The organism is Streptomyces sp. HPF1205 (assembly GCF_020400825.1).
Taxonomy (GTDB): Bacteria; Actinomycetota; Actinomycetes; order Streptomycetales; family Streptomycetaceae; genus Actinacidiphila.
Window position 1 is genome coordinate 230,687 of record NZ_JAINVH010000007.1, and the last position, 53,791, is coordinate 284,477.

41 protein-coding genes and 2 pseudogenes (1 of these 43 only partly in view) are annotated in these 53,791 nt (G+C 73.5%); 31 read left to right on the plus strand and 12 right to left on the minus strand.

Annotated elements, in window-relative coordinates:
• The 4 genes in view from K7G61_RS10985 to K7G61_RS11000 are tightly spaced (at most 25 nt apart) and all read left to right on the plus strand, a layout consistent with a single transcriptional unit that may run on beyond the window.
• Positions 1-1,343, plus strand: partial view of a proline--tRNA ligase gene (locus tag K7G61_RS10985; protein ID WP_225846529.1) — the 3' portion only. Its footprint begins 370 nt before the window's first position; 1,343 of the gene's 1,713 nt are visible here — the last part of the coding sequence; its start codon lies off the left edge, out of view; the stop codon is at positions 1,341-1,343.
• Positions 1,340-2,227, plus strand: coding sequence for an AraC family transcriptional regulator (locus K7G61_RS10990; RefSeq protein WP_225846530.1), 888 nt, complete (start codon positions 1,340-1,342; stop codon positions 2,225-2,227). Before K7G61_RS10985 ends, K7G61_RS10990 begins: the two co-directional genes overlap by 4 nt.
• Before the next feature lie 25 nt (positions 2,228-2,252).
• Positions 2,253-3,017: an AzlC family ABC transporter permease gene (locus tag K7G61_RS10995; protein ID WP_225846584.1), complete on the plus strand. Its 765-nt coding sequence runs from the start codon at positions 2,253-2,255 to the stop codon at positions 3,015-3,017.
• Positions 3,014-3,331, plus strand: a complete 318-nt coding sequence (locus tag K7G61_RS11000; RefSeq protein ID WP_225846531.1) for an AzlD domain-containing protein — start codon at positions 3,014-3,016, stop codon at positions 3,329-3,331. The genes K7G61_RS10995 and K7G61_RS11000 overlap by 4 nt, the downstream gene beginning before the upstream one ends.
• A 9-nt stretch (positions 3,332-3,340) precedes the next feature.
• Here K7G61_RS11000 and K7G61_RS11005 read toward each other — a convergent pair whose 3' ends face one another.
• From K7G61_RS11005 to K7G61_RS11015, 3 genes are all read right to left on the minus strand, one after another.
• Positions 3,341-4,285 (minus strand): aminoglycoside phosphotransferase family protein, encoded by a 945-nt coding sequence (locus K7G61_RS11005; RefSeq protein ID WP_225846532.1) that lies wholly within the window; start codon positions 4,283-4,285, stop codon positions 3,341-3,343.
• Between the two features lie 65 nt (positions 4,286-4,350).
• Positions 4,351-4,770 carry a ferritin-like domain-containing protein gene (locus K7G61_RS11010; protein ID WP_225846533.1) on the minus strand — a complete coding sequence of 140 codons (420 nt, stop codon included), beginning with the start codon at positions 4,768-4,770 and terminating at the stop codon, positions 4,351-4,353.
• A 58-nt stretch (positions 4,771-4,828) separates the two neighbouring features.
• On the minus strand, positions 4,829-5,386 hold the full coding sequence (locus K7G61_RS11015) for a hypothetical protein (RefSeq protein ID WP_225846534.1): 558 nt from the start codon (positions 5,384-5,386) through the stop codon (positions 4,829-4,831).
• Positions 5,387-5,540: 154 nt separating this feature from the next.
• Between K7G61_RS11015 and rimP the strand changes: the two genes are divergently transcribed.
• The 9 genes from rimP to K7G61_RS11060 all read left to right on the plus strand — a co-directional run bounded on the left by rimP (position 5,541) and on the right by K7G61_RS11060 (position 17,978).
• Positions 5,541-6,071 carry a ribosome maturation factor RimP gene (gene rimP / locus K7G61_RS11020; protein ID WP_225846535.1) on the plus strand — a complete coding sequence of 177 codons (531 nt, stop codon included), beginning with the start codon at positions 5,541-5,543 and terminating at the stop codon, positions 6,069-6,071.
• A gap of 2 nt (positions 6,072-6,073) precedes the next feature.
• The gene (gene nusA / locus K7G61_RS11025; protein WP_225846536.1) at positions 6,074-7,069 is read left to right on the plus strand and encodes a transcription termination factor NusA; all 996 of its coding nucleotides are present in this window, start codon (positions 6,074-6,076) and stop codon (positions 7,067-7,069) included.
• 113 nt (positions 7,070-7,182) lie between these two features.
• Positions 7,183-7,461 carry a YlxR family protein gene (locus K7G61_RS11030; RefSeq protein WP_225846585.1) on the plus strand — a complete coding sequence of 93 codons (279 nt, stop codon included), beginning with the start codon at positions 7,183-7,185 and terminating at the stop codon, positions 7,459-7,461.
• Positions 7,462-7,623: 162 nt separating this feature from the next.
• Positions 7,624-10,692 carry a translation initiation factor IF-2 gene (gene infB / locus K7G61_RS11035; protein WP_225846537.1) on the plus strand — a complete coding sequence of 1,023 codons (3,069 nt, stop codon included), beginning with the start codon at positions 7,624-7,626 and terminating at the stop codon, positions 10,690-10,692.
• Between the two features lie 83 nt (positions 10,693-10,775).
• Positions 10,776-11,069 carry a DUF503 domain-containing protein gene (locus K7G61_RS11040; protein ID WP_225846538.1) on the plus strand — a complete coding sequence of 98 codons (294 nt, stop codon included), beginning with the start codon at positions 10,776-10,778 and terminating at the stop codon, positions 11,067-11,069.
• Positions 11,070-11,135: 66 nt separating this feature from the next.
• Complete coding sequence (gene rbfA / locus K7G61_RS11045) at positions 11,136-11,672, plus strand: 30S ribosome-binding factor RbfA (RefSeq protein WP_225846539.1); 537 nt, start codon at positions 11,136-11,138, stop codon at positions 11,670-11,672.
• On the plus strand, positions 11,669-12,565 hold the full coding sequence (gene truB, locus K7G61_RS11050; protein ID WP_225846540.1) for a tRNA pseudouridine(55) synthase TruB: 897 nt from the start codon (positions 11,669-11,671) through the stop codon (positions 12,563-12,565). The genes rbfA and truB overlap by 4 nt, the downstream gene beginning before the upstream one ends.
• 378 nt (positions 12,566-12,943) lie before the next feature.
• The gene (locus K7G61_RS11055; protein WP_225846541.1) at positions 12,944-16,741 is read left to right on the plus strand and encodes a serine protease; all 3,798 of its coding nucleotides are present in this window, start codon (positions 12,944-12,946) and stop codon (positions 16,739-16,741) included.
• A 277-nt stretch (positions 16,742-17,018) separates the two neighbouring features.
• The gene (locus K7G61_RS11060) at positions 17,019-17,978 is read left to right on the plus strand and encodes a bifunctional riboflavin kinase/FAD synthetase (RefSeq protein WP_225846542.1); all 960 of its coding nucleotides are present in this window, start codon (positions 17,019-17,021) and stop codon (positions 17,976-17,978) included.
• 636 nt (positions 17,979-18,614) lie between these two features.
• Here the strand turns inward: K7G61_RS11060 and K7G61_RS11065 are convergent.
• The 7 genes from K7G61_RS11065 to eccE all read right to left on the minus strand — a co-directional run bounded on the left by K7G61_RS11065 (position 18,615) and on the right by eccE (position 28,044).
• Complete coding sequence (locus tag K7G61_RS11065; protein WP_308190625.1) at positions 18,615-19,283, minus strand: response regulator transcription factor; 669 nt, start codon at positions 19,281-19,283, stop codon at positions 18,615-18,617.
• Between the two features lie 68 nt (positions 19,284-19,351).
• Positions 19,352-20,596, minus strand: coding sequence for a sensor histidine kinase (locus K7G61_RS11070; protein WP_225846544.1), 1,245 nt, complete (start codon positions 20,594-20,596; stop codon positions 19,352-19,354).
• A 2-nt stretch (positions 20,597-20,598) separates the two neighbouring features.
• A complete protein-coding gene (locus K7G61_RS11075; RefSeq protein WP_225846545.1) occupies positions 20,599-21,438 on the minus strand; it encodes an ABC transporter permease in 840 nt (279 codons plus the stop codon).
• Positions 21,435-22,412, minus strand: coding sequence for an ABC transporter ATP-binding protein (locus K7G61_RS11080; protein ID WP_225846546.1), 978 nt, complete (start codon positions 22,410-22,412; stop codon positions 21,435-21,437). The genes K7G61_RS11075 and K7G61_RS11080 overlap by 4 nt, the downstream gene beginning before the upstream one ends.
• Positions 22,413-22,674: 262 nt before the next feature.
• Positions 22,675-25,572: an SCO5717 family growth-regulating ATPase gene (locus tag K7G61_RS11085; protein ID WP_374204107.1), complete on the minus strand. Its 2,898-nt coding sequence runs from the start codon at positions 25,570-25,572 to the stop codon at positions 22,675-22,677.
• Between the two features lie 415 nt (positions 25,573-25,987).
• Positions 25,988-26,782: a hypothetical protein gene (locus K7G61_RS11090; protein WP_374204108.1), complete on the minus strand. Its 795-nt coding sequence runs from the start codon at positions 26,780-26,782 to the stop codon at positions 25,988-25,990.
• Positions 26,783-26,853: 71 nt separating this feature from the next.
• Positions 26,854-28,044: a type VII secretion protein EccE gene (gene eccE, locus K7G61_RS11095; protein ID WP_374204114.1), complete on the minus strand. Its 1,191-nt coding sequence runs from the start codon at positions 28,042-28,044 to the stop codon at positions 26,854-26,856.
• Positions 28,045-28,316: 272 nt separating this feature from the next.
• On the opposite strand from eccE, the gene eccB reads away from it, so the two are divergent.
• From eccB to K7G61_RS11135, 8 genes are all read left to right on the plus strand, one after another.
• Positions 28,317-29,840: a type VII secretion protein EccB gene (eccB, locus tag K7G61_RS11100; RefSeq protein ID WP_225846548.1), complete on the plus strand. Its 1,524-nt coding sequence runs from the start codon at positions 28,317-28,319 to the stop codon at positions 29,838-29,840.
• Positions 29,841-29,842: 2 nt separating this feature from the next.
• On the plus strand, positions 29,843-31,135 hold the full coding sequence (gene mycP, locus K7G61_RS11105; protein ID WP_225846549.1) for a type VII secretion-associated serine protease mycosin: 1,293 nt from the start codon (positions 29,843-29,845) through the stop codon (positions 31,133-31,135).
• A gap of 203 nt (positions 31,136-31,338) precedes the next feature.
• Positions 31,339-31,677, plus strand: a complete 339-nt coding sequence (locus tag K7G61_RS11110) for a WXG100 family type VII secretion target (protein ID WP_225846550.1) — start codon at positions 31,339-31,341, stop codon at positions 31,675-31,677.
• A gap of 52 nt (positions 31,678-31,729) precedes the next feature.
• On the plus strand, positions 31,730-32,023 hold the full coding sequence (locus K7G61_RS11115) for a WXG100 family type VII secretion target (RefSeq protein WP_225846551.1): 294 nt from the start codon (positions 31,730-31,732) through the stop codon (positions 32,021-32,023).
• Positions 32,024-32,160: 137 nt separating this feature from the next.
• Complete coding sequence (locus tag K7G61_RS11120) at positions 32,161-32,631, plus strand: hypothetical protein (RefSeq protein WP_225846552.1); 471 nt, start codon at positions 32,161-32,163, stop codon at positions 32,629-32,631.
• Positions 32,632-32,669: 38 nt separating this feature from the next.
• The gene (locus K7G61_RS11125) at positions 32,670-34,313 is read left to right on the plus strand and encodes a WXG100 family type VII secretion target (RefSeq protein WP_225846553.1); all 1,644 of its coding nucleotides are present in this window, start codon (positions 32,670-32,672) and stop codon (positions 34,311-34,313) included.
• 44 nt (positions 34,314-34,357) lie between these two features.
• Positions 34,358-35,614, plus strand: a complete 1,257-nt coding sequence (gene mycP, locus K7G61_RS11130) for a type VII secretion-associated serine protease mycosin (protein WP_225846554.1) — start codon at positions 34,358-34,360, stop codon at positions 35,612-35,614.
• Positions 35,615-35,852: 238 nt separating this feature from the next.
• A complete protein-coding gene (locus K7G61_RS11135) occupies positions 35,853-36,923 on the plus strand; it encodes a hypothetical protein (protein WP_225846590.1) in 1,071 nt (356 codons plus the stop codon).
• Between the two features lie 69 nt (positions 36,924-36,992).
• Here the strand turns inward: K7G61_RS11135 and eccCa are convergent, their stop codons facing one another.
• Positions 36,993-40,955 carry a type VII secretion protein EccCa gene (gene eccCa / locus K7G61_RS11140; RefSeq protein ID WP_225846555.1) on the minus strand — a complete coding sequence of 1,321 codons (3,963 nt, stop codon included), beginning with the start codon at positions 40,953-40,955 and terminating at the stop codon, positions 36,993-36,995.
• A 346-nt stretch (positions 40,956-41,301) separates the two neighbouring features.
• Here eccCa and eccD point away from each other — a divergent pair, with 346 nt between their 5' ends.
• The 6 genes from eccD (at position 41,302) to K7G61_RS11170 (ending at position 48,606) form a co-directional block, all read left to right on the plus strand.
• Entirely contained in the window at positions 41,302-42,744 is a 1,443-nt protein-coding gene (gene eccD / locus K7G61_RS11145; protein ID WP_374204109.1) for a type VII secretion integral membrane protein EccD, read from the plus strand.
• A gap of 204 nt (positions 42,745-42,948) precedes the next feature.
• Positions 42,949-43,236, plus strand: coding sequence for a 30S ribosomal protein S15 (gene rpsO, locus K7G61_RS11150; protein WP_031521677.1), 288 nt, complete (start codon positions 42,949-42,951; stop codon positions 43,234-43,236).
• 326 nt (positions 43,237-43,562) lie between these two features.
• Positions 43,563-45,797 carry a polyribonucleotide nucleotidyltransferase gene (locus K7G61_RS11155; protein WP_225846556.1) on the plus strand — a complete coding sequence of 745 codons (2,235 nt, stop codon included), beginning with the start codon at positions 43,563-43,565 and terminating at the stop codon, positions 45,795-45,797.
• Complete coding sequence (locus tag K7G61_RS11160) at positions 45,794-47,203, plus strand: pitrilysin family protein (RefSeq protein WP_225846557.1); 1,410 nt, start codon at positions 45,794-45,796, stop codon at positions 47,201-47,203. Before K7G61_RS11155 ends, K7G61_RS11160 begins: the two co-directional genes overlap by 4 nt.
• 113 nt (positions 47,204-47,316) lie before the next feature.
• Complete coding sequence (dapB, locus tag K7G61_RS11165; protein ID WP_225846558.1) at positions 47,317-48,129, plus strand: 4-hydroxy-tetrahydrodipicolinate reductase; 813 nt, start codon at positions 47,317-47,319, stop codon at positions 48,127-48,129.
• 9 nt (positions 48,130-48,138) lie between these two features.
• On the plus strand, positions 48,139-48,606 hold the full coding sequence (locus K7G61_RS11170; RefSeq protein ID WP_225846559.1) for a hypothetical protein: 468 nt from the start codon (positions 48,139-48,141) through the stop codon (positions 48,604-48,606).
• A gap of 88 nt (positions 48,607-48,694) precedes the next feature.
• Here K7G61_RS11170 and K7G61_RS11175 read toward each other — a convergent pair whose 3' ends face one another.
• Entirely contained in the window at positions 48,695-49,240 is a 546-nt protein-coding gene (locus K7G61_RS11175) for a hypothetical protein (RefSeq protein WP_225846560.1), read from the minus strand.
• Between the two features lie 218 nt (positions 49,241-49,458).
• Here K7G61_RS11175 and K7G61_RS37275 point away from each other — a divergent pair.
• From K7G61_RS37275 to K7G61_RS11195, 4 genes and pseudogenes are all read left to right on the plus strand, one after another.
• Positions 49,459-50,190, plus strand: a pseudogene (locus K7G61_RS37275) (FAD-dependent thymidylate synthase); the annotation flags it as partial.
• Positions 50,191-50,193: 3 nt separating this feature from the next.
• A pseudogene (gene thyX / locus K7G61_RS37280) lies at positions 50,194-50,643 on the plus strand (FAD-dependent thymidylate synthase); the annotation flags it as partial.
• Between the two features lie 180 nt (positions 50,644-50,823).
• On the plus strand, positions 50,824-51,723 hold the full coding sequence (gene dapA, locus K7G61_RS11190; protein ID WP_225846561.1) for a 4-hydroxy-tetrahydrodipicolinate synthase: 900 nt from the start codon (positions 50,824-50,826) through the stop codon (positions 51,721-51,723).
• A 223-nt stretch (positions 51,724-51,946) separates the two neighbouring features.
• Complete coding sequence (locus K7G61_RS11195; RefSeq protein ID WP_225846562.1) at positions 51,947-53,632, plus strand: ribonuclease J; 1,686 nt, start codon at positions 51,947-51,949, stop codon at positions 53,630-53,632.
• The last annotated feature ends 159 nt before the right edge of the window (positions 53,633-53,791 follow it).

Below are 53,791 nucleotides of genomic sequence, written 5' to 3' on the forward strand. Positions count from 1 at the left end.
TCGCCTCGTACAAGGACCTGCCGGTGATCCTCTACCAGATCCAGACCAAGTACCGCGACGAGGCCAGGCCCCGCTCGGGGGTGCTGCGCGGGCGCGAGTTCCAGATGAAGGACGCCTACTCCTTCGACACCGGCGAGGCGGGACTCGCGCAGGCCTACCGGCTGCACCGGGAGGCGTACGCGCGGATCTTCCGGCGGCTCGGCCTGGACTTCCGGATCGTGTCGGCGGTGTCCGGGGCGATGGGCGGCTCGGCGTCCGAGGAGTTCCTGGCGCCCGCCGCGGCCGGCGAGGACACCTTCGCGCACTGCCCGGCCTGCGACTACGCGGCCAACACGGAGGCGGTCGCCTTCACCGCGCCGCCCGCGGACGCGGCGGACCACCCGCCGCTGGAGGAGCTGGACACCCCGGACACGCCCACCATCGGCGCACTCGCCGCCTTCCTGGGCGTGCCCGCCTCGGCCACGCTGAAGAACCTGCTGGTCAAGGTCGACGGCGAGATCACCGCGGTCGGCGTGCCCGGCGACCGCGAGGTCGACCTCGGCAAGCTCGCCGAGCACCTCGCGCCCGCCGCCGTGGAACTGGTCACCGCCGAGGACTTCACCGGCCGCCCCGACCTCGTCCGGGGGTACGTCGGCCCGCAGGGCCTGGCCGTGCGCTACCTCGCCGACCCCCGCGTCGCGCCCGGGACGGCGTGGATCACCGGCGCCAACAAGCCCGGCCGGCACGCCGCCCACGTCGTCTGCGGCCGCGACTTCACCGTCGACCGCTACCTCGACGTGGCGGCCGTGCGGGACGGCGACCCCTGCCCCCGCTGCGGCGCCGGGCTCACCCTCGGCCGGGCCATCGAGATCGGCCACATCTTCCAGCTCGGCCGCAAGTACACCGACGCCTTCCAGGTCGACGTCCTCGGTCCCGACGGCAAACCGGTCCGCGTCACCATGGGCTCCTACGGGATCGGCGTCTCCCGCGCGGTCGCCGCCATCGCCGAGCAGACCGCCGACGAGCACGGGCTGTGCTGGCCGCCCGAGGTCGCGCCCGCCGACGTCCACGTGGTCGCCGCGGGCAAGGGGACCCGGACGGAGCTTGCCGCCGCGCTCGCCGGCCGCCTGGACGCCGCCGGGCTGCGGGTCCTGCTCGACGACCGGGACGGGGTCTCGCCGGGCGTGAAGTTCACCGACGCCGAGCTCATCGGCGTGCCCGTGATCGCCGTCGCGGGCCGGCGTGCGGACGAAGGCGTCGTCGAGGTACGCGACCGCCGGACGGGCCGGCGCGAGGAGCTGCCGGCGGACGAGGCGGCGGACCGCCTCGCCGCCATGGTCGCTGTACGGGCGGCGACGGCGTGACGCGGCGCCCCGGCACGCTCGGGGAGGCCGGGGCGGCCGGGAAGGAGGAGGCCAGGTACTGGGAGCACCCCGGACTGCCCGGGGTGGACCTGCTGCGGGCCCGCTACATACGCCACACCTTCTCCCGGCACACGCACGAGGGCTACGTGATCTGCGCGGTCACCGAAGGGGTCGAGGGCATCGGACTGCCCGGCGGCGCCGAGCGGGCCGGCGCCGGATCGGTGGTGCTCCTCAACCCCGAAACCCCGCACACCGCGTACGCGGGCGCCGCCCACGGCTGGGCCTACCGCGTGCTCTATCCCGATCCCGGCGTGGTCGCCTCCGTGGCCGCGGAGACCTCCGCCCTGCGCGGCACTGCGGCCTTCGGCGCCACGGTCGTCGACGACCCCGGAGCCGCGCGGCTGATCACCGGCGTTCACCGCGCGGCGGAGCGCGACGACGCCCTGGCCGCCGAGACCTGCCTGCGGCTGGCCGTGGCCCGGCTGCTCGCCCGCCACGGCACCGCGGCCGCCGCCGCCCGCCCCGTCGCCGCGGCCGGCCGCACCGCCGCGGCCCTGGCCCGCGACCTGCTCGCCGCCCGCCTGGCCGACCCGCCGGGGCTGGACGCGCTGGCCGCCGCGACCGGCACCGGCCCCTTCGCCCTGCTGCGCGCCTTCAAGGCCGCCTACGGCCTGCCCCCGCACGCCTGGCTCACCAACGAGCGCGTCCGCCGCGCCCGCCGCCTCCTCGCCGCCGGCACGACCCCGGCCGCCACCGCCGCCGCGCTCGGCTTCAGCGACCAGTCCCACCTCACCCGGCACTTCACCCGCATCACCGGCGTGCCGCCCGGCGCCTACCAACGCGGCCGCAAGAACGTGCAAGACCCGGCGCCCGGGGCGCCTTAGCGTCGCCCGTATGACTGTCACACCGATGTCCGGGCGCCGGGCGGACGAGGAGGAAGGGCCGGATCGCCGCAGGGCGGTCGTACGCGACGCCCTCGGGGTCGGAGTCGCCGTCGGACTGTCCGGTTTCGCTTTCGGGGTCACCTCGGCGGGCGCGGGCCTGAGCCTGTGGCAGAGCTGCGCGCTGTCGCTGCTGGTGTTCACCGGCGCCTCGCAGTTCGCCCTGGTCAGCGCCCTCGGGGCGGGCGGCGGACCGTTGGCCGCGGCGGCCGGGGCGCTCTTCCTCGGCACCAGGAACGCCTTCTACGGCCTGCGGCTGTCGCGCCTGCTGGAACTGCCCCGCGCGCTGCGGCCACTGGCCGCCCAGTGGGTGATCGACGAGACCTCCGCGGTCGCCCTGGCCCAGCCCGACCGCGCCGGCGCCCGGCTGGGTTTCACGGTGACCGGGGCGAGCCTGTACGCCCTGTGGAACCTGACGACGCTGTGCGGCGCCGCGGGCGCCGCCGCACTGGGCGACCCGTCCCGCTGGGGCCTGGACGCGGCGGGCCCCGCCGTCTTCCTCGCGCTGATCGCCCCCAGGCTGACCGGCCCGACCGAGCGCGCGGTCGCCGCACTGGCCGTCGTACTCGCCCTCACCGCCGTGCCACTGCTGCCCGCCGGTGTCCCCGTCCTGGTCGCCGCCCTTGCCGCGCCCGCCGCCCTTGCCGCGACCGGCCGCAGGACCGCGACCCGCCGCACGACCGCACCTCACGCGCCTTCGCGCACACAGGAGAACCCGGAGGACGACGCATGAGCACCGCCACCACCTGGACCGCGATCGGCGCGACCGCGCTCGGCTGCTACGGCGTCAAACTGCTCGGGCTGTCCGTTCCCGCCGCCCTGCTGGACAGGCCCCTCGTCACACGGCTGGCCGCGCTCGTCCCGGTCGCCCTGCTCGCCGCGCTGACCGCCCTGCAGACCTTCTCCGCCGAGGGGCACCGCCTGACGGTGGACGCGAGGGCCGCGGGACTGGCCGCGGCGGCCGCCGCCCTGCTGCTGCGGGCGCCGTTCCTGGTGATCGTGGCCGTGGCCGTCCTGGTCACCGCGGGAGTACGGGCCGTCGGCTGAGCGGGCGGCTCACAGCCAGCTCGCGAACTCCAGCAGCAGTTCGCCGCCCTCGCCGCCGCCGACCGACAGGTACCAGACGCCCGCCTCGACCGCGCGGAACAGCGACCAGGCGCGCAGGCGGTCGGGCGACACGTCCAGCGCCGAGGCGAGTTCGGTGACGCGGCGGCGCGCGGCGGCGCGGGAACCTGGCCGCGCGGCGAGGGTGGACAGGCGGTCGCGGGCCAGCCAGGCCAGGTCGTAGGCGCGCTCGCCGACCTTCGGCTTGGGGTCGATGGCCAGCCACGGCGTGCGCTCGCCGGCCAGCACGTTGCCGTGGTGGAAGTCGCCGTGCAGCAGGACCGTCTCCGGCGGCTCTGCCATCAGGTCCGCCCACGCCGACAGCGCCTCGTCGATCAGCGGCCGCGCGTCGGCCGCCCAGGGCTGCTCCCGGCGCTCGCGCAGCAACCCCGCCAGGGCCCCGGTGTAGTCGGCGACGGAGGTGAACGGGTGGTCCTCGGCGGGCGGCACCCACAGCCGCCGGAGCAGCGCGGTGGCCTCCAGCATCGCCTTGGGCTCGGCCAGCGAGCGCAGGCTGACGTCCGCCTGGAGCCGTTCCAGCAGCAGCACGCCCTGCGCGGGGTCGGCCGCGAGCAGGCGCACCGCGCCGCGCCCGCCCCAGTGCGCCAGCGCCGCGTACTCGTGCTCGGTCTCCCGGTTGACCATGCCCACCTTGAGCACGGCCGGCTCGCCCCGCGCCGTGCGGACCAGCACGATCATGCTGATCTGGCCGCCGGCGGCGAACACCCGCTCCGGCGTCAGCTCCCACCGCTCCAGGTACCCGGCGACCCGGTCCGGCAGCGTCTCCAGCCACGCCCGGCCCGCCTCGCCCTCCCACGCGGCGATCGTACGGACCAGCCGCTCGGGCGGATCGAGGCGTACGCGTGCGGGCCGGCCGTCGTCCGCCGCTGAACCCATGTGTCGCGTTCCCTCCGTCGTCCTTGCGCGGGCCGTGCGCCGGACCGGTGTCGCGCCGGTGCCGGTCAGCCGAATTCCGCCAGCCCAGGGAAGGCTACGCCGCCGCCGGTCCAGCGCACGGCCCGCACCGCCGCGTCCCGCAGCGCCGCGGCCGCGTCCTGCCGTATGCCGCCTATCGCGGCGCCCACCAGGTCCCCGTACGCGCCCGCGACCCGCTCCTCCAGGAAGGCGGCCAGCCGCACCGCGGCGGCCGGGTCGGGCACGGCGAACGGCAGCGCGTAGCCGGGCGCGGCGGCCACCGGCACACCGCCCAGCTCGGTGACCGTCCGGGCCATCACCGCGCGCCGCGCCTTGTGCGCCTCGTACCCCTCGTGGGCCAGCGCCCGCCGGGCCGCCGCGACGTGGCCGCCCACCACCCCGTACCCGTACACCGCGGCGTGCTCGGCGGCCAGTGCCGCCTGGGCCGCGTCGACGACCGCGATCATGCGCTCACCCGTTCCACCCGCTCCACCCGTCGTGCCCGTCCCGTCCCGTTCCACTCGCTCACTTGTGCCCGGCGGCCAGCAGTACGGCGTGGGCCGCCCCGGCGGCCGCCACGGACGCCAGCAGGCGGGCCAGGTCCCCCGGCACGTCCAGCAGCGCGGCGGTCCTGCGGTCCGCGAGCGCGCGCTCCATGGCGGCCAGGTCGGCCGGGGTCGGCGCGGACCGGCCGCCCGCGGTGGCCGCGGCGCCCTTCGCCGGGGGCTTCGCGGACGGCGCCGCGGCGCCCTTCGACGGCGGCTTCGCGGTCGCGGCCGGAGGCGCGGCCGGGGCGCCGCCGAAGGCCGTCACGTGGCGGGCCACCTCCGCGCGCAGCGGCCCCAGGCGCGCCGCCAGGGAGGGCCGGGCGGCGACCGCGGCGTCGTACGCGGCGAGCAGCGCCGTGCTGTCCCGCAGGGCCCGGGTCCGCTCGGCCGCGCCGGGCTCGGGCAGTGACCGCGCCGAGGCACGGCCTTCGCCGCCGCTCGGGGAGCAACCGGTCACGGCGCCCGCGGCCACCGCGCTCGCGGCCGTTACGGCCAGGACACGGCGCCTGCTCAGCGGAGCGGTCTGCGGGATCATGGAGGGAGTGTAGGGGGCGCGCGGCGCGCCCCGCGCGGCACCGTCCCGCGCACCTGCCCGGAGCGAATTGGTCGGCGGGCGGTCCGCCCGGGTAAAGTTTGGCTGACACGCGACCTTCCATGACAACAGCAGACGCGGCCGAGGAGTCACCCGGATGAGCACGACCCAGAGCGAGAGGCTGCGCGCGTTGCTAGAGCCGCTCGTCGTCAAGGCGGGCCTGGAACTGGAAGAGGTCAAGGTGTCGGCCGCCGGGAGCAGGCGGCAGCTCCTCGTGGTGGTGGACAGCGACGAGGGCGTGGACCTCGACGCCATGGCCGAGGTCAGCCGGGAGCTCTCGCAGGCGCTGGACGCCTCCGACGTGATGGGCGAGGCCCAGTACCAGTTGGAGGTCAGCTCGCCCGGCACCGACCGTCCGCTCACCGAACCCCGCCATTTCCGGCGCAACACCGGCCGGCTGGTCAAGTTCCGGCTCAAGGAGCGCGGCGAGCTGATCGCGCGGATCATTGCGGTGGACGACACCGGGCTGGACCTGGAGGTCCCCGGCGTGAAGGGCCGCAGGCCCAAGCCGGACCGGGCGCAGTTCGAGGCGATCGAGCGGGCCAGGGTGGAGATCGAGTTCAGCAGGAAGCAGGGCGAGCCGGAGACCGGCGGCGGCGCCGTCGACGAGAGCACCGAGGAGGCGTAGCCGTGGACATCGACATGAAGGCCCTGCGGGGTTTGGTGCAGGAAAGGCAGATCTCGTTCGACCTGCTGGTCGAGGCCATCGAGTCTGCGCTCCTCATCGCGTACCACCGCGAGCCCGGCAGCCACCGCAGGGCGCGCGTGGAGCTGGACCGCACCACCGGGCACGTCACCGTATGGGCCACCGAGGAGCCGGACGAGGCAGGCGAGGGCGCCGAGCCGCGGGAGTTCGACGACACCCCCAGCGGCTTCGGGCGGATCGCCGCGTCCACCGCCAAGCAGGTCATCCTCCAGCGGCTGCGCGACGCCGAGGACGACGTGACCTTCGGCGAGTACGCCGGCCGGGAGGGCGACATCGTCACCGGCGTCGTCCAGCAGGGCAAGGACCCCAAGAACGTGCTGGTCGACATCGGCAAGCTGGAGGCGATCCTGCCGGTGCAGGAGCAGGTCCCCGGCGAGGACTACGCCCACGGCACCCGGCTGCGCAGCTACGTCGTACGGGTCGCCAAGGGAATGCGCGGGCCGTCGGTGACGTTGTCGCGTACCCACCCCAACCTCGTGAAGAAGCTCTTCGCGCTGGAGGTGCCCGAGATCGCCGACGGTTCCGTGGTGATCGAGGCCATCGCCCGGGAGGCGGGCCACCGCACCAAGATCGCGGTGCGCTCCACCCGGTCAGGGCTGAACGCCAAGGGCGCCTGCATCGGACCCATGGGGGCCCGGGTGCGCGCGGTGATGGCCGAATTGCACGGGGAGAAGATCGACATCGTGGACTGGTCGGACGACCCCGCGGAGATGGTGGCCAACGCACTGTCCCCGGCCCGGGTGTCCAAGGTCGAGGTCGTCGACCAGGGTGGCAGGTCGGCCCGGGTCACCGTGCCGGACTACCAGCTCTCGCTCGCCATCGGCAAGGAGGGCCAGAACGCCCGGCTCGCCGCCCGGCTGACCGGCTGGCGGATCGACATCCGGCCGGACACCGAGCAGCAGCAGGTGGCACACGGCTGACCCCGGCCCAACACCGGCCGAACGAGCACCGAATCCAAGCCAACCCGAGGCCGAACAACCGTGCGTCGGCTTACTCGAAGGAGTGGGGCCGGTGCGGGGAGGTAGACTTGAGAGTGTCTGGTCGGACGCTGAGCCCAGCATGCCCGGAGCGAACCTGCATCGGCTGCCGGCAGCGAGCGGCCAAGACCGACCTGCTGCGTGTGGCGGTGGCCGGGGACGCACCTGTTCCCGATCATCGCGGTACGCTGCCCGGTCGGGGTGCGTATCTGCACCCCGCCCTTGCCTGTCTCGACCTGGCGGTCCGCCGCCGGGCGTTCCACCGGGCGTTCAGACGCCAGGTGACGCCCGACACCGCGGAACTGCGCCGGTACGTCGAGCGGGCAGCCCCGTAAGAAGTAAGGAAGAAGTACGGCACGGCCCACGCCGTGCGGTCAGGTACCTCGCGAGTCGGAAGTAGGTCGAGATTGCGATGAGCACTCGATGAGTACGCGATGAGTACGCCCATGAAGTAGCGACGGTCCGGCGGACGATCACCCCGGACCAGAAGGAGCGAAGTGGCTAAGGTCCGGGTATACGAACTCGCCAAGGAGATGGGAGTCGAGAGCAAGGTCGTCATGGCCAAGCTCCAGGAACTCGGCGAATTCGTCCGTTCGGCGTCCTCGACCATCGAGGCGCCGGTTGTCCGCAAACTGACTGACGCTTTCCAGGGATCCGGCGGCGGCGCCGCCGGCAAGTCCGCTGCCAAGCCGTCGGCGCCCCGCAAGGCGGCGCCCGCCAAGCCGGCCCCCACCCCGGGTGCGCCGGCCCGTCCCGCTGCCCCGGCGCCCAAGCCGGGCGGCCCGGTGACGCCCGCGGCTCCGGCCGCATCCGGCACCCCGTCCGGCGGTGCCCCCGGCCCCGGCCCGCGCCCCGGCCCCCGGCCGAGCGCGCCGCGGCCCGCCCCGGCGGCCCCCGTGCCCGCCGCGGAGTTCCAGGCGCCGCCGTCCCCGGCGGCCCCCGCCGCTCCGCAGGCGCAGCGCCCGGCCGCCACGCCCGGCCCCCGGCCGGCCCCCCGTCCGGGCGGTTCCGGTCAGGGCCAGCAGCGCGGCGAGGGCAGTCCGCGTCCGTCCGGACGTCCGGCCCCCGGCCAGGGCGGCGGCCGTCCCGGTCCGCGTCCGGCCGGCCCGCGTCCCGGCAACAACCCGTTCACGTCCGGCTCCACCGGCATGCCGCGCCCCGGTGGCGCGCCGCGTCCCGGCGGCGGCCAGGGCGGTGCGCCGCGCCCCGCGGCACCCGGCGGCGCCCCGCGTCCCGGCGGCGCTCCCCGTCCGGGCGCGCCCGGCGGGCAGGCCGGTCCCGGCGGGCCGCGCCCGACCCCGGGCGGCATGCCGCGCCCGCAGTCCGCGGGCCCGCGCCCGAACCCGGGCATGATGCCCCAGCGTCCCTCCGGCGGCCCCGGTACGGGAGGCCCCGGCGGCCGCAGCGGCGGTCCCGGCCGGCCCGGCCCCGGCGGCCGTACCGGTGGCGGTCCGCGTCCCGGCGGCGGCTTCGCCGGCCGTCCCGCGGGTCCCGGCGGCGGTGGCCGTCCGGGCGGCGGCGGTGGCTTCGGCGGTCCGCGTCCCGGTGGCGGCGCCCCCGGCGGCGGTGGCGGCGGCTTCGGCCCGCGTCCCGGCGGCTTCGGCGGGCGTCCCGGCGGCCCGGGCGGCCGCGGCGGCACGCAGGGCGCGTTCGGCCGCGGCCCCGGTGGCCGTCCGGCGCGCGGCCGCAAGAGCAAGCGGCAGCGGCGCCAGGAGTACGAGGCCATGCAGGCCCCGTCCGTGGGCGGCGTGCTGCTGCCCCGCGGCAACGGCCAGACCGTGCGCCTGTCGCGCGGTGCCTCGCTCACCGACTTCGCCGAGAAGATCAACGCCAACCCGGCGTCGCTCGTCCAGGTGATGCTCAACCTCGGGGAGATGGTCACCGCCACCCAGTCGGTGTCCGACTCCACCCTGGAGCTGCTCGCCGACGAGATGAACTACGTGCTGGAGATCGTCAGCCCGGAGGAGGAGGACCGCGAGCTGCTCGAGTCCTTCGACATCGAGTTCGGCGAGGACGAGGGCGGCGAGGAGGCCCTGGTCTCCCGGCCGCCGGTGGTCACCGTCATGGGCCACGTCGACCACGGCAAGACCCGCCTGCTCGACGCGATCCGCAAGACCAACGTGGTCGCGGGCGAGGCCGGCGGCATCACGCAGCACATCGGCGCGTACCAGGTCACGACCGCGGTCAACGACGAAGAGCGCAAGATCACCTTCATCGACACCCCGGGTCACGAGGCCTTCACCGCCATGCGTGCCCGCGGTGCCAAGTCGACCGACATCGCGATCCTGGTCGTCGCGGCCAACGACGGCGTGATGCCGCAGACCGTCGAGGCGCTCAACCACGCCAAGGCGGCCGACGTGCCGATCGTCGTCGCGGTCAACAAGATCGACGTCGAGGGCGCCGACCCGACCAAGGTGCGCGGCCAGCTCACCGAGTACGGGCTGGTGGCCGAGGAGTACGGCGGCGACACCATGTTCGTCGACATCTCCGCCAAGCAGGGTCTGCACATCGACTCGCTGCTGGAGGCGGTCGTCCTGACCGCCGACGCCTCCCTGGACCTGCGGGCCAACCCGGAGCAGAGCGCCCAGGGCATCGCGATCGAGGCGCACCTGGACAAGGGCCGCGGCGCCACCGCGACCGTCCTGGTGCAGCGCGGCACCCTGCGGGTCGGCGAGACCATGGTCGTCGGCGACGCCTACGGGCGCGTGCGCGCCATGCTCGACGACGCGGGCAACACGGTCGACGAGGCCGGCCCGTCCATGCCGGTCCAGGTGCTCGGCCTGACCAACGTGCCGGGCGCCGGCGACAGCTTCATCGTCGTCGACGAGGACCGCACGGCCCGGCAGATCGCCGAGAAGCGTGCCGCCCGCGAGCGGAACGCGGCGTTCGCCCGCAAGGGCCGCAGGTTCTCGCTGGAGAACCTGGACGAGGCGCTCAAGGCCGGTGAGGTGCAGGAACTCAACCTCATCATCAAGGGCGACGCGTCCGGTTCCGTCGAGGCCCTGGAGTCGTCGCTGCTGCAGCTCGACGTCGGCGAGGAGGTCGACATCCGCGTGCTGCACCGCGGCGTGGGTGCGGTCACCGAGTCGGACATCGACCTGGCGACCGGTTCCGACGCCATCGTGATCGGCTTCAACGTGCGCGCCGCCGGGCGTGCCACGCAGATGGCCGAGCGCGAGGGTGTGGACGTCCGCTACTACTCGGTGATCTACCAGGCCATCGAGGAGATCGAAGCGGCGCTGAAGGGCATGCTGAAGCCGGAGTTCGAGGAGGTGGAGCTGGGCACCGCGGAGATCCGCGAGGTCTTCCGCTCCTCCAAGCTCGGCAACATCGCCGGTGTGCTGGTCCGCTCCGGCGAGGTCCGGCGCAACACCAAGGCCCGGCTGCTGCGCGACGGCAAGGTCGTCGCGGAGAACCTCACCATCGAGGGCCTGCGCCGCTTCAAGGACGACGTCACCGAGATCCGTGAGGGTTACGAGGGCGGTATCAACCTCGGCAACTACAACGACATCAAGGTCGACGACGTCATCGCCACCTACGAGATGCGGGAGAAGCCGCGCGGCTGACACCGCCGGCAGGCGGTCCGGGGCCGGTGGACGGAGTGAAAATCCGTCGATCGGCCCCGGCCGCCGCCTGTACCGTCGTACCCATGTACGCAGGCACGCTGTGTTTTGACCTGCTCCTGGGGGACGTACGGTCGCTGAAGGAGAAGAGGTCGGTGGTCCGCCCCATCGTCGCCGAGCTGCACCGCAAGTTCGCGGTGAGCGCGGCCGAGACCGGGGACCAGAACCTCTATCGCAGAGCCGAAATCGCCATCGCGGTGGTCTCCGGGGACCTGGGGCACCTGAAGGACGTGCTCGACCGGTGCGAGCGCTGGATGGTCGCCCGGCCCGAGGTGGAGCTGCTGTCGGCACGGCAGCGCATCCACGGTGACGACGACTGAACCGCGGACGTCCGGCCGTCGCCGCGCACCGCCGAACCGGAGAAGCCGGAGAGAGAGAAGAAGACGATGACCGACACCGCGCGGGCGCGCAAGCTGGCGGACCGCATCCGGGTCGTGGTCGCGGAGACCCTGCAGCGGCGGATCAAGGACCCGCGGCTGGGCTACGTGACGATCACCGACACCCGGGTCACCGGCGACCTGCGGGAGGCGACCGTCTTCTACACGGTCTACGGCGACGACGAGGAGCGCGCCGCGTCCGCCGCCGCGCTGGAGAGCGCCAAGGGCGTCCTTCGCTCCGAGGTCGGCCGCCAGACCGGGGTGCGCTTCACCCCGACCCTCGCCTTCGTCGCCGACGCCCTCCCGGATAACGCCCGCACCATCGACGACCTGCTCGCCAAGGCCCGCGCGGCCGACGAGGAGGTCCGCAAGACGGCCACCGACGCGCGGTACGCGGGCGACGCCGACCCGTACCGCAAGCCGGCCGGCGCGGACGAGGTGGACGAGGTGGACGACGGGGACGCGAACGGGGACGGGGACGCGGACGGGGACCGGCCCGGAGACGCGGCGACCGGCCCGGCCGAGGGCGGTTCCGCACCCGCATGACCTCGCGCAAGAACCGCACAGAAGGCCCCTCGGGGCTGATCATCGTGGACAAGCCCGGGGGGCTCACCTCGCACGGGGTGGTCTCCCGGGTGCGCCGGCTGGCCGGAACCCGGCGGGTCGGGCACGCCGGCACCCTCGACCCGATGGCGACCGGGGTCCTGGTCGTCGGCGTGGAGAAGGCCACCCGGCTGCTCGGCCACCTCGCGCTCACCGAGAAGGAGTACGCCGCCACCATCCGGCTCGGCCAGACCACGGTCACCGACGACGCCGAGGGCGAGCTCACGGCGAGCGTGCCGGCGACCGGGGTGACGGCGGAGGCCGTCGGCGCGGGCATCGCGGCCCTCACCGGGCCCATCCAGCAGGTGCCGTCGAAGGTCAGCGCCATCAAGGTCGGCGGAGTGCGCTCCTACACCCGGGTACGGGAGGGCGAGGACTTCGAGCTCGCCGCGCGGCCGGTGACGGTCCACTCCTTCACCGTGGGCGACATGCGCCGGCACGACGACGTACTCGACCTCGACGTCACCGTGGTCTGCTCCTCCGGCACCTACATCCGCGCGCTCGCCCGCGACCTGGGCGCCGGGCTCGGCGTCGGCGGCCACCTCACCGCGCTGCGCCGCACCCGGGTGGGCCCCTACGGCCTCGACCGCGCCCGCACCCTGGACGAACTCGCCGAGTCCTTCGAGGTGCTGCCCATCGAGGAGGCGGCCGCCGCGGCCTTCCCCCGCTGGGACGTGGACGACGACCAGGCCCGGCTGCTCGGCAACGGCGTCCGCATCAAAGCGCCCGCGCTGCCCACCGGCCCGAACGCGGTCTTCGGACCCGACGGGCGCTTCCTCGCGCTGGTCGAGGAGCACCGCGGGCAGGCGAGGATCGTGGCCGGCTTCGCGCAGTAGCGCGCGGCCGGCGACGGTGGGCACGACCGGGCCCCGTCACGGCCCGCGGTCGCGGCAGTGGCCTCAGTCGTGGTCGTTGCCTCACTCGTGGTCGTGGTCGTGGTCGTGGCCTCAGCCGTGGCCGACGCCCGGCGCCTTCGGCGACCGTGCAGCGGGGTGGCCGTCCCCTGAGCCGCCCCGCTCCACGATCCCCAATCCCCCCGACCTGTCCTTTTCCAGCCGCTGCCCGGAAATCACTCCAATGGCCGGGCGCTCGGAGTGAACCGAGGGAGCGCAGGGGGGCGCTTTCCCCGCGCGATCTTGGCGGAAGATCGCCGGGCTCCTACCGTCGAAGTGGGACGAATCGGGGCGCTCCGCGGGGCGGGGGGAGGGGCCGTCATGGCGGCACACAGCGGGTCACCGCACGGCAGGGGCGGGGCGGCGCACGCGGGCGGGAACAGGCCGGCGTACGGCGCCGAGCGGGGCGACGCGGTGATCCGCGTCCGCGACCTGGCCGGACGCCCGCGCGGCACCGGTTTCCTGGCCGACGGCGACGGCACCATGATCACCAGCCACGAGGCCGTCGACGGCCTGGCCCGGCTGGTGCTGCACGCCCCCGGCGACCAGGTCTGCCTGGTCGAGTCAGGGGCGATCACCCCGCTGCCGGAACAGGGCCTCGCGCTGGTCGCGACCGAGGGCCTGTCCCTGCCCCCGCTGCCAGTGGCGGCCGGCGGCCCGGCGCATCCCGAGCGGCGGATCCGGCTGCCGCTCCCGGCCGCGCACGGCGTCGTCGTCGGCACCGGCGCGGTCACCTACACCGCAACCGACCGCTTCCACCTGCTCGACGAGGTGTACGAGATCGCCCTCGACGGCACCGAGGTCGGCCGCCTCGGCCCCGGGGCGTCCGGGACGCCCGTGATCGACGCCGCCACAGGCGCGGTGCTGGCCGTCGTGACCGTCGCGCTGCACGCGGGCCACCGGGCGGGCGGCTTCGCCGTACCGCTGCGCGCCCTCGACGCGCCGGCCCCGCTGGCCGGCCTGCTCGCGCGTAACGCGGCCACCGTCCCCGGCCAGGGCCCGCACCTGAACCTCGCCGGCGTGCTCCGGCTGACCGGCGCCACCGTGCGCTCGGCCGCCGGCGCGGCCGACTGGCGCGAACCCGTCGAGCGGCCCGAGGTGGCGGACGCGCTGCGGGCGTTCGCCACCTCGGACGACCACACGCCCGTGCTCGCCGTGGTCGGCGCCCCCGGCACCGGCCGCACCACCGCCCTCGCCGCCCTCGCCGCCGAGCGCGCCCGCGACCCGCACCCGGCCCCCACCGTGTGGCTGCGCGGGGCGGAGCTGCGGCCGGGCGACGGCGGTGTCAAGGACGCGGTGGAGCGTGCGCTGCGTACCGCGGCCCGTGTCGTCGGCGCCTCCCGCCCCGGTGCCTTCGCGCCCGGGGAGCCGCCGTACGCCTCCGCGGACGCTGTCCGCGAGGTCGCCCGGGCCGCCGGCCGCCCCCTGCTGATCGTGCTCGACGCCCCCGAGGAGATGCCGCCCGTGCTGGCCCACGCCCTGCCCGACTGGGTGGCGGGCACGGCCGGCTGGCTGCGCGCGGGTGGTGCCCGCCTGGCCGTGGCGTGCCGCCCGGAGTTCTGGGAGCAGGCGGGTGAGCTGATGCCCCCGGAGCTGCTGTACGGGCCGCCGGCGGGCGCGGGCTCGCCGCCGCCCGGGGCGCCGCTCCTTCCGCTGCCGCCCTGCCTGCGTCTCGGCGCCCTGGACGCCGGACAGGCGGCCCGGGCCAGGACGCGATACGCCCTTGACGCCGCCGACATGCGGCCCGGGGACGCCGGGCATCCGCTGGCCCTGCGCCTGCTCTCGGAGGTGCGGGCGGCGCTGCCCGAGGACGAAGGGGGGCCGGGCGCGCGCAGCGGGAAGGGGGACGGCGGGGCGGCGCCGTCGCGGGCGGAGATCTTCTCGGCGTACGTGGACCTGGTGTGCCTGCGGATCGCGGCACGGCTGGCGGACGCGGCCGAACCGCCCGTGCGCGGCAGCGCGATGCGGCGGCTGGCCGCCAGGGTGGCCGGGCGGGTGCACGAGGCGGCCCGCCGCTGCCTGGGGCCCGGGCAGGGCGAGCTGGACCGGGAGGCGTTCGAGGAACTGTTCCCGTGGCGCACGGGGTGGGCGTCGGCCGTTCTGACCGAGGGGCTGCTGGTGCCGGCGGGCGCGGGATACCGGTTCGCCCACGAGGAGCTGGCGGACTGGCTGCAGGCCCGCCACCTGGACCTCGGGGCGGCCCTGCACGCCCTGGTCCACCGCTGGTTCACCGCCCCGGGTACCCCCGCCGAGGCGCCCGTACGGCTGCCCCAGCGAGCCGCCTCCGCGGGCGCGGGCGGCCACCCACCGGTGCCGCCCGCGCCCGCGGTCGCGCCCGCCACGGCGCCGCGCTCGCTGCCCGTGCCCCGGCACCGCGCCGGCCCCGTCGTCCAGGCCCTGCTGCTCGCGCCTCCCGAGGCGCGGGCCGCGTACCTGCGGGCGCTCGTCGGGGCGCTTGACCAGGCCGCCGGGGACGAGCCCCCACCCGCCCCCGCGGACCCGCGGGCCCGCGCCCGCGCCGCCCGCCGGTCGGAGGCCGAGTGGTGGGCGACGCACTTGCTGCGCGAGGTGATGCTGCGGGACGCGGGCGCCCACCGGGAGGCGGCGGCGGAGCTGGCCGGGCGCATCGCCGCGCGGGCTGGCGGGGCCGGGACAGGGGCCGGGAACGGAAGCGGATCCCAGGGGCTCGGGGCGTTCGGGCCGTGGTTCTGGCGGCGGCTGCGGCTGGGGCCGGCCGACCGGCTGGAACTGCTGCGGGTGCTGCTGCCCGCGGACGGACCGCCCGGCACCGGCCGGGACCGGTACCTGGACGTGGCCGCGGACCTGCTGCGCGCCGAACCCGCCCGGGCCGTGCCCGCCCTGTGCGGGTGGTTCGGCGACGACCGGCCGCTGCGCACGGCGGCCGGTCCCGACGTGCCCCCGCTGACCGTGGCCTGCGCGGCCCAGGCACTGCTGCACACCCACCGCCGCCTGATGCCCGACCACCTCGCCGAGACACTCGTCGACACCGCCCACCCGGGTGCCGACGAGGTCCTGGCCGCGCTGGCCGAGGACGAGCCCGCCGCGGTGTGCCGGGCGGTGGACCGCTGGGCGCAGGACCCGCGGCCCGACCGCCACGCGGCCGCCGCCACGTACGGCTGCCATGCCGCGCCCCACGTTCACGCGGACGCAGACCGCGCCCTGCTGCGCGACGCCGCGCTCACCCTCCTCGCCCGGCCCGCCGACCGCGCCCTCCACGGCCCCGCCCTGGCGCTCCTGATCCACGATCCCGCGACCAGGCCGCGCCACCTGGACGCCGCCCTGCGGCGCTTCGCCGCCGGCGACCCCGGGCTGACGCCGAGCGCCCTCGTCACCGCGCTGCCGACCGACCCCGAGCCGGTGCTGCTCGCCTTCCAGGAGCGGCTGCGCCGGGCGGACGAGGGAGCCGGGGAACTCCTGCGGGAGCTGGCCGGCGTCACGGACCCCGCGCTCGCCCGACGTGTCGCGGCACTCGTCGCGGACCAGGTCCGGCACCGGCCGGAGCACGCGGCCGCGGCGGCGGAGTTCCTGGACCTGCGCCTGGAGCAGGGGCCCCGCGCGCGGCCGGCGCTGCTGCCGCTCGCAGCCGCTGTGCTCCGGGACCATCCGCCCGGGGTGCGGCGCGTGGTCGTCCCGGTCTTCGCGGCGCCCGGCACGGGCGTCTCACGGCCGCTGCGCCAGGAACTGCTCGACATGGCGCTGGAGAGCGAGCACGACGCGGACGTCCTCGACGCGCTGCTGGGCGCCGCCGCGCGCGGCTGCCGCCGCAGGCCGCCCGTCCTCACCCGCGACCTGGTGCACCGGCTGGGCCTGCTGCTGGGCCGCACCCCAGAAGGTGCCGCCCGCTTCGACCGCCGGATCGTCGAACTCGCCCGCGCCGCGCCCGAGTTCGGCGGCCTGGTACGCGAGTGGGTGGCGGACGGCGGCACCTGGGACGCGCTGATCGGGCCGAGCGCGCGGCGGCGGCTGGAGACGCAGCCGGCGGGCACGGACGGCCCGGCCGACCTGCCGGGAACGGGCCCGGCCGCCACCGCGGGCGCCCCCGCGAGCCGCGCGCGGGCCGTGGGCGGCGGCAGCGGCGCGGGCCCGCGGGAAGGGTGACCCCGGTGGAATGGCGCGGGCCGCCGGGGCCCGGCTAGAGTCGCGCCCGTACCGGGGGAGCAGGCGCTTCGCGGGCCACCCCCGGCACGGCGGGACGTCCAGGACACGGCGGCCGCCCGGAGCGCGGCCGACATCACAATGCCCTCGCGTCGCAGGTGGGACGGCCGCCGCCGGACGGGGCGGCCGTGCCGGGGGGCGCCGCCGCGCACCGGCATGGCAGGCTTGGACCTGCAGGACGACAGGTTCGTGACTCGGTGAGGAAGCGGGAGCGGTCAAGGTGCAGCGCTGGCGGGGCTTGGACGACGTTCCCGGTGACTGGGGACGCAGCGTCGTCACCATCGGCTCGTACGACGGGGTGCACCGCGGCCACCAGTTGATCATCCGGCGGGCGGTGACCCGGGCCCGGGCGCTGGGACTGCCCACCGTGGTCGTCACCTTCGACCCGCACCCCAGAGAGGTGGTCCGGCCCGGCAGCCACCCGCCGCTGCTGGCCGCGCACCACCGACGCGCCGAACTGATGTCCGGCCTGGGCGTCGACGCGCTGCTGATCCTCCCCTTCACCACCGAGTTCTCCCGGCTGTCGCCGAGCGACTTCGTCAAGGCCGTCCTGGTCGACGGGCTGCACGCCAAGTACGTCGTCGAGGGCCCCAACTTCCGGTTCGGGCACAAGGCGGCGGGCGACGTGGAGTACCTGTCGGCGCTCGGCCTGAAGTACGACTACGAACTGGAGGTCGTCGACCTCGTCATGCGTGGCGAGGCCGGGGGCGGCGTGCCCTTCTCCTCCACGCTGGCCCGCCGTCTCGTGGCCGAGGGCGACGTCGAGGGCGCCGCCGAGGTCCTCGGCCGCCCCCACCGCGTCGAGGGCGTGGTGGTCCGCGGCGCACAGCGCGGCCGCGAACTCGGCTACCCCACGGCCAACGTCGAGACGCTGCCCCACACCGCCATCCCGGCCGACGGCGTCTACGCGGGCTGGCTCCACGTCGGCGAGGAGGCCATGCCGGCGGCGATCTCCGTCGGCACGAACCCGACGTTCGACGGAACCGCCCGCACGGTCGAGGCGTACGCCATCGACCGTGTCGACCTCGATCTCTACGGTCTCCACGTCGCCGTCGACTTCCTCGCCTACCTGCGCGGCATGGAGAAGTTCGACACGATCGAGGCGCTGCTCGAACGGATGGCGGATGACGTGAAGAGGGCGCGCGAGCTTGTCGACTCCGTCGGTAACGGGAGGGGCTGAGCTTTTCGCGCTGCGCGCGGGCGGGGAGGGCTTGGGCTTTTCGCGCTGCGCGCGGGCGGGGGGTTGGGCGTTGTGGCCGTTCCGGTGGGGTGGTTGGTGCTGTCGCCGGATCGTCGGTTCTCGTTGGCTGAGCGCGCAGTTCCCCGCGCCCCTTGGTACGTCCGGTATGGGGTTGGGTGTTCGTGCGGCCTTGCTTTGTCCGGTGAGGGGGTTGGGTGTTGTGGTCGTCCGGGTGGGGTGGTTGGTGCTGTCGCCGGATCGTCGGTTCTCGTTCGCTGAGTCCGCAGTTCCCCGCGCCCCTTGGTACGTCCGGTATGGGGTTGGGTGTTCGTGCGGCCTTGCTTTGTCCGGTGATGGGGTTGGGCGTTGTGGCCGTTCCGGTGGGGTGGTTGGTGCTGTCGCCGGATCGTCGGTTCTCGTTGGCTGAGCGCGCAGTTCCCCGCGCCCCTTGGTACGTCCGGTATGGGGTTGGGTGTTCGTGCGGCCTTGCTTTGTCCGGTGAGGGGGTTGGGTGTTGTGGTCGTCCGGGTGGGGTGGTTGGTGCTGTTGCTGGATCGTCGGTTCTCGTTGGCTGAGTGCCCGCAGTTCCCCGCGCCCCTTGGTACGTCCGGTAAGAGGTTGGGCGTTGCCGGGTGGTCAGGGGGTGGGGTGGATCAGGCGGGATTCGTAGGCGAAGACGACCGCCTGGACGCGGTCGCGCAGTTCGAGCTTGACCAGGATGCGGCTCAAGTGGGTCTTCACGGTTGCCTCGGCCAGGTGGAGGGCCGCGGCGATCTCCGCGTTGGACAGGCCGCGGCCGACCTCGGTGAGCACCTCGCGTTCGCGGGCGGTGAGACGGGCGAGCCGTTCGTCCGGCAGGGAGCCGTCCAAGCCGGCCGGGGAGGGCAGGTGGTGGGCGAAGTGCTCCAGCAGGCGGCGGGTGATCCGCGGCGCGACGACCGCGTCCCCGGCGGCCACCGCGCGGATCGCGGTCAGCAGCTCCTCGGGGAGGGCGTTCTTCAGCAGGAAACCCGAGGCGCCCGCCTTCAGGCCGGCGAAGGCGTACTCGTCCAGGTCGAAAGTGGTGAGGATGAGCACCTTGGATTCCGGGCGGCTCCCGACGATCCGTGCCGTCGCCTCGATCCCGTCCGTGCCCGGCATCCGTACGTCCATCAGCACCACGTCGGGACGCAGCGCCTGCGTCATCCGTACCGCCTGCGCGCCGTCCCCGGCCTCACCGACCACCCGCATGTCGCCCTGGGCGTCCAGCACCATCGTGAACGCCATCCGCAGCAGCGGCTCGTCGTCCACCAGCAGCACCCGGATGGGCTCCGCGCGCTCGCGCGCGGCCGGGGTGGGCAGGGGGTCGCGCGGGGGTGGTACCGGGGAAGGGGTCACGTCGTCTCCGGTGTCGTGAGGACCAGTTGGGCGGCGACCCGCCAGCCGCCACCCGGCATCGGGCCCGCGGTGAGGCGGCCGCCGTAGGCCGCGGCGCGCTCGCGCATCCCGGGCAGGCCGTGGCCGGAGCGGGGCGAGGGGACGGCGGGCGGCACGTGCGGGGTGCCCGCCCCGTCGTCGGTGACCGTCACGGCGACCTCGTCGCCGGAGCAGGCGACGCGGACGTCGGCCGTCGCGCCGGCCGGGGCGTGCTTGAGGGTGTTGGTGAGGGCCTCCTGGACCAGGCGGTACGCGGTGAGCTGCGCGGCGGCCGGCACACCGGCGGGCTCTCCCGAGACCTCCAGGCGGGTGGGCAGCCCGGCGGCCCGTACCTGTTCGGTGAGGGCGCCGAGCTGGGCGATGCCCGGCATCGGGTGCCGCAGCGCGTCGGGCTCGTCGGCCCGCAGCACGCCGAGGAAGCGCCGCATGTCGGTAATGGCCTGCCGCCCGGTCGCCGACACCTGCCGCATCGCCGCGGTGGCCCGACCCGGGGCGTGGTCCTGGGCGAAGACGGCGCCGTCGGCGAGGGCGACCATCACGGACAGGTTGTGGGTGACGATGTCGTGCATCTCCCGGGCGATACGGGCGCGTTCGCCGGCCACCGCGAGCTGCGCCCGCTGGTCACGCTCCCGTTCCAGCCGCACCGCCCGCTCCCGCAGGAACTCCAGCTGCGCGCGGCGGCCCTTCATGTTGGTGCCGATCACCGCGGCCGCGATCGCCATCGCCGACAGCGACACGAACGACGGCAGGAAGCGGACGTGGTCGCTCCAGCGCAGCGTCGCCAGCGCGATGCCGGCCTCCAGCAGCGCGAACGCCGCGTACGTCCTGCGCCGGTCCTGGTACGCGGCCACCGTGTACAGGGCGATCAGCAGCATGGTGTCGGCGGGCGTGCGCTCGTCCGCGCCCCACTGCGCCAGCGCGACGCACGCCATCGCGCAGAACACCGCCATCGGCGCCCGCCGCCGCCACACCAGCGGCAGCACCAGGCCGAAGTGCACCGGCAGCAGGCCCGACGGATCGCGCGTCAGCGGCCCCGCGAACGCCGCCGTCAGCGCCACGAACAGGGCGGCGGCCAGCAGCGCGTCCGCGCCCTGCGGCGACAGCCTGGCCCGCACCGCGTCCCGGGCCGCGGCGAACCACCGCGGCCCGGGGAAGGCGCCCTCCTCGCCGCCCCGACCGGGCGACCCCCCATCCGTGCCCACCGTTAGGCGTCCCGGCGCCGCAGCAGGAACGCCGCGGCGGCGAGCCCGGCCAGCGCGTACAGCAGGAACACCGTGAAACCGGTCCACGGGGACAGGGTATGGGCCTGGCGGTGCAGGGAGACCAGGGACTGACCCGCGTTGCTGGGCAGCCACTGGTTGACGTGGTTCGCCCAGGAGGACGGCAGCGCCTCGAACAGCACGGGCACCACCAGCAGCAGCCCGAAGAGCGCGGCGATGCCGCCGGCGGTGTTGCGGATCAGCGCGCCGATGGCGACGCCGAGCAGGCCGACCACCGCCAGGTACAGGGCCGTGCCGAACACCACGCGGGGCACTCCAGGCGCGCTAAGCGAGGTGCCGAGGTGATGGGACGACAGCAAGCTCTGGCCCAGCAGGAAGGCGACCAGCGCGCCCGCGGTCGTGACCACCCACACCACCGCCGTGTACAGCCCGGCCTTGGCCCACAGCACCGGCAGCCGGCGCGGCACGGCCGCCAGCGTCGCGCGGATCATGCCGGTCCCGTACTCGCCGGTGACGGTCAGGACACCGAGCACGCCCACGGCGAGCTGCGCCAGGAAGTAGCCTCGCAGGCTGGTCAGGGCCGGGTCGAAGTCGGCCCGCTCGTGCGGGTTCATGGTCGCCCAGTGGCTCGCGGTGAACGCCGAGAACAGCGCGCCCAGCCCGATCAGCGCGGCCAGGGCCGCGAGCATCGTGAAGAAGGTGGACCGCAGCGTACGCATCTTGATCCACTCCGAGTGCACCACCCTGGCCTGGGTGACCTCGCCGCGGCCGGCCGTGGGGGTGGTGACCGGGGCGGGTGCCCGGTCGGCGGTGACGGTGCTCATACCGGCTGTCCTTCCTTGCTCACGGGGCCCACGGGGCTCACGGGGCTCGCGGCGCTCACGGGGCTCGCGGCGCTCGCGGCCTGGAACTCGACCGCGTCCTTGGTCAGTTCCATGAACGCCTCTTCCAGCGACGCCTGCTGCGGGGTGAGTTCGGCCAGCGCGATGCCCGCGTCGGCCGCGATCCGGCCGATCCGGTCGCTGCTCAGCCCCGACACCTCCAGCACCGACCGCTCCTGCGACGCCACGCGGACGTCGGGCCCGGCCAGCAGCGCCCGCAGCCGGTCGGCCTCGTCGGTGCGCACCCGCACGGCACCGCTGGCGGCGCCCCGTACGAACTCCTCCACCGAGGTGTCGGCGATCAGTCGGCCGCGGCCGATCACGATCAGGTGCTCGGCGGTGAGCGACATCTCCGACATCAGGTGCGAGGACAGCAGGACGGTACGGCCCTGTGCCGCCAGGTCCTTCAGGAGGGTGCGGATCCACCGGATGCCCTCCGGGTCCAGGCCGTTGACCGGCTCGTCCAGGACCAGCGTGGCCGGGTCGCCGAGCAGCGCGCTCGCGATGCCCAGCCGCTGGCCCATGCCGAGCGAGAAGCCGCCGACCCGCTTGCGGGCCGCCTCGCGCAGCCCGACGACGTCGATCACCTCCTCCACCCGGCGGCGCGGGATGCCGGTGGTCGCCGCCAGCGCCAGCAGGTGGTGGTACGCGGTCCTGCCGGTGTGGATGGCGCGCGCCTCCAGCATCGCGCCGACCTCGCGCAGCGGCGCGCGGTGCTCGGCGTACCGCTTGCCGCCCACCGTCACGCTGCCGGAGGTCGGAGCGTCCAGCCCCAGGATCATCCGCATCGTGGTGGACTTCCCGGCGCCGTTGGGGCCGAGGAAGCCGGTCACCACGCCCGGGCGGACGGTGAAGCTGAGATCGGTGACGGCGGCGCGCTCGCCGTAGCGTTTGGTGAGGCCGTGGGCTTCGATCATCGGAGGGTCCTCGGAATCGTGCGGGGATCTCGGACTTCCATCCTCGATTCCCGCACGCCCGGCGGCGACGGACCACGGGCGTATTCCGGGGCGCCCACCCTGCACCCCCGGGCGGACCTGGCGTCAGACCGGTGGTGTACGAGTCACCCGAACAGGTGAAAGGCCGCCCGCGCGTCCACCACGCGCGGGCGGCCCTCGCCGTGCCCGGCCGCCACCCCTGCGCCGCTGGTCCGACCGGTGCCCCGGGCGCCCGGCGCGGCCGCTACTGCTGGGGCGGCTGCGGAGGGTAGCCGTAGCCGGGTTGCGGTTCCTGCCCGGACGGGTCCTGCGGCGGCGGGAACTGCGGCGGTTGCCCCGACTGGGGGAACTGCGGGTAGCCCGCCGGTCCCTGCTGCGGTTGCTGCGGCCACCCCTGCTGCGGCTGCGGGGTCTGCGGCTGCGTCGACTGCGGCTGGAACTGCTGCGGCTGGAATTGCTGCGGGGCCGGACCCTGCTGCGGCGGCCCGTACGGCTGCGGGGCCTGCGGCGCGGCGCCGTAGTGGGCCAGCGGGGTCTGTCCCGGCGGTACGGGCGGCCCGTACGGGCCGGGCTGCGGCGGCTGGCCCTGGGCCGGGGGGAGGCCCTGCGCGGGCGGCGGCGGGTAGCCGGCCGGCGCGTTCCCGTACGCGCCCGGCGCCGCGTACTGCCCCGGCATGGGCGGGGGCTGCACCGGCGGCACGTTGCCGCCGTCACCGGTCCACAGGCCCTGGGCCTGCTGCGCCCGCACGAAGTCCTCGGCCACCATCGCGGAGAGGTTGAAGTACGCCTCCCGGGTCTTGGGCCGCATCATGTCCAGGTCGACCTCGGCGCCGGCCGCCAGGTGCTCGTCGAAGGGCACGACCTGCACCCCGCGGCAGCGGGTCTGGAAGTGCGACACGATGTCCTCGACCTTGATCATCTTGCCGGTCTCGCGTACGCCGGAGATCACGGTGATGCTGCGGGAGACCAGCTCGGCGTAGCCGTGCGCGGACAGCCAGTCCAGGGTCGTGCTCGCACTGGACGCGCCGTCCACCGAGGGCGTCGAGACGATGATGAGCTGGTCGGCCAGGTCCAGCACGCCGCGCATGGCGCTGTAGAGCAGGCCGGTGCCCGAGTCGGTCAGGATCACCGGGTACTGACGGCCCAGCACCTCGATCGCCCGCCGGTAGTCCTCGTCGTTGAACGTCGTCGACACCGCCGGGTCCACGTCGTTGGCGATGATCTCCAGGCCCGAGGGCGCCTGCGAGGTGAACCGGCGGATGTCCATGTAGCTGTGCAGGTACGGGATCGCCTGCACCAGGTCGCGGATGGTGGCCCCGGTCTCCCGGCGCACCCGGCGGCCCAGGGTGCCGGCGTCCGGGTTGGCGTCGATCGCCAGGATCTTGTCCTGCCGCTCGCTGGCGAGCGTGGCGCCCAGGGCGGTGGTCGTCGTGGTCTTGCCGACACCGCCCTTCAGGCTGATCACCGCGATGCGGTAGCACGACAGGACGGGGGTGCGGATCAGCTCCAGCTTGCGCTGCCGCTCCGCCTCCTCCTTCTTGGCGCCGAACTTGAAACGGCTCGGCTGCGCGTTCGCCCCGGGCTTCTTGGCCTTCGGCTGGTTGCGCAGCAGCCGGTCCGAACTCAGCTCCACGGCCGCGGTGTAGCCGAGCGGCGCGCCGCCCTGCCCGCGCTGCCGCTGGTCCGGGGTGACGGTCGGCCAGCCGCCGGTCCGCGGGTCGACCGGACCGCCGTACCCCTGCTGGGGCTGGGGGGCGGCGGGGTCCTGCGGCACCGCGGGCTGCTGGGCCTGGTCGGGCTGCGGGCCGTGCGGGCCGGGCCCGCTCTGCTGAGGGGGCTGGGCGGGGTGCGGGAAGCCGTACCCGCCCTGCGCGGGCAGGGGCGGCAGCGGGCCGGGCTCGGGGTGCGGGCGGCCCTGCTGCGGGAAGCCGTAGCCGCCCTGGTCGCCGGTGGCGGGCTGCGGCGGCTGGGGTTGCGGCTGCGGCTGCGGCTGCGCGGGAGCCTGCGGCGAAACCTGGGGCTGGGGCTGGTTCTGCGGCGGTTGCGGGTAGCCGTACGCGGACGGGGCCGCGGGGGCGTCCGGAGCCTGGGGCCTGGGCGGTTGCGGGTAGCCGTACGCGGACGGGGTGTCCGCCGGAACCGGGGGCTGAGGCTGCTGCGGGTAGCCGTAACCGCCCTGCTGCGGGGGTACCTGCTGGACGGGCTGCGGCGGCTGCGGCGCCTGAGGCATGGCGGGAGGCGGCGAGGCGTCCTCGACGCGCTGGTACGCGGGCGGCAGCGGCGGCATCGGGCTCTGCGGCGGCGCGGGCGTCCAGGGCGCGGAGGAGTCCGCCGGGGGAGCTGGGGGCGCCCAGCCCTGGCCGCTGTCCGGCGCGGCGTACCCGAGCGGCCTGGCGTCCTCCGGTTCGGGTTCCGGCTCGGGCTCGGGCCCGCTCCCGGCGGCGGGCTCGGGTTCCGGCTGCGGCTGCGGCTGTGGTTGCGACTCCGGCTGCGGCTGCGGCTGCGGCTCCGACTCCGGCTCCGCCTCCGGGTCCGTCGTGCGCTCCGGCAGCTTCTCGCCCGCCCGCGCCTCGATCTCCCTGCGCATCGCCTCCGCGGTGAACCGCATGGTGGAGGAGTCCAGCCGCTCAGGCCTGGGCCGCTCCTCGACTGCCTCCACGGGCTCCACGGACTGCACGGCCTCCTCGGGAGCCGCGGGTTCGGCCACGGGTACGGGCACGGGCGCGGCTGCCGTGTCCGGGGCCTGTGGCACCGCCTGCGGCTGCGGCTGCCACGGCGCGGGCGGCGGGGTGTGCTGCGGTTCGGGTTCCCTGCTGAAGTTCACCGGCGCGGGCGGCACCTGAACTTGCGGCACGGGCGCCTGTGGTGCGGGTGCCTGTGGTGCGGGCGCCTGCGGCATGGGAGCCGGCGGCACGGGAGCCTGCGGCACTGGCATCGGCGCCGGCGGAGGCGGCGCGGGCGGGGCGGGCGCCGGTGGCGCCGACTCCTCGCGGGTCAGCGAACTCGCGGAGGCGGAAGCCCCGCCCATGTACCAGGCGGGTGGGGTGTAGTCGATGGTGAACTCACCCGTGTGATCGACGACGGATCGATCTTCGTCGGACGCCGCCCCGTCCGCACCCATGTCGTCCCGGTCGTTGGTCACCGCAATGCCTCCTGAAGTACGGACCCGCTCACGAACGGCGCGCACAGCCGGGGAGGGTTCCGGTACTTGCCCTGTTCCATCCCTTTGGTCCTTCCCGGTGTGATGGTGGTCAACCGGCCCACGAAGGGTCCCGCCGCTCAGACGACAGCCTAAGTTACGCCGCCCCGCCCACGGCAGGGCCGCCCTTGGCCCGCGCCCCACGAAGCGCACGGGCCGGTGTACGGGACGGCGCCCGCGCCGGCCGGGGCGTGAACAGGGGCTCACCCGGCGCACGTTCACCGCCACGCGACCCCGGTACACGCCCGCCGCCACGCCCGGCGCCCGCCCGCCGCCACGCCCGCCCAGCGCACAACCAGGCGGAAAACCGGCCGGTCGCGCCCCGCCGGCCGGCCGGAGACCCTCGACGGGACCCGTGTCAGTCCACCCGGCGGGCGACACCCAGCAGCCCGGACTCCGCGTCCGTCGCCTCCGTCATGACGAACTGCCGGTGGCGGCGCGTGCACCACAGCGTGATCGAGTCGTCGAGGGTCGGCAGCACCGCCAAGTCGCCGCCCGGCACGGTCAGCACGCGCCCGATCACCTCGGCCTCCTGCGGCGAGACCCGCTGGACGCCCACGAGTTCGGCGTTGCGCAGCAGCCGCGGTGCGTTCGGCCCCACGTACGGCAGCAGCGTCAGCACCGACTGCCACGGGGCCGACGAGACCCTGCCGCGCGGCGGCTGCGCGCCGCAGTCCCGCACGATCAGCACCGGGCCGGCCACCGACGCGCCCTGCGGCGGCACCCGTCCCGGCTCGTGGATCGTCACGGCCTGCTGCCCGCCGCCGGCGGCCTGCGCCATCGCCGTCCACACGTGCGGGCGCGCGGTCTCCACCGCGACGCGGGCACCTGTGGCGACCGTGCGGAACGCGATCACCTGCGCCGTCCACAGGCCGCCGACCAGCACCACGTCGAACGGGGTGGGCCGGTTCACCCCCAAGGTGACCGGCTGGTGCGCGGCATCGACCCCTATCACCACCCCGTCGTCGCCGACGGGCAGCGCCACAGAACCCAACTGGCCGCCGTCGCCCAGCACGTGACGGTCGCGGCGCGGACCGCGCAGCCCGAAGCCGGGCATCGCGCGGCGCGTGGGGCGGGGAGCGGCGCCGGCACCCGGCACCGCGGGACCGGCCGGGCCGTAACCCCGGCCGCGCACGCCGGAGCCGCCGGACACGCCGGGCGACCCTTGCCACCCCGACGCGGTGGAGCGCCCCTGACCGGGCGCGGGCATGACGGGCCCGGACATCAGCGGGTACCTCCCAGGGGCAGCGTGGCCAGGACACCGGGCACCTGCTCGTGGTCGAGCCGCACCAGCGTGGCCCGGACACCGCGCGCCGCCCGCTGCAACTGGCGGCGCGCCTGGACCAGTTCGTTCTCACTGCGGGCCGTCAGGCGGATGTGCCCGCTCAGCGCCGGGGCGCCGCTCGCTCCCCGGGTCACCGCCAGGCTGAAGGTGCTGGCCATGGCGGGCATCGACGTCAGCAGCGCCACCAGGTTCGCCGACGGCGTCGCGGCCCCGCCGAGCCTGGGCCAGCGCGCGACCCAGTACGTGGTGTGCCAGCGGTCGTCGCACCGCCAGGCCCGCGAGGTCTCGGCGGTGCGACGCGCGGCCGCGGCCGAACGGTCGGCCTGCGCCTGCGCCTGCGAACTGGCCATCGGATTGGCGCCCGAGGAGGTGGCGAGCGCGGCGGTCAGCTCGGCCTCGGTCAGCACGTCCGCCTGGAAGCCCGCCCCGGTCAGCCGGCTCGCCAACTGGTCGGCGGCGCGCAGCAGGGCCCGCTGGGCGCCCCCCAGCCCGCCCCCGCGCGCCTGCACCGCCTCCGGGCACAACTCCGGGTCGAATTTCAGCGCCACCCAGGTCAGCCGTGTCGCCGGCGAGCCGGACCGGGCCTGCAACTGGGCGTAGGAACGCGCCGCTATCGACTGCTCGGGCAGATGCGGCGCCGGAGCCGGATGCGTGTGCTGCACGATCTGCGCGCACTCCAGCCGGATGTCGTCCACCTCCAGCACCCCGAACAGCGCCTCCAGCGGCAGCGGACGGGCCGTCCTGGCCGGCCGCAGCGGCTCGTCACGCGCCTGCACCCGCACCACCGCGGTCAGGAACGTGCCGTCGCCGACCATGCCGACACTGCGGTCCTGCTTGCGGTCCGCGTACGAGTACGTGCGCAGGGCCGGATCGCACTCCATCACCGGGCCCAGGCTGGGCTCGACGTCGCCGAGCGCGCGTGGATCGACCACCGCGCGCTGCCGTCTGCGCAGGCTCATGATGGTGCGCAGCCACTCCACGACCGGACGGCCGCGCCGCCGCACCACGGCCACCAGCACCAGCAGCGCGGCGACCACCCCGGCCGGCGCCAGCATCTTGTGGTTCACCGCCCAGCCGATCAGCACCACCGCGGCGGCCACCTCGACCAGCACCACCTGGTGCAGCCACACCCCGCCCAGCCGCCCGGGCCGCGGCTGGACGTGCAGCACCGCGGGCGCGGCCGACCTTCCGGCCGCCGCACCGGCACCGCCTCGCCGCGTATCCTCCACAGCGGACACCCTGGCCATCCCCCGATTCGCCCCTCGTCGTCGCGGACCTCGACCCCGAATCCCGGGATCCGTACCTGTGAAACGGTCCGACGACCGTACCGCGACACGCGCTCCCTGGCTCAACGGGCATAGTAGTGCCGCGTACTGACAACGTTCCGGGGGAGCAGCCGAGGATGGCCTCACGCAAGGACCAGCTGAACGCCTACAACCACGCCCGCAAGCGGACCGTCGCCGCCTTCCTGCAGCCGAGCCCCGGCGGCTCGGAGGAGGGCGCGCCAAGACCGCTGCGCGCGCTGGGACCGAGCCTGATCGTCGGCGCGCTGGCCCTGGCCGTCTTCGGCGCACTGGGCCTGCTCCAGCCCGCGGCGCCCCAGGGGTGGGACACCCCCGGCGCGTACGTGATCGTCGGCAGCGAGTCCACCACGCGCTACGTCGTCCTCCAGGACACCGGCGCCGACGGCAAACCGGGCCAGAAGCAGTTGCACCCCGTGCTCAACTTCGCCTCCGCGAAACTGCTCCTCGACCCCGACAAGGGCCAGGTCATCAAGGTCAAGGAGTCCGTACTCGACAGCGGCAAGGTCCCGCACGGTGCCACCATAGGCATCCCGTACGCCCCCGACCGGCTGCCCACCGCACAGGACGCCGGCACCCCCAAGGACTGGGCCGTCTGCGACCGCCCCAGCACCGGCTCCGGCAACGCGCCCGACCAGGCCGTCTTCGTGCTCGCCGACAAGGAGGCCGCGACCGCCCGCGCGCGCATGCGCCTGACGGGCAACCAGGTGCTGTACGTCAAGGACGCCGCCGACAACTCGGAGTACCTCGTCGACGCCGACGGCACCCGCTTCCCGCTCGGCGACCCGCAGCACAAGGACCCGGCGCGCATGGCGCAGCTCAGGAGCACCCTGTTCGGGCAGGGCGCGCAGCCGCAGCCCGTCACCAAGGAGTGGCTCAAGTCGCTCAACCCCGGTTCCCCGATCTGGTTCCCCGCCCTGGACAACCCGGGCGCCACCACCAAGGACGGCCCGGTCGGCACCGTCCTGCAGGCCACCTCGGCCGCGGGCGAGGAGTACTACGTCGTCACCCAGCAGGGCATCGAGAGCACCAGCGCCTTTGCCGCGCTGCTGATCCGCGAGGACACCGGCCAGGCCGCGGCCAAGCGCACCACCGTGCCGCCCGGGCTCGTGAGCAAGTTCCAGGGCGCGGCCGCGGACTGGCCCTCCCAGGAGCCCAAGACCGTCAACGTCCCCGGCGCCGCGGGCCCCGGCACCACCGTCGCCTGCAGCGTCCTGGCCGGCACCGCCAACGCCACCGGCCGCCCCCCGCTGCAGGTGTGGGCGGGCACCAGCTACCCGGCCACCATCGTCAACGGCGCCACCAGCGCGTACGTCACCCCGGGCACCGGCCTGCTGTACGTCGAGGTCACCGGCAAGGACGCGACGGAAGGCACCCTCTACCTGGTGACGGACACCGGCCTGCGCTACGCCGTGCCGCGCAACAACGACAGCACCGCCGCCACCGCCACCCCCACCCCGGCGCCCGCCTCCGCACCGGCGGGCTCGCCGCCGGTCAACCTGGCGCAGACACGGCTCGGTTACGCCTCCGTCGTCCCCAAGGGCATCCCCCTGACGTGGTCCGAGTTCCTGCCCAAGGGGCCCACCCTGGACACCGAGAGCGCGATGCAGGCACAGGGGTCGTGACGATGCGAAACCTTGTCACGCACCCGCACAACCGGCTCCTCACCGCGGCCCTGACGGGCGCGGCAGCGTGCCTGGTGCTCGTCCCCGCGTCCGCACCCATGGCCGCGGATGCCGCGAGCGGTGCCGCGCCGCGCCCGGCGGACGCCCTGCGCCCGGCGGGCAGCGGCGAATGCACCTATCCCGCCAAGGACATCAAGGGCACGCCCTGGGCGCTGCAGCGCGTCCTGCTCAACCAGTTGTGGCAGGACACCAAGGGCAGGAAGGTCCGGGTCGCGGTCATCGACTCCGGCGTCGACGTCCGCAACCCCCAGCTCAAAGAGGCCGTCTCCGTCTCCTCCGGGGTCACCGTCATCAAGGGCGACAAGGGCCACGGCACCACGGACACCATGGGCCACGGCACCAGGGTGGCCGGCATCATCGCCGCCCGCCCGAGCGGCGGCACCGGCTTCGTCGGCCTCGCCCCGCAGGCCACGATCGTGCCCATCAAGCAGTACGCGGAGGAGGATTCGAGCGTCGACCAGCGCCCCACGCTGGTCGCCGCCGTCAACGCGGCGGTCCACGCACACGTCCAGATCATCAACATCTCCGAGGACACCAAGAGCGATTACGGCCCGCTGCGCGCAGCCATCGCCGGCGCGGTGAGCCACGGCATCCTCGTCGTCGCCTCCGCGGGCAACGACGGCGCCGGCGGCCGGCTCGGCACCACCTATCCGGCCGCGTACCCCGGTGTCCTGGCCGTCGGCGCCTCGGACCGCAACAACGAACGCGCGGACTTCTCGCAGGCCGGAACATTCGTCGACATCGCCGCCCCAGGCGTCGACATGGTCTCCACCGTCCCCGGCGGCGGTCAGTGCGTCGACCAGGGCACCAGCTTCTCCGCGCCCTATGTGGCCGGGGTCGCCGCCCTGATCAAGGCCAAGCACCCGCGCTGGACCCCGGCCCAGATCACCGCCAGGATCGAGCAGACCGCCCAGCGCACCGCGCTCGGCCGCAACGACTTCGTCGGCTGGGGGGTGATCGACCCCGTCCGGGCCGTCAACGACGACTCTCCGCCGGAGTCGTCCCCTACCCCGGACAAGGGGCTCGCCCGCAGCAGCAGTCACGTCATTCCCGCGGCCGTCAGCTTCGGCGAGAGCAGACGGGCCCACGACCGCCGCGTCGCCACATACGTGCTGGGTGCCGCCCTCCTCACGATCGTGGTCGTCAGCGGAGGCTCCGTGGCGCTGCGGGACCTGCGGCGCCGGCCCGGACGCGAGGCCGCGCCCGGACGGCACCGGCCCGCCGCCCGCCGGTGAACCGACCGTGACGGTCACGATGGTCACGGTGAAGCGAGGGGTTTGTGACAACCCTGTACTAGCGGCGGTACCCACGGGCGTACTGTCGGTGTCCCCCGATACAGTGGGGACTGACGTTGCATCAATGAGATAGCCGCGCCGGCCGCGGACGGGGCCTTCCCGCCGCACTCCGGTCGGCGCCTGTTCATGGGGGAAGGTGAACGATGTCGGACAAGACGAAGGTCAGTGCCAGTGAACTCAAGGACCTCGCCGGCAAGATCGACACGGTGACGGGCGAGATCTCGGGAGTGATGAGCAAGCTCGACGGCATCGCCGTCGAGATGCAGTCGCACTGGTCCGGTTCCGCCGCGATCGCGTACCAGAACCTGCAGCAGCAGGTGAACGACGACGGGAAGGCGCTGAACCGCATCCTGGGCGACATTCGCGACGCCCTGGCCGCGTCCGGCACCGACTTCGGCAGCCAGGAAGAGGACCAGAAGCACATCCTTGAGCAGCTCAAGGGCAGCACCGCCGACGACAGCATCTTGAAGGCGTTCGGCTGACCCTCGGCTGCACCCAGGTTCTCGATCCCAGCCCGAAGAAGGAGGAACAGTCATGTCCGACATGGGGATTTCGGTAACGTATTCCGGCCTCACGACGGCGGCTGACGGCATCGGCACGTCCGCCCAGCACATCGCGAGCCACCTGGAGGACGTCAAGCAGCACGTCAACCGGGTCGTCGCGACCTGGGAAGGTGCCGCCAAGGAGGCGTACGCCCCGAAGCAGGCGGAGTGGAACAAGCACGCCGCGCACCTGCACGAGACGCTGCTGAAGGTGGAGAAGGCGGTCCGCGAGGCCGCCGAGCACTACCACCACACCGACAAGCGGAACGCCGACCGCTGGCGCTGACACGGCGCACCAGGAACACCGCGGGACAGGGCGGGCGCTGCGTCATCGCGCCCGCCCCGTGCCGCGTGAATTCGGGAACAGCACAATGGTCACATCGGACAGCAGTTACGCAGCAGTGACGGGGGAGGAGATGCGACGTGTCGTACTCGGCAGGCGATCGCGCGGCTCCGGCCAACATGAAGGTGGAGCTCGAAACGCTCACCACCTTCAAGAACCGCATCGACGGGATGCTCAAGGACCTCGACGCGTCGGACGCGGCACCCAAGAAGATCGGCCAGGACCGGCTTCAGCAAACCCATCTCGGAACCGGTTTCGGTGAGTCGAGCAAGCTCATGAGCACCTACAACCACGTCCACGACCGGCTGGAGACGCTCTCCCAGCTGCTCGCGGACCAGATCGAGATGATGAGTCTCTCGGTCAACGGCGCCCACGGCGACTACCACAACGTGGACGAGGACCAGCGTCGGCGCATGTGGGCGATCTACGACACCACCGACCAGCACTACGACCCGGCCCTCGACCCCAACGCGCCGAAGAACAAGAGCGGTACACCGTCCAACCAGACGGGCGGTCAGCAGCAGTCCAGCGTCGGCGGGAACATGGGGTGACGGCGCAGATGGACACGGGGGAAAGGAAGGTCTGAGTCATGTCACGTCCCGCTGACGACGGAGGCAACCCGTACCAAGCCTCGACGAACTTCGAGGGCTTCACCCACTCGCAGATGCTCGACATGATCCAGAACGCGGATCCGAGCAAGGTGACCGCGCTGGCCCACAAGCTGGACTCGGTGTCGACGCAGACCGAGAAGATCGGTACCGACCTGCAGACGCACATGAGCAAGGTGCAGTGGGAAGGCCCGGCGGGTGACGCCTTCCGCGACTGGGGCTCCCGCGTCGCCAGCGCCACCCTGACGCTGTCCGACTACAGCTCGACCGCCAGCGTCTTCATGCTCAACGCGGGCCAGGTCCTCAGCGACGTCCAGCGCGACATGCCGAAGGTGCCGAACCTGGCGTACGAGACGGTCAACGCGTACCGGGCCGCCAACAACATCCAGGGGCCCTTCGCGGACACCGCGGGCGTCACCGCCGACCACCTCGACGGCACCCAGGGCCCGTACTCGGTCAAGCCCACCGCGGCCCAGTACAAATCGGCCACCAACGCCCTGGAGACCGCCCGCACGTCCGCGGCCGACCAGATGAACAAGCTGGGCCAGGCGTACAACATGGCGACGGACGTCATCTCGACGACGCAGGAACCGACGTTCCCGCCTGCGCCGAAGACGATCATGCCGCCGCGGCCGCTCAGCTCCGACACCAGCGAGTACGTGCCTGGCGGTACTGGCGGTACTGGCGGTACGGGCAGCACTGGCTCGACGGGGAAGGTACCGGTCCAGCATTTCAACGTGCCGAGCAACAACACCCTGACGCCGGACGTCAACACGTCGAATCCTCCGTCCTTCCCGCACCAGTCCCCGCCGCAGGTGCCGACGCTGCCGGACAGCAACCTGAACCTGGACTCGTTCCCGCCTGTGCCGACACAGGTCGGCCCGCCGCCCGTGACGCCTCCGGCGCTCCCCGTGGTCGGCCCGCCGCCGTCGCCTCCGTCGGTGCCGATGCCGGTCCCGGTGCCGCCCAACTTCGGGCCGCTGCCCAACCTCGGGCCGAACAGCCTGAACAAGGTGCCGGAAGGAGAGGTGCCGTTCAACCCCAGGACGCTGGCGGCCACTCGCCAGGAACTCCAGCAGGAGACGGAGGGCCTGTCGAAGAATCTGTCGACCACCGAGTACAACCCGATGGGCGGCGGGCGCGTCACGACCACCGGCCGGATGGCCGTGCCGGGTCTGAACGAGGACACGCGGTTCCCGGGTGGTACGAGGGGCCTGTCCGTTCCCGGCCCCGGCGGCACGCCCGGCGGGCGGACTCCGGGTGGCTCCGGCATCACCGGCGGGCGGCAGAGGATCGCCGGCGGTGAAAGCGCCGAGAGCGAGGAAGGCGCGATCCCGCGCGGCACGGTCATCGGCGGCGGCGGCGGTGGCGCGGGAGGCCGCGGGCGGGGCGGGCTCCAGCCGACGCCGGGGGAGATCCGGGAGGAGTCCCGCAGGCGCAGGGACCGTCGCGGGTCCGAGGAGGACGAGGAGCCGGAGGGCGTCATCGGCGGCACGCCGTCGCGAGACGAGCGGCACGCCCGGCGACGCACCAGGAACTTCACCTCGGGTGGCGCCGGTCTTGGCGGCGAAAGGGATGAATCCATCGATGGCCCGGGCGAGGAGACGCCCCACGTGTGGGAGTGATGGTGGGACGGATGTTCCGGCCAGCCCCCACAGGAAGTTGACGCATGCGCATCAGCACTGAAGCCCCCGGCCGTCCTGCGCGCGTCCTCGTGGCGGCACTGGCGGCGGGGGCCGCCCTCCTCGGCGTGAGCACGGCGGCGGCCGCTCCGGCGGCCGCCGAGTCCATCCGGGACCAGCAGTGGCACATCAAAGCCATGCGGCTGGACGAGGCGTGGAAGTACAGCAAGGGACAAGGCGTCACCGTCGCGGTGATCGACAGCGGGGTGGACCCGTCGGCGGCCGGCTTGTCCGGCAAGGTCCTCCCGGGTAAGAACTTCGCGCAGGCGAAAGGCACTGCCCACGATCCGCTGAGCCCGCATGGAACAGGCATCGCGAGTCTGATCGCTGGTTCGGACGCGGGCCCGTCGGAGCCTGTCGGAGTGGCCCCTGACGCGAGGATCCTGCCTCTGAGAACCGACCCGATCCTTCAGACGAACCTGGGCCAGGAGGAGTCGGCAATCCGTGCCCAGATGGCCAGAGCCCTGCGCTATGCGGCGGATTCCCCCGCCAAGGTCGTCAACATCTCCATGGGTGTGTCCGAAAGCGGCAAGGACCTCAGCGACGCCGTCGCGTACGCGGAGTCGAAGGGCAAGCTGATCATCGCCGCCGTGGGCAACAACGGCGACTCGACGAACGAGGCCCAATATCCCGCGGCGCTTCCCGGCGTCGTCGGCGTAGCGGCCTTCGACCGCAACGGCAGTTCCGCGAAGTTCTCCGAGCGGGGTCCCCAAGTCGCGCTCGCCGCGGCCGGCGTCGACATGTATCACGCCTGCTCGGGCGGAACGGGCTTCTGCAAATCACAGGGCACCAGCGACTCCACCGCCCTGGTCTCCGGCTCGGCCGCCCTCGTTTGGGCGAAGCACCCGAGCTGGACGGCCAATCAGGTCCTGCGCGTGCTGATCGACACGGCCGCTCACCCGGTCAGCGGGGCGAAGCGCGACAACGTCCTCGGCTACGGCGCTGTCCGCCCCCGCGTCGCGCTGGAGACTCCCGGTGACCCCGGGCCGCCCGGTGTCAATCCGCTCATCGCGGCGGCGGCCAGTGCGTCGCCCACCGCGTCGCCCAGTTCTTCGGCGGCGGCCGGCGGCCCCAAACCCTCCTCCACCGGAGTCGGCACGGCCAATAAGGCGCCCGCCACCACCGCTTCCTCGTCCTCGAAGAAGAGCGGCAACAGCGGGTTGTGGATCGGCGTGGGCGCCGCCGCCGTGGTGGTCGTCGTGGTGGCCGCGGTGGCCGTCATGCGGCGGCGCAGGCAGGCGTAGAGCCTCCGCCACGCCTTGGGGGTACTCCGCGTACTTCTCCGTACTCTCCGACCCCCGTACTCCCCGCGCTCCCCGTGCCGGGCCGCCCCTCGCGGCCCGGCACGGCCGTGTTCACGGTGCCGAGCGGACGGCGCCGCGGCGCCGCGCTCACCCCCGTCGATGGCCACCGTCACCGGGGTCTGGAAGAGTGAACGGGCCGCCGGAGCCCGCCGTACGCGAACGAAGGACGCCACTGGACATGGACACGGAGTCGGAAGCCCAGAGCCGGAGCCGGATGGCCGACGTGGCCGCGCGGGCGGGGGAACTCGCCGACGCCGGGCGGCGGGCGGCGCGCCTGGCCGGCCGGCGTACGGGGGAGGCGACCGCCAAAGGCGGCCAGTGGGCCTACGCGGCCCTCGCCTCTTGGGAGCCGCCGCAGGTGCCCGCCGCAGAACCGTGGAAGCTGTCCGTGGGAGCGCTCGTGGGCCGGCACCGGCGCACCCCGGGTGTGGTGCGCAAAGCCCTCGGGCTGCTCGACGGGTTCGGTGCGGTCGCCGTCGGTCCGAAGGGCGTGGGTTTCGACGGCGACGACATCGAGTGGGACAAGGTCGAGGAGATCAGGACCCGTACCGCGTACGAGATGCTCACCACCCAGGCCCTGGACCGAGAGGTGGACCGGCTGCGGGAGTTCCTGCCGCCCGTACCGGGTCGCAAGTGGGTGGTGACCAAGGCGACGGAAGTGCTGACGACGGTCGTGCTCGCGGCCTTGGAACAGGGCTCCGAGGACGAGCTCGGCGAATTGACGGTGCCTTCGGAGATCGTCTACCGGGGGCTGCTCGGCCGGCGGCGCACCCTCAGCGGCGGCCTGTTCGCGGTGGCCGTGCTCACCGTGGTCAGGCCGGCCGGACGCAGCGTGCTGGCCACCGCGGAGCAGCACGACGTCAAGATCACGGAGGCCGAGCCGCTGCCCGACGCGGACCGGACCCGGCGCACCGAGACGCTGCGGCGCCGCACGGACGCGATCTCCCAGCGCCTGCGCGCCCTCCAGCGGGCCGCGGCCGAGACGGACGCGGAAGCAGAGGCGGAGGGCGTCCTGGACGCCGTTCCGCACGAGGCGGGACCCGGCGCGGAAGCGGCCCCGGCGGCTGCCGGTACGGCCCCTGCCGCCGCCGATCAGGCCCCTGTACCCGCGACCCGCCCCGGGCCCCCTTCCGCGCCGGTCCCCGGGTCCGCTCCCGCGCCGGTCCCCGAGCCCGCTTCCGCGCCGGTCCCCGAGCCCGCCGCCAAGGAACCCGGACCGCGCCACCTGCCCGAGCAGCCCCGGCCCTGACCGTCGCCGACGGCGTCGGCCCGCGCCCGGCCCCCCGTTCCACCGCTCGGGGCCGGGTACGGGCGGCTCTCAGCGTTCCGGCAGCCACCCCGTCTGGATGAGCTGCGCACCGCGCCGCCGCGAGATGTGGAAGCCGCGGCCGGGCGGCAGCCGGGTCGGCTTCACGTTGCCGATCAGGGCGCCCTCGTCGCGGTCGCCGGACAGCAGCAGGCCCTGCGTGCTCAGCTCCCGCAGCCGGTTCATGAAGCCCTCGTACAGGCTGCGCGAGGCACCGGCCGTGTTGCGGGCGAGGATGACGTGCAGGCCGATGTCCTTGGACAGCGGCAGCAGGTCGACCAGCACCGACAGCGGGTTGCTGGACGAGGCGACCAGTTCGTAGTCGTCGACGATCAGGAACATCTCCGGGCCGGTCCACCAGCTGCGGTTGCGCAACTGCTCCTGCGTGACCTCGGAGTTCGGGACGCGCGCGGCCAGGGCGCCCCGGATCGAGCCGGCGAACTGCTCCAGCGCCGGGGCCGAGGCGGCGAACTCCACCAGGTGCGTGTCGGGCACCGCGCCCAGCAGCGTCCTGCGGTAGTCGACCATGATGATCCGGCCCTGCTCCGGCGTGTACCGCTCGGTGATCTGCTTGATCAGCAGCCGCAGCACCGCGGTCTTGCCCGACTCGCTCTCACCGAAGATCAGGAAGTGCGGGTCGGTGTCGAAGTTGACGAAGGACGGTTCCAGGGCGACCTCGTCGATGCCGATGGCCACACCCTGCTGCGGGAAGTCGTTGCCCTTGGGCAGTTGGTGCGCCGGCAGCGTGGCGGGCAGCATGCGGACCTTCGGGGCGCGCGGGCCGTTCCAGCCCGCGTCGACCGCGGCGATGAACGCCGCCGTACCGTCCGACAGGTCGGCGACCTGCGAGGAGGAGTCGATCCGCGGCAGACCGGTCAGGTAGTGCAGCCGCTGCGGCGTCAGGCCGCGGCCGGGCGAGGTCGCCGGCACGTTCTGCGCCACCTTGCGGTCGAACTCCGACTCCATCGGGTCGCCCAGCCGCAGCTCCAGACGCGCCTGGACCTGGTCCTTCAGCGCCGGGCGGACCTCGGAGTAGCGGGTCGCGGTGAGGATCACGTGGACGCCGAAGCCCAGGCCGCGCGCCGCGATGTCGGTGACGACCGACTCCAGCAGCTCGTAGTCGGAGCGGAACGACATCCAGCCGTCCACGACCAGGAAGACGTCGCCCCACTGCTCACCGGGCAGTTCACCCGCCGCCCTGCGGCGGCGGTAGGTCGCGATGGAGTCCACGGTGTTGGCCCGGAAGAACTCCTCGCGCCGGTTGAGGATGCCGGCCACCTCGGCGACCGTACGCCGTACCTTCTCGGTGTCCAGGCGGGAGGCGACCCCGCCGACGTGCGGCAGGCCGTCCAGCGCGAGCATGCCGCCGCCGCCGAAGTCCAGTCCGTAGAACTGCACTTCGGCCGGGGTGTGGGTGAGCGCGAACGAGCCGATGAGGGTACGGACCAGGGTCGACTTGCCGGACCGCGGGCCACCCACCACCAGCAGGTGGCCGGCCGCGCCCGAGAAGTCCAGCCGCAGCACGTCGCGGCGCTGCTCGAACGGCTTGTCCACGATGCCCAGCGCCACCTCCAGGGACCCCAGGCCCGGCTGGCCGGGAGAGGTCAGCCCGCGCTCGGGGGTGACGGCGAGCTGCGGCAGCAGCTGGTCCAGGGACGGCGCCTCCGACAGCGGCGGCAGCCACACCTCGTGCGCGGGCGCGCCCTGCCCCTCCAGCCGGCGCACGATCACGTCCAGCACCGTGTCCGCCAGCGCGCTGTCCTCGGTGTCCGCGGCCGCGGACACCTGGACCGGCTGCGGCGCCGCCTCCTGCACCGCCACCTCGGCCGCGGTGAACAGCACCGGCCGGCGCTGCGGCGGCAGCGGCCCGCTCACCTGGGCCGTGCCGCGCGACCGGTACGGCCCGGACACATAGGCGGCCTTGAAGCGGACCATGGTGTCCGTGCCGAACTTCAGATAACCCGACCCCGGCACCGACGGCAGGTGGTAGGCGTCCGGCACGCCCAGCGCCGCCCGCGACTCCGAGGCGGAGAAGGTACGCAGACCGATCCGGTACGACAGGTAGGTGTCCAGGCCGCGCAGCCGGCCCTCCTCCAGCCGCTGCGACGCCAGCAGCAGGTGCACGCCCAGCGACCGGCCGATGCGGCCGATCTGGATGAACATGTCGATGAAGTCGGGCTTCTCGGTGAGCAGTTCGCTGAACTCGTCGATGATCAGCAGCAGGTTCGGCAGCGGCTCCAGGGCGCTGCCGGCCGCGCGCGCCTTCTCGTAACTGGTGATGTCCTTCTGGCCGGTCGCGGCCAGCAGTTCCTGGCGGCGCTGGAGCTCACCCGTGATGGAGTCGCGCATGCGGTCCACCAGCGTGAGGTCGTCGGCCAGGTTGGTGATCACCGCGGACACGTGCGGCATCTGCGCCATGCCGGCGAAGGTCGCGCCGCCCTTGAAGTCGGCGAGCACGAAGTTGAGGGTCTCGGAGGAGTGGGTGACCGCCAGGCCCAGCACCAGGGTGCGCAGCAGCTCGGACTTGCCGGAACCGGTCGCGCCGACGCACAGGCCGTGCGGGCCCATGCCCTCCAGCGCGGCCTCCTTGATGTCGAGCATGACCGGCTCGCCGTTCTCGCCGACGCCGATCGGCACCCGCAGCCGGTCCTTGGGCGAACGCGGCCGCCAGGTGCGCGCCGTGTCCACCGACGCGGCGTCACCGAGCTGCAGCAGGTCGGTGAAGTCCAGGTCGGCGAGCAGCGGTTCCTCGTCGTCCGCGCCGCTCGTACCGATCCGCAGCGGGGCGAGCTGCCGGGCCAGGGTGTCCGTCTCGGCCTCCGACAGCACGTCGGGCAGGCCCTCGTACGTCGTGCCGTCCGCGGCCTCCAGCACCAGCCGCCCGGGCTGGACCACCACGGACAGACCGCCGCGCGGGCGGCCCAGCTCGCCCGGCACCACCTCGATGACCGTGACGCCCTGCAGCCCTTCGGGGGCCGCGAAGACCGAGTCCTGCGGCACCGCCCCGCCGTCGAGGACGACCACGATGTGCGGCCGGTCCAGCAGCGGCCGGTCGTCCCCGCTGAACCGCGGCCGGTCCTCAAGCCGCTTGGCCAGCATGGCCTCCAGCTCGCCGAGGTCGCCGCAGAACAGCCGGCGGGTGCCGGCGCCGTCGGCCGTACCCGGCCGCTGCGCGTGCGGCAGCCACTTCGTCCACTCCCACCGGTGCGCGCCGGCCGGGTCCGCGACCACGCCGATGACCAGGTCCTCCGGGCTGTGCAGGGTGGCCAGTTGGGCCAGCACGGCTCGCGCGGTCCCGTACACCGTCTCGCGCTCACCGGACAGCGTCAGGTGGTAGAAGGCGCGCAGCGACACCGCCAGCGGCAGGTCGTCGACCAGGGAGTGGGTGCGTACGAAGGTGCTCAGGGCGTGCTCGGTGAGCGGCTCCAGGCCCTCGTTCGGGGCGGACTGCGGCGGGATCAGCGCCGTCGCCAGCCGCTGCGGTCCGAGGCCGAAGCGGACCTGGGCGAAGTCGGGGTCGGTGGGGCGGCGCTCCCACACCCGGTTGTTCGGCCCGCCGGTCACCGACACCAGCGACCAGAGCTGCTCGGGCGCGGGATGGGTGAACAACTGCGCCCCGCGCTGCTGTTGCGCGGTGGACCTGACCTCCTCGCGCAGCCGGGCCAGGTACGACAGGTACTCGCGCCGCGTGTCGGCCAGGCCGCTGGCCGCGCCCCGGCGCATCTTGACGAACTGGGCCACGGCCATCGCCCCGCTGGACGCCAGCATCAGACCGCCCATCATCATCATGACGGGCTGCGAGGTGGTGAAGAAGTACGCCGCCGAGCCGGCCATGCCCAGCATGGGCAGCAGGGACATCAGCAGCCCCTGGTCATTGCCCTTCGAGAGCGCCGGCGGCGGTTGCAGGCGCACGTTCTCCGCCGGTACCGCGCGGGGCAGTGCCCGCGGGGGACGCTTGACGATGACCACGCTCAACCCGACGCACCAGCCCTCATGTCGCTCAGACCACCGTGTACAAACCGTGTACAAAAGGGGTCTCGACCGGCACACCCGGTACCATCGTCGCCCCCGCGAAGGGGATCCTACTGGGCGGCGATGTAAGCCCTGTCAAGGGGACTTCACCGGATCACCACATGTGACCGGTAAGGTGGCGCGGCACCTATGGGCGCCGGCCCCGCGAGGGGCACCCGGCGGGCCGGCGGGACACCTGGACGACAGCAGCACAGCAGCATCAGCAGGGGACGACGACGGCGGCGCCAGCCGCGTCGGCGAGGACACCTGGCAACGAGGACACCTGGCAAGGACAAGGGGGAACTGCTCGGTGAGCACCATTTCGGCGACCGGCCCGTCGTCGACCGGCTTTTGCCGCGTGACGGTCGTGGCACCCGACCGCAGAATCGATGTCGCGCTCCCGGACGACGTGCCCGTCGCCGAACTGCGCGCCCACGTCCTGCAGTTGTCCGGCCAGACGCAGGCCGAGGGCGAACCGGCCGGCTTCAACCTGGTCCGGCGGGACGGCACCGTGCTGGAAGGCGGCCTGAGCCTGGCCGCCCAGCGCGTCCTGGACGGCGAACTGCTCGCGCTGCGGCCGTACGCGGACTCCCTGCCGCCGCCGGTGTACGACGACGTCGTCGACGCCATCGCCACCGCCGTCGACCGCGACAACCGCCGCTGGAACGACGACCTGATGCGCGCCGCGGGCCTGACCGGCGGCTTCGTCCTGCTGGTGATGACCGGCTTCGTGCTGTGGTTCGCCGATCCCGTCCGGCACGACATGCACTCGCTGCCCGGGGTGCTGGCCGGTGTGATCGGTGTGGTGCTGACCGCGTTCGCGGGGGTGCGCGCCAGGGCCTACGACGACCGCGCCTCCGCGGTCGCGCTGGGCCTGGCGGGCCTGCCGCACCTGATGATCGCCGGATCCGGGATCGTCGCGCCGCACGCGCACGAGGGCGCCGGGCGGATGCAGTTCCTCGTCGCCTGCGTGACCGTCCTGGTCGCCTCCGTCGTACTGATCGCGCTGCTGCCGTACGGGGACGCGCCCTTCGTCGGCGCCGCGCTGCTGGCCGCGGCCGGGGCGCTGGCCACCTTCGGGGTGATCGCCTCCGACTCGCCGCCCCGGTACTCCGCCGCCGTGGCCGCCGTGTGCTCGGTGGCCCTGGTGGGCTTCCTGCCCGGCTGGTCGGCCCGGTTCGCCCGGTTGCCCATCGGCTTCCGCGCCCAGGGCGAGTCCGCCGACGAGCCGGTGGACTACCGGCGCATCGCCGCCCAGGCCCGGCGCGGCCACGAACTGCTCCTCGGCCTGGTGTGCGGCTGCTCGGCCGTGGTGATCGGCTCGATCGCCGTCCTCGGCTTCACCGCCTACGGGTGGGCCCAGCTCCTCGCCCTGGCCACCGGCATCGCGGCCATGCTGCGCGCCCGCCTGTTCCGCTACACCGCGCAGGTCGCCGCCCTGATGACGGCCGGCGTCATCGGCCTCGGCCTGCTCGTCCTCGGCCTGGCACTCAACCCCCCGCTGAACGCCATCAGGCACCTGCTCGCCGGCGACCACGGCCCGCTGGACACCCGCACCATCTGGATCACCGCGGCCGCGGCCGCCTTCGCGGCCCTGCTGACCGCCATCGCCCTGATCGTCCCCCGCAAGGGCGTCTCCCTCTTCTGGGGCCGCACCCTGGACATCGGCGAGGCGCTCGTCCTGCTCTCCCTGGTCCCGCTGTGCCTGGCCGTCCTGAAGATCTACGGCCGCGTCCGCAGCGGCGGCAGCTGACCGGACCGGCCGGCGGGCCGGCCCGGCCCGCCCCTCGCGGCGGGTCCGGTGACCGGTGGGTAAGGCAGGGCGTCCCGGGCTGGTACTCTGGGTGACGGCCGCGTGTGCGTTGCGCATGCCGCGGCAAGCCTCGCGAGTCCAGTGAGACTCCCCCGCGACGAATACCGGGGGCGCTCGGAGGCGACCGACTCCCTGGAGAGCCATATGGCGCTTGACGTCGAGACCAAGAAGCAGATCATCGCCGAGTTCGGCACCAAAGAGGGCGACACCGGCTCCCCGGAGGTGCAGGTCGCTCTGCTGTCCCGCCGGATCTCGGACCTGACCGAACACCTCAAGACCCACAAGCACGACCACCACTCGCGTCGTGGTCTGCTGATCCTGGTCGGCCAGCGGCGCCGCCTGCTGCAGTACCTGGCCAAGAAGGACATCACCCGCTTCCGCGAGCTCCGCGAGCGGCTCGGTATCCGGGCCGGCGCCGCGGGCGTGCGCTAGCAGTCCTGAAGGGAGCGGTTCCCGCACGACGGGGCCGCTCCCTTTGCCGTACACGGCCTGCAGGGTCTGCAGGGCCGGTACGGCCCGGACGGGCCATGGCGTGCGCGACCCCCGGGTCGTCTGGTGCAATGGTGCCGTTGACAACCGTTGACAACGTATGAGGAGGAGCGTCCTCCTATCCGCCGCATACGCCGGTCCTCGGTAGTGGCCCCCGGGTGGCGATCACCCCCGGCGGCTTCGATCGAAGACCGGCACCGGCAGGACGCCCCTCCACCGATGGCCCGCCGGGACACGCCCGGCGGGCGAGGACGAGGAGAATCCCCATAGTGGAGAACGAGACCCACTACGCCGAAGCCGTGATCGACAACGGTACCTTCGGCACCCGTACCATCCGCTTCGAGACGGGCCGCCTGGCCCGTCAGGCCGCCGGCTCCGCCGTGGCCTACCTGGACGACGACACCATGGTGCTGTCGGCGACCAGCGCCTCGAAGCAGCCCAAGGAGCACTTCGACTTCTTCCCGCTGACGGTGGACGTCGAGGAGCGCATGTACGCGGCCGGCCGCATTCCCGGCTCCTTCTTCCGCCGCGAGGGCCGCCCGTCCGAGGACGCCATCCTCACCTGCCGGCTGATCGACCGCCCGCTGCGCCCGTCCTTCGTCAAGGGCCTGCGCAACGAGATCCAGGTCGTCTGCACGGTGATGGCGCTCAACCCCGACCACCTGTACGACGTGGTCGCCATCAACGCCGCCTCGTGCTCCACGCAGCTGGCCGGCCTGCCCTTCTCCGGCCCCATCGGCGGCGTGCGCGTCGCCCTGGTCAAGGGCCAGTGGGTGGCGTTCCCGACCCACACCGAGCTCGAGGACGCCGTGTTCGACATGGTCGTCGCGGGCCGGGTGCTGGAGGACGGCGACGTCGCGATCATGATGGTCGAGGCCGAGGCGACCGAGCGCACCATCAAGCTCGTCGAGGGCGGCGCCGAGGCGCCCACCGAGGAGGTGGTGGCCGCCGGTCTCGAGGCGTCCAAGCCGTTCATCAAGGTGCTGTGCAAGGCCCAGTCCGAGCTCGCCGCCAAGGCCGCCAAGCCCACCGCCGAGTTCCCGATCTTCCTGGACTACCAGGACGACGTCTTCGAGGCGCTGGAGGCCGCGGTCACCGACGAGCTGGCGCAGGCGCTGACCATCGCCGGCAAGCAGGCCCGCGAGGCCGAGCTGGACCGCGTCAAGAGCGTGGCCGCCGAGAAGCTGCTGCCGCAGTTCGAGGGCCGCGAGAAGGAGATCTCGGCGGCCTACCGCTCGCTGACCAAGAAGCTGGTCCGCCAGCGGGTCATCCGCGACAAGGTTCGCATCGACGGCCGTGGCGTCACCGACATCCGCACCCTGGCCGCCGAGGTCGAGGCGATCCCGCGGGTGCACGGCTCGGCGCTGTTCGAGCGCGGTGAGACCCAGATCCTGGGCGTCACCACCCTCAACATGCTGCGCATGGAGCAGCAGCTCGACACGCTGTCGCCCGAGACGCGCAAGCGCTACATGCACAACTACAACTTCCCGCCCTACTCCGTCGGCGAGACCGGCCGGGTCGGCTCCCCCAAGCGCCGCGAGATCGGCCACGGCGCCCTGGCCGAGCGCGCGCTGATCCCGGTGCTGCCCACCCGCGAGGAGTTCCCGTACGCCATCCGGCAGGTGTCGGAGGCGCTGGGCTCCAACGGCTCCACCTCGATGGGCTCGGTGTGCGCCTCCACCATGTCGCTGCTGAACGCCGGTGTGCCGCTCAAGGCCCCGGTCGCCGGCATCGCCATGGGCCTGATCTCCCAGGAGATCGAGGGCGAGACGCACTACGTGGCGCTGACCGACATCCTCGGCGCCGAGGACGCCTTCGGCGACATGGACTTCAAGGTCGCCGGCACCAAGGACTTCGTGACCGCCCTGCAGCTCGACACCAAGCTGGACGGCATCCCGGCGTCCGTGCTGGCCGCGGCCCTGAAGCAGGCCCGCGACGCGCGGCTGCACATCCTCGACGTGATGATGGAGGCCATCGACTCCCCGGACGAGATGTCCCCCAACGCGCCGCGGATCATCTCCATCAAGATCCCGGTGGACAAGATCGGCGAGGTCATCGGCCCCAAGGGCAAGATGATCAACCAGATCCAGGAGGACACCGGCGCCGACATCTCCATCGAGGACGACGGCACCGTGCTGATCGGCGCGACCGAGGGCTCCCAGGCCGAGGCCGCCCGTACGATGATCAACCAGATCGCCAACCCGACCATGCCGGAGGTCGGCGAGCGCTACCTGGGCACGGTCGTCAAGACCACCACCTTCGGCGCCTTCGTGTCGCTGATGCCGGGCAAGGACGGACTGCTGCACATCTCGCAGATCCGCAAGCTGGCCGGCGGCAAGCGCGTGGAGAACGTCGAGGACGTCCTCGGCGTCGGCGCCAAGGTGCAGGTCGAGATCGCCGAGATCGACCAGCGCGGCAAGCTGTCGCTGGTTCCGGTCATCGAGGGCGCGGAGGACGGCTCCGCCGCGGGTGGCGAAGAGACGAAGGACGAGTCGGACAAGTGACGACCCGCTCCACCACGGAGACGGCCCGCCCCACCACCAAGGGGCGGGCCGTCCGCACGCGGTCGCCGCGGGAGAGGCAGGCCACCCGCACCCGCACCCTGCTGCCGGGCAGCGAGGGCGTGGGGACGGTACGCCGCAGCGTCCTGCCCGGCGGGCTGCGCGTGGTCACCGAAACCCTCCCGACGGTCCGCTCCGCCACCTTCGGCATCTGGGCCGCCGTCGGCTCCCGCGACGAGACGCGCGCGCTGGGCGGCGCCACCCACTACCTGGAGCACCTGCTCTTCAAGGGCACCGGACGGCGCAGCGCCCTGGACATCTCCGCCGCCATCGACGCGGTCGGCGGCGAGATGAACGCGTTCACCGCCAAGGAGTACACCTGCTACTACGCGCGGGTGCTCGACACCGACCTGCCGCTGGCCATCGACGTGGTCTGCGACATGCTCACCGGTTCGCTGATCCGCCAGGAGGACATCGACGCCGAGCGCGGTGTCGTCCTGGAGGAGATCGCGATGACCGAGGACGACCCCGGCGACCAGGTGCACGACCTGTTCACCACCGCCCTGCTCGGCGACACCCCGCTGGGCCGCCCGGTCCTCGGCACCGTCGAGACCGTCAACGCCCTCACCCGCGACCAGGTCGCGCGCTTCTACCACAAGCACTACGAGCCCACCCGGCTCGTGGTCGCCGCCGCCGGCAACATCGACCACAGCACCGTCGTACGGCAGGTCCGGCGCGCCTTCGAGCGGGCGGGCGCGCTGCGGGACACCGGCGCCCAGCCGCGACCCCCGCGCGCCGGCGTCCGTACCCTGCGCGCCGCCGGCCGGGTGGAGCACCTGGACCGGCGCACCGAACAGGCCCATGTGGTGCTCGGCATGCCCGGCCTGTCCCGCACCGACGACCGCCGCTGGGCGCTCGGCGTGCTCAACACCGCCCTCGGCGGCGGCATGAGCAGCCGGCTCTTCCAGGAGGTCCGCGAGAAGCGCGGCCTGGCGTACTCGGTGTACTCGTACACCTCCTCCTTCGCCGACTGCGGCATGTTCGGGGTGTACGCGGGCTGCCAGCCGCGCCGGGTGCCGGACGTGCTCAGGATCTGCCGGGACGAACTGGCGCGGGTCGCCGAGCACGGACTGCCCGAGGAGGAGCTGAGCCGCGCCATCGGCCAGCTCTCCGGCTCCACCGTGCTGGGCCTTGAGGACACCGGCGCCCTGATGAACCGGATCGGCAAGAGCGAGCTGTGCTGGGGCGACCAGCTGTCCGTGGACGACCTGCTGGCCCGCATCGCCGCGGTCACCCCCGACGACGTACGGGAGGTGGCCCGCGACGTCCTGGGACAGCGGCCCTCGCTGGCCGTCATCGGCCCGCTGAAGGACAAGCAGGCGGCCGCCCTGCAGGACGCCGTGGCATAGGGCGAGGGCCGCGGGGCCCGGCAGGGACCCCGCGGCCGGCAGGGACCGACCGCAAGGACCAAGGACCGCAGAGACCGCAAGGACTCGCAAGGACTCGTGAGGACCGAGGAACCATGAGCAAGCTGCGTGTGGCCGTCATCGGCGCCAAGGGCCGGATCGGCTCGGAGGCGGCGCGCGCCGTCGAGGCCGCGGACGACCTGGACCTGGTCGCCGCGCTCGACAGGGGCGACTCGCTGGAGGCGCTGGCCGCGACCGGAACGCAGGTCGCCGTCGACCTGACGCACCCCGACGCGGTCATGGGCAACCTGGAGTACGTCGTCGGGCACGGCATCCACGCCGTCGTCGGCACCACCGGCTGGACCGAGGAGCGGCTGTCCACGCTGCGCGGCCGGCTGGCCGCCGCCCCCGGCACCGGGGCGCTGGTCGCGCCGAACTTCTCCATCGGCGCCGTCCTGACCATGCGCTTCGCCCAGCAGGCGGCCCGCTGGTTCGAGTCCGTCGAGGTCGTCGAACTGCACCACGACCGCAAGGCGGACGCGCCCAGCGGCACCGCCACCCGTACCGCGCAACTCGTCGCCGCCGCCCGCGCCGAGGCGGGCCTCGACCCGCAGCACGACCCGACCACCCACGGCCTGGACGGCGCCCGCGGCGCCTCGGTGGACGGCGTCCCCGTCCACTCGGTACGGCTGCGCGGCCTGCTCGCCCACCAGGAAGTGCTGTTCGGCGGCACCGGCGAGACGCTCACCATCCGGCACGACTCGCTGCACCACAGCAGCTTCATGCCGGGCATCCTGCTCGCCGTGCGGACGGTGCCCGGCGTACCCGGGCTGACCTTCGGCCTGGAACACTTCCTGACCGACGGCCGAGGGGGCCAGGACGGCGGGCCCACGGCGTCCGCCGGCCGGCCCGGTGACGAAGGGGACTGACCGACCGCGATGCGCGCCAAACTCAGCTACACCGCCTCGGCGGTCGCCCTCGTCTTCTACTTCGTGCTCGTGGGCGACCGCGGCATCCTGCTCATCGCGGACGGCCGTCCGGTCACCGTCGCCTTCGGTGTAGCCGTCCTGGTGCTGCCGCTCATCGGTGCCTGGTTCCTGTGGCGCACCACCCAGTTCGCGCGTGCCGCCGGCCGGCTGAGCCGCGAACTGGAGGCCGAGGGCGGCCTGCCCGTCGACGAACTCGTCCGCACCCCCAGCGGCCGTATCGACCGGGACTCCGCCGACGCGGTCTTCGCCAAGCGGCGCGCCGAGACCGAAGCGGCCCCGGAGGACTGGCGCACCTGGTTCCGTCTGGCCGTCGCCTACTTCGACGCCCGCGACACCCCGCGCGCCCGCAAGGCCATGCAGCGGGCGATCGCCCTGCACGACGGAGAGCGGGCGGCGGCCCGCGACGGCACGGCCTGACGCCTCCGCCCGCGTGCCGCCGGGCCACGTCGCCGCCGACCGCCCGCGTGCCGCCGGACCATCGGGCCGCCGACCGCCGGGCCACAGGTCAGCGCAGCTCGGTCGCCCAGCCCTCGATCGCGTCGGCGGCGATGTCGAAGGCCTCGACACGGCCGAGGAAGTCCGCGTTGTGGTCGGTCAGCAGCGGGCGCAGCGGCTGCCCGCCGCGCCGGGTGACCAGCAGCGCCTGGCCCTGGACGGTACGCGGCAGACCCAGCACCTTCACCGGCTGCTGGGCGGTGCGCACCGAGGACACGTTCTGCCAGCGCACGGTGACCGTGCGCAGGAAGCCCGTCTGCCGCAGCCCCTTCCCGCTCAGCCACACGCCCATCCGCAGCAGCCGCAGCGCCGCCACCATGACGAGCACCGCGACGACCGCGCACGTCCCCGCACCGGACACGCTTCCGGCCGCCACCATGATGACGGCGGCGAACAGCAGGTACGAGACGAGCACCAGGGCGAGGGCGGCGGTGCCGACCCGCCACGGTCCCGGACGGTACGGGCGCAGCCAGCGGTCCGGCGCGGTGTGCGGCAGGGCACGGGCGGGCTGGTACGTGTCGGTCACGGCGGTCGCGGAGCTTTGGGGCAGGGACACGCGGAGAATCCTCTTCCGGTTTCCGGCAGGCAAGGGGCGGGTTCTGACCGGGAGGCTAGCCGCCGCGAGCCGCCGCGGCCAACCTCCGGCGGGGACCGCCCCGCCGCACCGCCGCTGTCGGACCCTGCCCGTAGGCTGACCACCCAGTCAAGAGAAAGGACCCTCCGGTGACCGATCGGCCCGCCGAGACCCCCGCCCCCGTCCGGTTCCGCGACGACGTGACCGTCGACCTGATCAAGCACAGCGCCTCGGACTCCGACGTGCTGTGGGCGGCCCGGGTCTCCACGGCGGGCGAGCAGTCCCTGGACGAGCTGACCAAGGACCCCGAGCGGTCCAAGGGCCTGATCAACTACCTGATGCGCGATCGCCACGGCAGCCCGTTCGAGCACAACTCGATGACCTTCTTCATCAGCGCCCCGATCTTCGTCTTCCGCGAGTTCATGCGCCACCGCGTCGGCTGGTGCCTCGCGGGTGACACGGAGATCACGCTGGAGAGCGAGACCGGCGGTCCACGGCGGCGGACGATCGGGGACCTCCACAGGCTGTGGCACCCCGGGCTCCACGACAGCCGGGAAGCGCCCACCACTCGGGTGGGCGGGCCCGACTCCGTCCGTCGCGACCATGTGCGCTGCTTCGACGAGGAGACGCTGCGGGCCCGGCGGACGGCGATCGTCGACGTCATGGAGTCGGGGGTCAAGCCCCTGATCCGCATCACCACGGCCGGTGGCAGGACACTGCGCTGTTCGGCCGATCACGCCGTCCTGACTCCCGACGGATGGCGCAAGGCGGGAGAGCTCGCCGTCGCCGACGCCGTGATGACAGGGGGAAGCGCGCCGCTTGCCGTGCCGGACCCGATCGCGGCCATCGCCGAGGACGGCGAGGAGATGACCTACGACCTCTCCGTGGCCGGGCCGTGGCACAACTTCCTGGCCGGTGGAATCGTCGTCCACAACTCGTACAACGAGGAGTCGGGACGCTACCGCGAGTTGCAGCCGGTGTTCTACGTGCCCGGGCCCGAGCGCAAGCTCGTGCAGCAGGGCCGCCCGGGGAAGTACGAGTTCGTGCACGGCACGCCCGAGCAGCACAAGGACGCCGTCGCCGCCATGGAGGAGTCGTACGCCCAGTCGTACGCGGCGTACCAGGAGATGCTCGCGGCCGGCATCGCCCGGGAGGTGGCGCGCGCCACTCTTCCGGTGGGTCTGTACTCCTCGATGTACGCGACGTGCAACGCCCGCTCGCTGATGCACTTCCTGGGCCTGCGCACCCAGCACGAGCTGGCCCGGGTCCCGTCCTTCCCGCAGCGGGAGATCGAGATGGTGGGGGAGCGGATGGAGGCCGCGTGGGCGGAGCTGATGCCGCTCACCTACGCGGCATTCAACGCGAACGGCCGAATCGCCCCCTAGTGAAATGTCCGAAGTGTTCGGATTGCGGGCATTCGCGAGGTTCATCTAGGCTGCAGAACGGACTCCGGCGGTGCTTGAACCCCCGAGCAGGCAGCGCCGGAGTCCTTTTCCCAGGTCCACGGCCATACTGCCCCGTCCCGCGGCTGCGTGGCCGCACACACACCGAGTAGCGTGGGACCCATGGCTCCGATCTCCACCCCCGACGCCCCTTTCGGGCGGGTTCTGACCGCCATGGTCACGCCGTTCACCGCCGACGGCGCCCTCGATCTCGACGGCGCCCAGGCACTGGCCACCCACCTGGTGGACGCCGGGAACGACGGCATCGTCGTCAACGGCACCACAGGGGAGTCGCCGACCACCAGCGACGCGGAGAAGGACCGGCTGGTACGCGCCGTGGCCGAGGCGGTCGGCAACCGCGCCCACGTCGTCGCCGGCGTCGGCACCAACGACACCCGCCACAGCGCCGAACTCGCCCGGCAGGCCGAGCGGGCCGGCGCCTCCGGCCTGCTGGTCGTCACCCCGTACTACAACAAGCCCCCGCAGGAGGGCCTGTACCAGCACTTCACCACTGTCGCCGACGCCACCGGCCTGCCCGTGATGCTCTACGACATCCCCGGCCGCTCCGGCGTCGCCATCGACACCGAGACCCTCGTCCGGCTCGGCGACCACCCCAGGATCGTCGCCAACAAGGACGCCAAGGGCGACCTCGCCGCCGCGAGCTGGACGGTGTCCAGGTCCGGCCTGGCCTGGTACTCCGGCGAGGACATGCTGAACCTGCCGCTGCTGTCCATCGGCGCCGTCGGCTTCGTCTCGGTCGTCGCCCACCTCGTCACCCCGGAACTGCGCGCCATGCTGGAGGCGTACACCGGCGGTGACGTCGCCAAGGCCGCCGAGATCCACCAGCGCCTGCTCCCCGTGTACACCGGCGTCTTCCGCGCCCAGGGCGTCGTCACCACGAAGGCCGCCCTGGCGCTGCGCGGACTGCCCGCCGGACCGGTCAGGCTTCCCCTGGTGGGTCTCGATCCCGCACAGACCGACCAGCTCAGGAAGGATCTCGCCGCAGGCGGGGTACACCTGTGACAAAGACTTCACAACTGAATAAGCACGAAGAGCACGAAGAGCACGAAGAAGTGTGACGAGGCATGCATCAAGAAGCACGAACCACGCAGCGGCTCGCATACCTGAATACGGATGACACGTGAATGACGCGTGACATCGACCCACAGTCGAACACAGCAGAACGATGTCCCGCGCAGCCCGAGCCCCGAGGGGGCCATGAGGTGTGCGCGGCTAGGAGAGACTTTTGAGCCATCCGCACCCTGAACTCGGTCCCCCGCCGGAACTGCCCGCGGGCGGCCTGCGCATCACCCCGCTCGGCGGCCTCGGTGAGATCGGCCGCAACATGACCGTCTTCGAATACGCCGGCAAACTTCTGATCGTCGACTGCGGCGTCCTCTTCCCCGAGGAGGAGCAGCCCGGCATCGACCTCATCCTCCCGGACTTCAGCACCATCCGGGACCGGCTCGACGACGTCGTCGGCATCATCCTGACCCACGGCCACGAGGACCACATCGGCGGTGTCCCGTTCCTCCTGCGGGAGAAGGAGGACATCCCCCTCATCGGCTCCAAGCTGACCCTCGCCCTGATCGAGGCCAAGCTGCAGGAGCACCGCATCCGCCCGTACGTCCTGGAGGTCAAGGAAGGCGACCGGGAGCGGATCGGCCCCTTCGACTGCGAGTTCGTCGCCGTCAACCACTCCATCCCGGACGCGCTGGCCGTCGCCATCCGCACCCCGGCCGGCATGGTCGTCCACACCGGCGACTTCAAGATGGACCAACTCCCGCTCGACGGCCGCCTCACGGACCTCCCGGCGTTCGCCCGGCTCGGCTCGGAGGGCATCGACCTGCTGCTCGCCGACTCCACCAACGCCGAGGTCCCCGGCTTCGTCCCGCACGAGCGCGACATCTCCCAGGTGCTCCGGCAGACCTTCGCCAAGGCCGAGAAGCGCATCATCGTCGCGAGCTTCGCCAGCCATGTGCACCGCATCCAGCAGGTCCTCGACGCCGCTTACGAACGCCGCCGCAAGGTCGCCTTCGTCGGCCGCTCCATGGTCAGGAACATGGGCATCGCCCGTGAACTGGGCTACCTGAAGGTCCCCGACAACCTCGTCGTCGACATCAAGGTGCTCGACGACCTCCCCGACGAACGCGTCGTCCTGGTCTGCACCGGCTCCCAGGGCGAACCCATGGCCGCCCTGTCCCGGATGGCCAACCGCGACCACCAGATCCGGATCGTCGAGGGCGACACGGTGGTCCTCGCCTCCTCCCTCATCCCCGGTAACGAGAACGCGGTCTACCGCGTGATCAACGGCCTCACCCGCTGGGGGGCCAACGTCGTCCACAAGGGCAACGCCAAGGTCCACGTCTCCGGCCACGCGGCCGCGGGTGAGCTGCTGTTCTTCTACAACATCTGCAAGCCGCGCAACCTGATGCCGGTGCACGGCGAATGGCGCCACCTGCGCGCCAACGCCGACCTCGGCATGCTCACCGGCCTCCCCAAGGAACGCTGCGTCATCGCCGAGGACGGTGTCGCCGTCGACCTCGTGGACGGCGTCGCCCGCATCGTCGGCAAGGTCCAGGCGGGATACGTGTACGTCGACGGCCTCTCGGTCGGCGACGTGACCGAGTCCTCCCTCAAGGACCGCCGCATCCTCGGCGAGGAGGGCATCGTCTCCGTCTTCGTCGTGGTCGACAGCACCACGGGCAAGCTCGTGGGCGGCCCCAACATCCACGCGCGTGGATCCGGGATCGAGGACGAGGCCTTCGCCGCCGTCATCCTCAAGATCGAGGAGGGACTGTCCCGTTCGGCCTCGGAGGCCGTCATGGAGACCCACCAGATCCAGCAGATCATCCGCCGCGCCGTCGGCAAGTGGGTCTCCGACAACTACCGCCGGCGCCCGATGATCCTGCCGGTCGTCGTCGAGGTCTGACCCCCTGGCCCAGGAGGAACTGACCGCCCGTCAACCTCCTGGCCGACAGCGGGCCGCCGGATTTGCATCCGGCGGCCCGCTCGCGTACGGTGGCACAACCGCTTCGAAGAGACCCGCGGATACGTGCGCGCTCGACGCCACGTCAGCCCGGGCACTCGA

What these genes read in the sequence shown, in the direction of transcription:
- K7G61_RS11135 (WP_225846590.1), top strand. Translation starts at nt 35,853, where the DNA reads ATGGACACGGAGTCGGAAGCCCAGAGCCGGAGCCGGATGGCCGACGTG.
- mycP (WP_225846554.1), top strand. Translation starts at nt 34,358, where the DNA reads ATGCGCATCAGCACTGAAGCCCCCGGCCGTCCTGCGCGCGTCCTCGTG.
- K7G61_RS11040 (WP_225846538.1), top strand. Translation starts at nt 10,776, where the DNA reads ATGTACGCAGGCACGCTGTGTTTTGACCTGCTCCTGGGGGACGTACGG.
- K7G61_RS11015 (WP_225846534.1), bottom strand. Translation starts at nt 5,386, where the DNA reads ATGATCCCGCAGACCGCTCCGCTGAGCAGGCGCCGTGTCCTGGCCGTA.
- rimP (WP_225846535.1), top strand. Translation starts at nt 5,541, where the DNA reads ATGAGCACGACCCAGAGCGAGAGGCTGCGCGCGTTGCTAGAGCCGCTC.
- K7G61_RS11005 (WP_225846532.1), bottom strand. Translation starts at nt 4,285, where the DNA reads ATGGGTTCAGCGGCGGACGACGGCCGGCCCGCACGCGTACGCCTCGAT.
- K7G61_RS11000 (WP_225846531.1), top strand. Translation starts at nt 3,014, where the DNA reads ATGAGCACCGCCACCACCTGGACCGCGATCGGCGCGACCGCGCTCGGC.
- K7G61_RS11110 (WP_225846550.1), top strand. Translation starts at nt 31,339, where the DNA reads ATGTCGGACAAGACGAAGGTCAGTGCCAGTGAACTCAAGGACCTCGCC.
- dapA (WP_225846561.1), top strand. Translation starts at nt 50,824, where the DNA reads ATGGCTCCGATCTCCACCCCCGACGCCCCTTTCGGGCGGGTTCTGACC.
- eccB (WP_225846548.1), top strand. Translation starts at nt 28,317, where the DNA reads ATGGCCTCACGCAAGGACCAGCTGAACGCCTACAACCACGCCCGCAAG.
- K7G61_RS11115 (WP_225846551.1), top strand. Translation starts at nt 31,730, where the DNA reads ATGTCCGACATGGGGATTTCGGTAACGTATTCCGGCCTCACGACGGCG.
- dapB (WP_225846558.1), top strand. Translation starts at nt 47,317, where the DNA reads ATGAGCAAGCTGCGTGTGGCCGTCATCGGCGCCAAGGGCCGGATCGGC.
- K7G61_RS11125 (WP_225846553.1), top strand. Translation starts at nt 32,670, where the DNA reads ATGTCACGTCCCGCTGACGACGGAGGCAACCCGTACCAAGCCTCGACG.
- K7G61_RS11080 (WP_225846546.1), bottom strand. Translation starts at nt 22,412, where the DNA reads ATGATCGAAGCCCACGGCCTCACCAAACGCTACGGCGAGCGCGCCGCC.
- K7G61_RS11170 (WP_225846559.1), top strand. Translation starts at nt 48,139, where the DNA reads ATGCGCGCCAAACTCAGCTACACCGCCTCGGCGGTCGCCCTCGTCTTC.
- truB (WP_225846540.1), top strand. Translation starts at nt 11,669, where the DNA reads ATGACCTCGCGCAAGAACCGCACAGAAGGCCCCTCGGGGCTGATCATC.
- K7G61_RS11055 (WP_225846541.1), top strand. Translation starts at nt 12,944, where the DNA reads ATGGCGGCACACAGCGGGTCACCGCACGGCAGGGGCGGGGCGGCGCAC.
- K7G61_RS11010 (WP_225846533.1), bottom strand. Translation starts at nt 4,770, where the DNA reads ATGATCGCGGTCGTCGACGCGGCCCAGGCGGCACTGGCCGCCGAGCAC.
- rpsO (WP_031521677.1), top strand. Translation starts at nt 42,949, where the DNA reads ATGGCGCTTGACGTCGAGACCAAGAAGCAGATCATCGCCGAGTTCGGC.
- K7G61_RS10995 (WP_225846584.1), top strand. Translation starts at nt 2,253, where the DNA reads ATGTCCGGGCGCCGGGCGGACGAGGAGGAAGGGCCGGATCGCCGCAGG.
- K7G61_RS11075 (WP_225846545.1), bottom strand. Translation starts at nt 21,438, where the DNA reads ATGAGCACCGTCACCGCCGACCGGGCACCCGCCCCGGTCACCACCCCC.
- rbfA (WP_225846539.1), top strand. Translation starts at nt 11,136, where the DNA reads ATGACCGACACCGCGCGGGCGCGCAAGCTGGCGGACCGCATCCGGGTC.
- mycP (WP_225846549.1), top strand. Translation starts at nt 29,843, where the DNA reads ATGCGAAACCTTGTCACGCACCCGCACAACCGGCTCCTCACCGCGGCC.